The 57,671-nt window shown below is 69.4% G+C and carries 44 protein-coding genes (2 of these 44 only partly in view); 22 read left to right on the forward strand and 22 right to left on the reverse strand.

Features of this window, described 5'->3' with window-relative positions:
- The 3 genes in view from ACIPSJ_RS19315 to ACIPSJ_RS19325 are tightly spaced (at most 1 nt apart) and all read right to left on the reverse strand, a layout consistent with a single transcriptional unit that may run on beyond the window.
- Nucleotides 1-120, reverse strand: the 5' portion of a protein-coding gene (locus ACIPSJ_RS19315) for a response regulator (protein WP_401347141.1). The gene continues 516 nt to the left of window position 1, outside the view; only the first 120 of its 636 coding nucleotides appear in the window; the start codon lies at nucleotides 118-120; the stop codon falls past the left edge of the window.
- Nucleotides 120-1,124, reverse strand: coding sequence for a hypothetical protein (locus tag ACIPSJ_RS19320; protein WP_401347143.1), 1,005 nt, complete (start codon nucleotides 1,122-1,124; stop codon nucleotides 120-122). Before ACIPSJ_RS19320 ends, ACIPSJ_RS19315 begins: the two co-directional genes overlap by 1 nt.
- A 1-nt stretch (nucleotide 1,125) precedes the next feature.
- Nucleotides 1,126-1,725 (reverse strand): hypothetical protein, encoded by a 600-nt coding sequence (locus ACIPSJ_RS19325; protein ID WP_359206244.1) that lies wholly within the window; start codon nucleotides 1,723-1,725, stop codon nucleotides 1,126-1,128.
- A 464-nt stretch (nucleotides 1,726-2,189) separates the two neighbouring features.
- Here ACIPSJ_RS19325 and ACIPSJ_RS19330 point away from each other — a divergent pair, with 464 nt between their 5' ends.
- The 3 genes from ACIPSJ_RS19330 to ACIPSJ_RS19340 all read left to right on the forward strand — a co-directional run bounded on the left by ACIPSJ_RS19330 (nucleotide 2,190) and on the right by ACIPSJ_RS19340 (nucleotide 4,389).
- Nucleotides 2,190-3,140 (forward strand): hypothetical protein, encoded by a 951-nt coding sequence (locus ACIPSJ_RS19330; RefSeq protein WP_401347146.1) that lies wholly within the window; start codon nucleotides 2,190-2,192, stop codon nucleotides 3,138-3,140.
- Between the two features lie 50 nt (nucleotides 3,141-3,190).
- Nucleotides 3,191-3,769, forward strand: a complete 579-nt coding sequence (locus ACIPSJ_RS19335; protein ID WP_401347149.1) for a Uma2 family endonuclease — start codon at nucleotides 3,191-3,193, stop codon at nucleotides 3,767-3,769.
- 86 nt (nucleotides 3,770-3,855) lie between these two features.
- Nucleotides 3,856-4,389, forward strand: coding sequence for a VOC family protein (locus ACIPSJ_RS19340; protein WP_401347151.1), 534 nt, complete (start codon nucleotides 3,856-3,858; stop codon nucleotides 4,387-4,389).
- Here ACIPSJ_RS19340 and ACIPSJ_RS19345 read toward each other — a convergent pair whose 3' ends face one another.
- Complete coding sequence (locus ACIPSJ_RS19345) at nucleotides 4,390-5,109, reverse strand: sulfite exporter TauE/SafE family protein (RefSeq protein ID WP_401347153.1); 720 nt, start codon at nucleotides 5,107-5,109, stop codon at nucleotides 4,390-4,392. It abuts the gene before it with no gap.
- A 119-nt stretch (nucleotides 5,110-5,228) separates the two neighbouring features.
- Here ACIPSJ_RS19345 and ACIPSJ_RS19350 point away from each other — a divergent pair, with 119 nt between their 5' ends.
- Together ACIPSJ_RS19350 and ACIPSJ_RS19355 are read left to right on the forward strand one after the other, a co-directional pair.
- Nucleotides 5,229-5,414 (forward strand): hypothetical protein, encoded by a 186-nt coding sequence (locus ACIPSJ_RS19350; RefSeq protein WP_359206236.1) that lies wholly within the window; start codon nucleotides 5,229-5,231, stop codon nucleotides 5,412-5,414.
- Nucleotides 5,415-5,489: 75 nt separating this feature from the next.
- Nucleotides 5,490-6,002 carry an SgcJ/EcaC family oxidoreductase gene (locus ACIPSJ_RS19355; RefSeq protein ID WP_401347155.1) on the forward strand — a complete coding sequence of 171 codons (513 nt, stop codon included), beginning with the start codon at nucleotides 5,490-5,492 and terminating at the stop codon, nucleotides 6,000-6,002.
- Here the strand turns inward: ACIPSJ_RS19355 and ACIPSJ_RS19360 are convergent.
- Nucleotides 5,968-7,320 (reverse strand): sensor histidine kinase, encoded by a 1,353-nt coding sequence (locus ACIPSJ_RS19360; RefSeq protein ID WP_401347157.1) that lies wholly within the window; start codon nucleotides 7,318-7,320, stop codon nucleotides 5,968-5,970. The two genes, ACIPSJ_RS19355 and ACIPSJ_RS19360, sit on opposite strands and share 35 nt — an antisense overlap.
- A complete protein-coding gene (locus ACIPSJ_RS19365) occupies nucleotides 7,317-7,994 on the reverse strand; it encodes a response regulator transcription factor (protein WP_359206230.1) in 678 nt (225 codons plus the stop codon). The genes ACIPSJ_RS19360 and ACIPSJ_RS19365 overlap by 4 nt, the downstream gene beginning before the upstream one ends.
- A 204-nt stretch (nucleotides 7,995-8,198) precedes the next feature.
- On the opposite strand from ACIPSJ_RS19365, the gene ACIPSJ_RS19370 reads away from it, so the two are divergent.
- From ACIPSJ_RS19370 to ACIPSJ_RS19385, 4 genes are all read left to right on the forward strand, one after another.
- Entirely contained in the window at nucleotides 8,199-9,470 is a 1,272-nt protein-coding gene (locus ACIPSJ_RS19370; RefSeq protein ID WP_355712630.1) for an aspartate kinase, read from the forward strand.
- Nucleotides 9,467-10,546 carry an aspartate-semialdehyde dehydrogenase gene (locus tag ACIPSJ_RS19375; protein ID WP_401347160.1) on the forward strand — a complete coding sequence of 360 codons (1,080 nt, stop codon included), beginning with the start codon at nucleotides 9,467-9,469 and terminating at the stop codon, nucleotides 10,544-10,546. The genes ACIPSJ_RS19370 and ACIPSJ_RS19375 overlap by 4 nt, the downstream gene beginning before the upstream one ends.
- Before the next feature lie 490 nt (nucleotides 10,547-11,036).
- A complete protein-coding gene (locus ACIPSJ_RS19380) occupies nucleotides 11,037-11,714 on the forward strand; it encodes a SigE family RNA polymerase sigma factor (protein ID WP_365679644.1) in 678 nt (225 codons plus the stop codon).
- Nucleotides 11,715-12,061: 347 nt separating this feature from the next.
- The gene (locus tag ACIPSJ_RS19385; RefSeq protein ID WP_401347162.1) at nucleotides 12,062-13,195 is read left to right on the forward strand and encodes a hypothetical protein; all 1,134 of its coding nucleotides are present in this window, start codon (nucleotides 12,062-12,064) and stop codon (nucleotides 13,193-13,195) included.
- A 122-nt stretch (nucleotides 13,196-13,317) separates the two neighbouring features.
- On the opposite strand, the gene ACIPSJ_RS19390 is transcribed toward ACIPSJ_RS19385, so the two are convergent.
- Entirely contained in the window at nucleotides 13,318-14,103 is a 786-nt protein-coding gene (locus ACIPSJ_RS19390; RefSeq protein WP_359206223.1) for an SURF1 family protein, read from the reverse strand.
- A gap of 135 nt (nucleotides 14,104-14,238) precedes the next feature.
- On the opposite strand from ACIPSJ_RS19390, the gene ACIPSJ_RS19395 reads away from it, so the two are divergent.
- Complete coding sequence (locus ACIPSJ_RS19395; protein ID WP_359206221.1) at nucleotides 14,239-16,059, forward strand: prolyl oligopeptidase family serine peptidase; 1,821 nt, start codon at nucleotides 14,239-14,241, stop codon at nucleotides 16,057-16,059.
- Nucleotides 16,060-16,327: 268 nt separating this feature from the next.
- Here ACIPSJ_RS19395 and ACIPSJ_RS19400 read toward each other — a convergent pair whose 3' ends face one another.
- On the reverse strand, nucleotides 16,328-18,208 hold the full coding sequence (locus ACIPSJ_RS19400) for an NAD-binding protein (protein WP_401347165.1): 1,881 nt from the start codon (nucleotides 18,206-18,208) through the stop codon (nucleotides 16,328-16,330).
- A 171-nt stretch (nucleotides 18,209-18,379) separates the two neighbouring features.
- Here ACIPSJ_RS19400 and ACIPSJ_RS19405 point away from each other — a divergent pair, with 171 nt between their 5' ends.
- Nucleotides 18,380-19,423: a permease gene (locus tag ACIPSJ_RS19405; protein WP_401347168.1), complete on the forward strand. Its 1,044-nt coding sequence runs from the start codon at nucleotides 18,380-18,382 to the stop codon at nucleotides 19,421-19,423.
- Nucleotides 19,420-20,166: a TIGR03943 family putative permease subunit gene (locus ACIPSJ_RS19410; RefSeq protein ID WP_401347171.1), complete on the forward strand. Its 747-nt coding sequence runs from the start codon at nucleotides 19,420-19,422 to the stop codon at nucleotides 20,164-20,166. Before ACIPSJ_RS19405 ends, ACIPSJ_RS19410 begins: the two co-directional genes overlap by 4 nt.
- 40 nt (nucleotides 20,167-20,206) lie before the next feature.
- On the opposite strand, the gene ACIPSJ_RS19415 is transcribed toward ACIPSJ_RS19410, so the two are convergent.
- From ACIPSJ_RS19415 to ACIPSJ_RS19435, 5 genes are all read right to left on the reverse strand, one after another.
- On the reverse strand, nucleotides 20,207-21,457 hold the full coding sequence (locus tag ACIPSJ_RS19415) for a cation:proton antiporter (protein ID WP_359206216.1): 1,251 nt from the start codon (nucleotides 21,455-21,457) through the stop codon (nucleotides 20,207-20,209).
- A gap of 6 nt (nucleotides 21,458-21,463) precedes the next feature.
- Nucleotides 21,464-21,949 (reverse strand): cation:proton antiporter regulatory subunit, encoded by a 486-nt coding sequence (locus tag ACIPSJ_RS19420; RefSeq protein WP_401347174.1) that lies wholly within the window; start codon nucleotides 21,947-21,949, stop codon nucleotides 21,464-21,466.
- A 151-nt stretch (nucleotides 21,950-22,100) separates the two neighbouring features.
- Nucleotides 22,101-22,472 carry a peptidoglycan-binding protein gene (locus ACIPSJ_RS19425; RefSeq protein WP_401347175.1) on the reverse strand — a complete coding sequence of 124 codons (372 nt, stop codon included), beginning with the start codon at nucleotides 22,470-22,472 and terminating at the stop codon, nucleotides 22,101-22,103.
- 114 nt (nucleotides 22,473-22,586) lie between these two features.
- Entirely contained in the window at nucleotides 22,587-23,951 is a 1,365-nt protein-coding gene (locus ACIPSJ_RS19430) for an alkaline phosphatase (RefSeq protein ID WP_401347178.1), read from the reverse strand.
- A gap of 199 nt (nucleotides 23,952-24,150) precedes the next feature.
- Nucleotides 24,151-25,092, reverse strand: a complete 942-nt coding sequence (locus ACIPSJ_RS19435; RefSeq protein WP_401347181.1) for a sulfite exporter TauE/SafE family protein — start codon at nucleotides 25,090-25,092, stop codon at nucleotides 24,151-24,153.
- A 163-nt stretch (nucleotides 25,093-25,255) separates the two neighbouring features.
- Here ACIPSJ_RS19435 and ACIPSJ_RS19440 point away from each other — a divergent pair, with 163 nt between their 5' ends.
- On the forward strand, nucleotides 25,256-26,350 hold the full coding sequence (locus ACIPSJ_RS19440; RefSeq protein ID WP_401347182.1) for an ATP-binding cassette domain-containing protein: 1,095 nt from the start codon (nucleotides 25,256-25,258) through the stop codon (nucleotides 26,348-26,350).
- Nucleotides 26,347-27,141 (forward strand): ABC transporter permease, encoded by a 795-nt coding sequence (locus ACIPSJ_RS19445; RefSeq protein WP_359206204.1) that lies wholly within the window; start codon nucleotides 26,347-26,349, stop codon nucleotides 27,139-27,141. The genes ACIPSJ_RS19440 and ACIPSJ_RS19445 overlap by 4 nt, the downstream gene beginning before the upstream one ends.
- On the opposite strand, the gene ACIPSJ_RS19450 is transcribed toward ACIPSJ_RS19445, so the two are convergent.
- From ACIPSJ_RS19450 to ACIPSJ_RS19460, 3 genes are all read right to left on the reverse strand, one after another.
- Nucleotides 27,119-30,334: an ATP-binding protein gene (locus ACIPSJ_RS19450; RefSeq protein WP_401347185.1), complete on the reverse strand. Its 3,216-nt coding sequence runs from the start codon at nucleotides 30,332-30,334 to the stop codon at nucleotides 27,119-27,121. The two genes, ACIPSJ_RS19445 and ACIPSJ_RS19450, sit on opposite strands and share 23 nt — an antisense overlap.
- Nucleotides 30,335-30,422: 88 nt before the next feature.
- The gene (locus ACIPSJ_RS19455; protein WP_401347444.1) at nucleotides 30,423-32,054 is read right to left on the reverse strand and encodes an adenosine deaminase; all 1,632 of its coding nucleotides are present in this window, start codon (nucleotides 32,052-32,054) and stop codon (nucleotides 30,423-30,425) included.
- A 187-nt stretch (nucleotides 32,055-32,241) separates the two neighbouring features.
- Nucleotides 32,242-33,108 (reverse strand): class I SAM-dependent methyltransferase, encoded by an 867-nt coding sequence (locus ACIPSJ_RS19460; RefSeq protein WP_401347188.1) that lies wholly within the window; start codon nucleotides 33,106-33,108, stop codon nucleotides 32,242-32,244.
- A 177-nt stretch (nucleotides 33,109-33,285) separates the two neighbouring features.
- On the opposite strand from ACIPSJ_RS19460, the gene ACIPSJ_RS19465 reads away from it, so the two are divergent.
- The 6 genes from ACIPSJ_RS19465 (at nucleotide 33,286) to ACIPSJ_RS19490 (ending at nucleotide 43,709) form a co-directional block, all read left to right on the forward strand.
- Nucleotides 33,286-34,002, forward strand: coding sequence for a GNAT family N-acetyltransferase (locus ACIPSJ_RS19465; protein ID WP_401347191.1), 717 nt, complete (start codon nucleotides 33,286-33,288; stop codon nucleotides 34,000-34,002).
- 157 nt (nucleotides 34,003-34,159) lie between these two features.
- Complete coding sequence (locus ACIPSJ_RS19470) at nucleotides 34,160-36,154, forward strand: YncE family protein (RefSeq protein ID WP_401347193.1); 1,995 nt, start codon at nucleotides 34,160-34,162, stop codon at nucleotides 36,152-36,154.
- Nucleotides 36,155-36,363: 209 nt separating this feature from the next.
- On the forward strand, nucleotides 36,364-36,840 hold the full coding sequence (locus ACIPSJ_RS19475; protein ID WP_401347196.1) for a CU044_2847 family protein: 477 nt from the start codon (nucleotides 36,364-36,366) through the stop codon (nucleotides 36,838-36,840).
- Nucleotides 36,830-39,097, forward strand: coding sequence for a trypsin-like peptidase domain-containing protein (locus tag ACIPSJ_RS19480; RefSeq protein WP_401347198.1), 2,268 nt, complete (start codon nucleotides 36,830-36,832; stop codon nucleotides 39,095-39,097). Before ACIPSJ_RS19475 ends, ACIPSJ_RS19480 begins: the two co-directional genes overlap by 11 nt.
- Before the next feature lie 74 nt (nucleotides 39,098-39,171).
- A complete protein-coding gene (locus ACIPSJ_RS19485) occupies nucleotides 39,172-40,074 on the forward strand; it encodes an AAA family ATPase (protein ID WP_401347445.1) in 903 nt (300 codons plus the stop codon).
- A gap of 2 nt (nucleotides 40,075-40,076) precedes the next feature.
- Nucleotides 40,077-43,709 (forward strand): SAV_2336 N-terminal domain-related protein, encoded by a 3,633-nt coding sequence (locus ACIPSJ_RS19490; protein WP_401347201.1) that lies wholly within the window; start codon nucleotides 40,077-40,079, stop codon nucleotides 43,707-43,709.
- A gap of 394 nt (nucleotides 43,710-44,103) precedes the next feature.
- Here ACIPSJ_RS19490 and ACIPSJ_RS19495 read toward each other — a convergent pair whose 3' ends face one another.
- The 3 genes from ACIPSJ_RS19495 to ACIPSJ_RS19505 form a co-directional block, all read right to left on the reverse strand.
- Nucleotides 44,104-44,784: a hypothetical protein gene (locus ACIPSJ_RS19495; RefSeq protein WP_401347203.1), complete on the reverse strand. Its 681-nt coding sequence runs from the start codon at nucleotides 44,782-44,784 to the stop codon at nucleotides 44,104-44,106.
- Complete coding sequence (locus tag ACIPSJ_RS19500) at nucleotides 44,781-45,341, reverse strand: hypothetical protein (RefSeq protein ID WP_401347206.1); 561 nt, start codon at nucleotides 45,339-45,341, stop codon at nucleotides 44,781-44,783. The genes ACIPSJ_RS19495 and ACIPSJ_RS19500 overlap by 4 nt, the downstream gene beginning before the upstream one ends.
- An 83-nt stretch (nucleotides 45,342-45,424) precedes the next feature.
- Nucleotides 45,425-46,825 carry a DNA-binding protein gene (locus ACIPSJ_RS19505; protein WP_401347207.1) on the reverse strand — a complete coding sequence of 467 codons (1,401 nt, stop codon included), beginning with the start codon at nucleotides 46,823-46,825 and terminating at the stop codon, nucleotides 45,425-45,427.
- Nucleotides 46,826-47,370: 545 nt separating this feature from the next.
- On the opposite strand from ACIPSJ_RS19505, the gene ACIPSJ_RS19510 reads away from it, so the two are divergent.
- Together ACIPSJ_RS19510 and ACIPSJ_RS19515 are read left to right on the forward strand one after the other, a co-directional pair.
- Entirely contained in the window at nucleotides 47,371-47,874 is a 504-nt protein-coding gene (locus ACIPSJ_RS19510) for a very short patch repair endonuclease (protein WP_401347209.1), read from the forward strand.
- Between the two features lie 455 nt (nucleotides 47,875-48,329).
- Complete coding sequence (locus ACIPSJ_RS19515; RefSeq protein ID WP_401347211.1) at nucleotides 48,330-50,552, forward strand: restriction endonuclease; 2,223 nt, start codon at nucleotides 48,330-48,332, stop codon at nucleotides 50,550-50,552.
- A gap of 328 nt (nucleotides 50,553-50,880) precedes the next feature.
- Here the strand turns inward: ACIPSJ_RS19515 and ACIPSJ_RS19520 are convergent, their stop codons facing one another.
- The 3 genes in view from ACIPSJ_RS19520 to ACIPSJ_RS19530 are tightly spaced (each overlapping or abutting the next) and all read right to left on the reverse strand, a layout consistent with a single transcriptional unit that may run on beyond the window.
- Nucleotides 50,881-55,920: an FtsK/SpoIIIE domain-containing protein gene (locus tag ACIPSJ_RS19520; RefSeq protein WP_401347214.1), complete on the reverse strand. Its 5,040-nt coding sequence runs from the start codon at nucleotides 55,918-55,920 to the stop codon at nucleotides 50,881-50,883.
- Entirely contained in the window at nucleotides 55,917-57,368 is a 1,452-nt protein-coding gene (locus ACIPSJ_RS19525; RefSeq protein ID WP_401347216.1) for a hypothetical protein, read from the reverse strand. Before ACIPSJ_RS19525 ends, ACIPSJ_RS19520 begins: the two co-directional genes overlap by 4 nt.
- On the reverse strand, nucleotides 57,368-57,671 hold the 3' portion of the coding sequence (locus ACIPSJ_RS19530) for a hypothetical protein (protein WP_401347219.1). The gene runs 1,529 nt beyond the window's last position; the window shows 304 of its 1,833 coding nt (coding positions 1,530-1,833); its start codon lies off the right edge, out of view; it ends in the stop codon at nucleotides 57,368-57,370. The genes ACIPSJ_RS19525 and ACIPSJ_RS19530 overlap by 1 nt, the downstream gene beginning before the upstream one ends.

The raw sequence follows: 57,671 nt of genomic DNA on the forward strand, positions 1-57,671 counted from the left end.
GAAGGCCCGATTCTTGACGATGTCCCGGATCTCCGGGAGCAGCTTCCACACCACCCAGGCGGCGAACGCCGGCCAGGCCAGCCCGGTCAGCGCCCGGATCAACTCCGCCGCGTCCTGCATCACAGTCCTCCCAGCCCACCGCCAGGTCCACCCCAGTCGTCTGGCCCATTCGGACGATCTGGTCCGCCCAGATCCTCTGGTTCATCCGGGTCATCCAGCCGACCCAGGTCATCCTGCCGACCCAGGTCATCCAGCCGAGGCAGGTCATCCAGCCGCACATAAGGTGTGGGCGGCCTCGGTGGGCGCTCCGGGCTCGCCACGCTCATGCCGAGGTCCAGCGGCACCAGGGCGACAGCCGATAGCTCGGTGCCCGTGGTCAGCAGGCCCTGTATCCGGTTCAGGCCGAAGTGCTGAACACCCATCGCCACCGTGCCGATCACGTCCAGGTCCGCGACGTCGATCGGGGCCGCGGCGTTGAACCAGGTCAGGGTGTTGGCCATGGCGAGGTCCACCGTCCTGGCGTAGGCGCGGGACAGTTCGGCGAGCGTCCTGGCGTACCGTCGGGCGGCCGGTCCGTCCTCGGGGGAGAGCATGTCCAGCGCCAGGCCCCAGAACGTCCGGACCGGCATGGCCATCGACCCCACGGGAACGACGCCGTCCCGGTGCGGTGACCCGGTCGCGAAGGACCTGAGCTCTGCCGCCTGTGCGCTGCCGGGTGTGGTGAGCCTGGCGCAGGCCAGCAGCAGATAGGTCTGCTGCTGGACGTGCTCGCTCGCGCCGTGCCGCTGTCCGGCGGTGCGCAGGAGTCGTTCCGTCCAGGAATCCAGCTGGTCGCCATACCTGTCCGGCGCCAGCGCGGCTCTGAGGTAGGCGCCGTAGGCGAGTCCGGCCCGGGAGAACAGCCAGGCGGCGTGGAGCAGCAGTTCGACTCCCGGGGCCCGTTCGGTCAGCAACCGCCACTGACCCGCGAGACGGTAGGCCGACGCGGCCTCGACGAGGGCCTTGAAATCACCGTCCTCCCCCTCGTCGGGTTCCACGAGATGTCCGTATGCCTCGTGGAAGTCCGCCGCGGTCCTCATCCGGTCGGCGTCCAGGCGTAGCGGGCCAGGAGGCGGGGAAGTCATCTCAGAGCATCTCCCTGACGTTGCTCAGCGATTCGGGCCGCACGAATTCCGAGTTGTGGTGGGTCCACGTCTGCTGGATCGTCCTGTCCCCGCGGTCCCACTCCCACCTCTCACAGTGGCTGATCTGGCTCGCCGGAACGCGGATCTTCGCGGCCACCTCGCCCTCGGCGTGGTACGGCGAGTATCTGCGGTAGGTGTTCAGGTCCCGGACCTCCTCGGCGACGCCCTCCACCGCCACTGCGGAACGCGGGGCCAGGAGGACCCAGCAGAAGTAGAGGTAGGCGACCGACTCCTGTCCGAACCGGGTCCCGAACCACAGGGCCGTGTGCCGGGCCGTGTGCACGAAGTTCGTCTTCGCCGCGGTGTCCCGCTCCACCGTCCCGCACGAGAGGGATATGAACGGGGTCTCCTCGCAGAACGGCAACCCCGTGGCCGGGTCGATGCTCTCGAAATGATTCACGTGCAGATTGAGATGGTGTTCGGTCAGCCTTGAGGCGATCTCGTTGTGAGGCAGGGGATCCTGCTTCTGCCACCAGCGGCAGGCGATCCCGAACCTGTCGTCGATTATTCGTCTGGCGATGTCGTCGTCAGGAAGCGACATGCCCTTCACGCACCATTGCACGATCAACGCTCGTCCCCCGATGTCACGCACGCGCCGGTTCCACCAGGCTAGGCCAACTCGACTGATCAATAAGCGAGTTGGCGTGACACCCCGCAAGTCCCCGCCCGGGTGGCGTTCGTTTCCGCAGTTCGGCCCGGGGCTTGAGCCTCGGGCTTCGAGCTCTTCCATTGGGTTTCTGGGCTGGTTTGATCCGACCCAACCAACCAAGTCTGCAGGTGAGTTGAAGCCGCCTACCTCGAAAGGGTGACGTTCCGTGATCGGCTTGCGTCGGAACGTGAAGGCGCCCTAGGTTCGCGGCACATAGATCGGCCCCGGTCGGTGCTGGAACACCGGCTCCGGGGCCTGGACCTACGTATCGAGGTACCTCGATACCCAAACAACCGAGGAGCCTCGCCGTGGCTTGCAGCCACCCTAGCCCCGCCCTGCCGTCCCCGTCGCACCCCATGGCCAAAACGGGTTACGGCAAGCGCCTCGCAGGTGACGAAGACCCGCACGCCGACCCGGACTTCGCACACCTGAGCCCCCGCGACCGTGAGATCGCCGTCTTCGTCGACCATCTCCATGAAGGTCACGCGATGGGCTACAAGGCGATCGCCGCCGAGCATCCCCGCTACGGCCAGCAGGCCTGCCGCACCTCGCTGCGCCGCATCACGCTCGCCGGCCATCTGCGCTGGATCAAGGAGCACATCACCGTCGAGGACAACTCGATGCGCTGGGTGACCCGGACGTACTGGTCACGCACCCGCAGGTCGGCCGAGTGGTGGGCGGAGTTCGCGCGGGAGCTGGACGGCAAGGACGTCACCGAGGACTACCAGCCGGGGCTGGCCCGCGTCGAGGAGGTCCAGGCAGCCCAGGACATCGATGTCGTGGACGTCGAGCCGGAACCCGACACCGCCCAGCAGGTCCTGGCCGAACTGCGTGCCGCCGACTCCCGTATGGCCCTGTCCGACACCGATTGCCGTTCCCTCGCATCCCTGGCCGAGGAGTGGCTGTCCCGTGGCGCGACCCCGGACGACATCACCAAGGCCCTGACCGGCGGGCTGCCGCCCGCCGTCACCAACCCGGGCGGACTCGCCCGCAGCCGATTGGAGAGCAGGATGCCCCCGAAGAAGTCCAAGGCGAAGGTCCGGCAGAAGGCCGCCCGGCGCGCCCGCGTCACCCGCGTGATCATGGCCTGCGGTCTGTGCGACGCGGACGAGCGGACGACCGAGATCGTGAGTGGGCTGTGCCGGGAGTGCCTGGAGTGCGTCGACGAGGACGAGTACACGGACGGCTACGTCCCGGAGACCTTCCTGCCCGGCCCGCGCGGCAGCGGCGGCCTGCCCGGCGCCGACGAGGTCATCGACGTCACCGAGCGCGTGGAGGCGCTGCGCCGCGCGGCGGGGCTGCGGTGAGCGTGCAGGAGGTGCCGGTCGGGGCAGTATGGAGTCGAGGAGGCGACGCCATGACCCCCGGGACCGAGCAGCAGCCGCAGATGTCCGTCGAGGAGTTCGAGGAACTCGAACGCCATGCCCCCGAAACCGTGTGGCTGGAGTTCATCAACGGGAAGGTCCAGGTCAAGCCCTTGCCCGATGGCAACCACAGTGAGATCTACATGTGGCTCCTGGAACAGTGCATGCGGCTGCGCCCTGATCTGAGGCTCCATCCCGAGCGAGGTCTGAAGACCGAGGCCTATCGAAAGGGGCGCGCTCGTGCGGACGGCGTGCTCGTACCCAAGGGCAGCCTCAAGGGCCTGGGGGAGTGGTCGGAGACCAGTGGGGTGCTGATGGCCGTCGAGATCACCTCGTTCGACTCCGACACCAACCAGCGCGACCGCGTGGAGAAACCCGATGGCTACGCCGCAGCCGGCATCCCCGTCTACCTCCTCGTCGACCGCGACGACTGTTCGGTCGTTGTGTTCAACCAGCCCGAGGACGGCCGTTACCGGCACGAGGAGAGGCTGCCGTTCGGAGCGGCCGTGAAGCTTCCGGAACCGGTGAACATCAACCTGGAGACCGAGCCCCTCAAGGACTTCGTGGAATAGGAGCCGTACCCGATCAACTAGGACACCGGCGGGCCTAATCGCGGCCTACCGTCGCCGGCGACACCGATGTCGGCGAGAGGAACGCCATGGCCGCGCAGCCCGGCAGCACGCCTGAGGGGTACACCACGGTCGCGCCCTGGGTCGTCACCGACGACACCGGGGCGTTCCTGGACTTCGTCACCCGGGCGTTCGGGGGTGAGGAGCTGGGGCGGGTCGCGACCGAGGCCGGTGCGGTCGGGCACGCCGAGATCCGGATCGGCGACACCGTCGTCCTGGCCTTCGACCGGAGTCCGGACTGGCCCGTCATGCCCAGCCTGCTGCGTGTGTTCGTCGCCGACGCGGACGACACGTTCGCGCGGGCCGTCGAGGCCGGCGGCCGGGTCGTCACCGCCCTCGCCGACCACGCCTTCGGACAGCGCGGCGGCCGGATCAAGGACCCCTTCGGCAATATCTGGTGGGTGGTCGCCCAGGTCGAGGACGTCTCCGAGGAGGAGATGTGGAAACGGCTGGGGGAGCCGGTGTACGCCGAGGCCATGCGCGTCGCCCAGGAGACCTTCGACGCCGAGCTCAGCGGCCGGAGCCGGGGGCGCGGCAGTGCGCCGGTGCGGGGAGCCGGCTGATCACCACGTCCAGACCCCCTTGGCCACCGCGGTGACCCCGCCCGTCAGGGCCAGCAGGAGGACCAGGTGGCGGGCCTGGTGCTCGGGCAGGCGGTCGCCGACGGTCCGGCCGATCAGCCCGCCGGCGAGCATCGCCCCGCCCACCGCCGTCCACTCCGCCGAGGTCAGGGCCGGGACCCCGTTCGCGGTCACCGAGAACGCGTTGACGACGACGCCGTAGAACTGGGCGTTGGGGACGAACTCCCGTACCGTCCAGCCCGCGTTGAGGGCGTAGAGGGAGACCGGCGGGCCGCCCACGCCCGCCGCCGAGTTCATGAAGCCGCCGAGGGCGCCGGCCGTGAGCGCGCCGCCCCGGCCGCGCAGGGCCGGGACCCGGGCGCCCCGCATGACCAGCAGCACCGCCGCCGTCACCAGCGCACCCATCGTCAGCAGGAGGGCGGGCGGCGGGAGTTGGCGGGTCAGCCAGGTGCCCGCGGGGACCGTGCAGGCCGCCGCCGCGCACAGCGGGAGCATCGCCGCCGGACGCACCCGGCGCCAGCCGCCCGCCAGGCCCACCACGCTGATCGCGCCCGCCGCGCAGTTGGCGAGCGACACCCCCTCGGCGGGGCCCAGCAGCAGGATCAGGGCCGGCACGGCGACCAGCGCGAAGCCCATGCCGGTCAGCCACTGCACGCTCGCGCCCAGCAGCACGATGCCGGTGAGAAGGATCAGCGCCGTCATGGTGTACCTGCCTACACCAGCGGTCCGGCAGCGCGCTCCCTCGTTGCCGTCCCCGGGACACGGAATCGTTGATCTCGCCAGGCCAGCCCATCAGCTCACCAGACAACGAGGACCTTCCCATGAAGTCGCTGCTCGCCTCCCGCCCCGTCCTGTGGTTCCTCTTCCTCTTCAACCTCGCCGTCGCCGCCGTCGCCCCCTTCGTCGTCGACGGGGCGCAGGGCGTGCTGACCGCCGTCGGGATGGGGGTCGTGTCGCTCGGCGCCGGCGTCAGCCTGCTGCGCGGCCGGACAGCGAGGATTGGATGAGCGCTGCACGTCCGCTGCACGTCCGCTGTACGTCCGTTGCACGGGCGTTAACCAGCGGAAAGAGAGTCTGGGGTCATGACTCACAAGCCCCGCAGGACCCGTATACGCGCCGCCCTCGTCGTCACCGCCACCGCCCTCGTCACCGCCGCCACGGTGAGCGCGGGGGTCAGCCAGGCCGGCGGCTCCCACACCGCCCAGCAGCCCAGCAAGAAGCAGATCGCCGGACTCTTCGACCGGTGGAACAACGCCCTGCGGACAGGCGACCCGGAGAAGGTCGCCGACCTGTACGCCAAGGACGCGGTGCTGCTGCCGACCGTCAGCAACAAGATCCGCACCGACCACGCCGAGATCGTCGACTACTTCGAGCACTTCCTGCAGAACAAGCCGGTGGGCGAGAAGAAGCGGACCATCATCAACGTGCTCGACCGCGACTCGGCCATCGACACCGGGATCTACGCGTTCACGCTCACCGACCCGAAGACCGGCGCCAAGCGGGTGGTCGAGGCCCGCTACACCTACGAGTACGAGAAGCGCGGCGGGAAGTGGCTGATCGTCAACCACCACTCCTCGGCGATGCCCGAAGGGTGATCAGCACCCACAACCCGCCGCCGGGCGCGTCCCGCAGGGTCACCGTGCCGCCGTCGTCCGTCAGCAACTGCCGTACGACGGACAGGCCGAGGCCCGAGCCGGAGCGGCCGGTCAGGCCCTGGCCGCGCCAGAAGCGGTCGAAGGCACGGGGCTTCTCCGCGTCCGTCATGCCCGGACCCTCGTCGAGGACGGAGAGCGTCACCTCGTCCGGGCCGGCGTCGGCCCGGACGGTGATCGTGCCGCCGTCCGGTGACACCTCCAGGGCGTTCGAGAGCACGTTGTCCAGCACCTGGTCCAGATGACCGGGGCTGGCCAGCACAGTCGGCCGGCCGTCGGCACTCCCCCTGAGCGCGATGTGGACTCCGCGCTCGTCGGCGGCCGGTCTCCACACGTCGAGGCGCTCCTCGACGATGTCCAGCAGCTGCAGCGGCTCGGGCGCCGTCACCTTCGCCTCCGCCCGCGCCAGCACCAGCAGCCCGTTCACGAGGCGGCTCATCCGGACCACCTCCGCCGTCGCCTGCTCCACGTCCTCGCGGACGAACTCGTCGTCGACCCCGTCCGCGATGTTGTCCAGGGACAGGCGCAACGCGGTGAGCGGGGTGCGCAGTTGGTGGGAGGCGTCCGCCACGAAGATGCGCTGCGAGGCGACCAGGGTGTCCAGGCGTTCCGCGCCCTGGTTGAGGGTGTGGGCGAGGGTCCGGGTCTCCGCCGGGCCGGTCACGGGGGAGCGGGCGGTGAGGTCGCCGTCGCTGAACTTGCTCGCCATGGAGTTCAGTTCGCGCAGCGGGCGGGTGATCCGGCGGGCGGCCACCGCGCCGATCGCCGCGGCCGCCGCCAGCACGAGCACCGCAAGGCCTGCCCGGAAGCCCCAGATCTGCCACAGCCGGGTCGTCATGTCGGACGTCGAGTAGACGATCCGTACGGCCGCGTCGCCCCGGGCGGGGACGGTGACCGTCAGGTGGCTGCCCCAGATGAAGTCCGAACCCCAGTCGGTGGTCGGCGTGTTGCCGCTCACCGCGCGGGTCAGCGCCCGGTCGGCGGCGGGCCTCGGCAGGTCCGGGGCGCAGCTGCCGCCGGGGGACACCTGGACCGTGCCGGGGGACTCACGGTCGTACGCCTTCGCCACCTCGGTCAGCGCCTCGCAGGAGATGGTGTCGTCACCGCCCAGCAGCAGCGCCATGGTCTTGGCCTCGCGCAGGACGGAGAGTTCCGTGTCGTCGCGCAGCTGCTTGGTGAGGGTGAAGGCGACCGGGACGGTGAACAGCAGGATCGCGACCGCGACCAGCAGGATGTAGCTGCGGATGAGCTGGCGGTTCACGGGGTGTCCCCGGCTACCTCCAGGCGGAAGCCGACCCCCCGGACGGCCTCGATGGTGATCGCCCCGGCCAGCTTGCGGCGCAGGGCCGCCACATGCACGTCCAGGGTCTTGGTCGGGCCGAACCAGTTCGCGTCCCAGACGGCCTCCATGATCTGCTCGCGCGACATCAGCGCGCCCGGCTCCTCGGTGAGGAAGGCCAGCAGGTCGTACTCCTTGGGGGCCAGGGCCACCTCCGCGCCGTCCAGGTGGACCCGGGCCGCCTTGCGGTCGACGGTGAGCCGGGCGCCGTAGCGGTCCGGGCCGCCGTCCGCCCCGCCGGGCGGCCGGGTGCGGCGCAGCACCGCCCTTATCCGGGCGATGACCTCGCGCACCCCGAACGGCTTGGAGACGTAGTCGTCCGCGCCCAGCTCCAGGCCGACCACCCGGTCCGTCTCGTCGCTGCGCGCGCTGATCACGATGATCGGCACATCGCCGCGCCGCCGCAGCGCCTTGCAGATGTCGAGGCCGTCGCCGTCGGGCAGGCCGAGATCGAGGAGTACGACGTCGTAGGGGCCGGGGTGGGCGAGCGCGGCGGCGCCCGTGGTGACCCACTCGACCTCGAAGCCGTACCGCCTCAGGCCGCGCCGGAGGGATTCCGCCACCGGCTCGTCGTCTTCCACCAGAAGTACGCGCACGCCCCGTACCTTAATTCTTGAAACTTAATTCACACTCGTCCCGGCCCGGAGCCGTCACTGTGAGCCAGGGCACTTTCCGCGTGGCGCGCCGTTCCCTGGGCAGGTTCGGGACGCGGCCGATGTCTCACCATGCGGGAGCACGCTGGGGGAATTCGGACGCTCGTTAAACTGAGCCGACACAAACGAACCGAGCGAGGAGCGCACGTGGGCCTTGTCGTGCAGAAGTACGGAGGCTCCTCCGTTGCCGATGCCGAGGGCATCAAGCGCGTCGCCAAGCGGATCGTGGAAGCGAAGAAGAACGGCAACCAGGTGGTTGTCGTCGTTTCCGCGATGGGCGACACGACGGACGAGCTGATCGATCTCGCCGAGCAGGTATCCCCGATGCCTGCCGGGCGTGAGTTCGACATGCTGCTGACCGCCGGAGAGCGTATCTCCATGGCCCTGCTGGCCATGGCGATCAAAAACCTGGGCCACGAGGCCCAGTCGTTCACCGGCAGCCAGGCAGGCGTCATCACCGACTCGGTCCACAACAAAGCCCGGATCATCGACGTCACGCCGGGGCGGATCCGGACGGCGCTGGACGAGGGCAACATCGCCATCGTGGCGGGGTTCCAGGGCGTCAGCGCGGACAAGAAGGACATCACCACGCTGGGGCGTGGCGGGTCCGACACGACCGCCGTGGCGCTCGCCGCGGCCCTCGACGCCGAGGTCTGCGAGATCTACACCGACGTCGACGGTGTGTTCACCGCCGACCCGCGCGTGGTGAAGAAGGCGCGGAAGATCGACTGGATCTCCTTCGAGGACATGCTGGAGCTCGCCGCCTCCGGTTCCAAGGTGCTGCTCCACCGCTGTGTGGAGTACGCCCGCCGTTACAACATCCCGATCCACGTCCGGTCCAGCTTCAGCGGACTTCAGGGCACATGGGTCAGCAGCAAGCCGATTGGGGACAAGAAGGTGGAACAGGCCATCATCTCCGGTGTCGCGCACGACACCTCCGAGGCCAAGATCACGGTCGTCGGTGTGCCCGACAAGCCGGGCGAGGCCGCCGCCATCTTCCGGACCATCGCCGATGCCGCGATCAACATCGACATGGTCGTGCAGAACGTGTCCGCCGCGGCCACCGGCCTGACGGACATCTCCTTCACGCTGCCGAAGACCGAGGGCCGCAAGGCCATCGACGCGCTGGAGCGCAACCGGTCGGGCATCGGCTTCGACTCGCTGCGCTACGACGACCAGATCGGCAAGATCTCGCTGGTCGGCGCCGGGATGAAGACCAACCCGGGGGTCACCGCCTCGTTCTTCGAGGCGCTGTCCGACGCCGGCGTGAACATCGAGCTGATCTCGACCTCCGAGATCCGTATCTCGGTCGTCACCCGCGCCGACGACGTGCCGGAGGCCGTGCGCGCCGTGCACACCGCCTTCGGGCTGGACTCCGACTCCGACGAGGCCGTCGTCTACGGAGGCACCGGCCGATGACCGGCAAGCCGGCGCTCGCGGTCGTGGGTGCGACCGGGGCGGTCGGCACGGTGATGCTCCAGATCCTGTCCCAGCGGGCGGACGTCTGGGGCGAGATCCGCCTGATCGCCTCCGCGCGCTCGGCCGGCCGCAAGCTGACCGTGCGCGGGGAGGAGATCGAGGTCGTCGCGCTGTCGGAGGAGGCCTTCGACGGCATCGACGTCGCGATGTTCGACGTGCCCGACGAGGTGTCCGCGCGCTGGGCACCGGTCGCCGCCGCGCGCGGTGTGGTCGTGGTGGACAACTCCGGTGCCTTCCGGATGGACTCCGAGGTGCCGCTGGTCGTCCCCGAGGTCAACCCGCACTGCGCCCGCACCCGGCGGCGCGGGATCATCGCCAACCCCAACTGCACCACGCTGTCGATGATCGTCGCCCTGGGCGCGCTGCACGCCGAGTTCGGGCTGCGCGAGCTGGTGGTGTCGTCGTACCAGGCGGTGAGCGGCGCCGGGCGGTCCGGGGTGGAGACACTGCGGGCCCAGCTGTCCATGGTCGCCGGTACGGAACTGGGCACCAAGCCCGGTGACGTGCGGCGGGCGGTCGGGGACCTGACCGGGCCGTTCCCGGAGCCGGTGGCGCTGAACGTCGTACCGTGGGCCGGGTCGCTGCGCGAGGACGGGTGGTCCTCGGAGGAGATGAAGGTGCGGGACGAGTCCCGCAAGATCCTCGGGCTGCCGAAGCTGCCGGTCGCGGTGACCTGCGTCCGGGTCCCGGTGGTCACCACGCACTCACTGACGGTCCACGCCAGGTTCCAGGGCGAGGTCACGGTCGACAAGGCCCGGGAGATCCTCGACACGGCCCCGGGCGTGGTCCTCTTCGACAACCCGGCCGCCGGGGAGTTCCCGACCCCCGCCGACGTGGTCGGCACCGATCCGACCTGGGTCGGGCGGGTCCGGCGGGCCCTCGACGACCCGACCGCGCTCGAACTGTTCGTGTGCGGGGACAATCTTCGCAAAGGCGCAGCTCTCAACACCGCGCAGATCGCCGAGCTGGTGGCCGCCGAACTGACCGGCCGTTCAGGTATGGCGGAGTTTGCGTGAACAGTCGGTGACCACGGGAAACGACCCTTATGGGAGCGGGCCCACGCGTAGGACCTGCGTAAGAAATGTGGCCGGGAGCATGGTCCGGACCTCTTGAACACCGACCCCCTGCCGTTCGAAGATTTTCCTCCCCGTCCTCCGCAACCACGCGGACGGCGGGGAGCGTCTTTGCGATCGCCCTCTTACGGGGCGCTTACGCGGCCGGCCCTCGGGCCTCCGGGTTCTCGGGTCGTGAGGACGCATGATCCTGGCGTGGGGACGCCGTGATCGGGGCGTGGGGACGCCCGTTCATAATGGAACATAGGGGAAGAGCGGGACGCATGACGGCATTTGAGGCACCGTCGGGTGCGCTGCCGGACGCGCGAAGAACGGTGACGACCGGGCCGGCCGGCCATCCCGGCGTACCCGGCGCGAACCTGTCCGGCACAGCTGTCGCAAAAGTGATGCCCGGCACGTACAACCCCGACGGGGGTAGACGTGTCCAACTTGCGTGGCAGAGGTACTCGAACTCAGTGCGCCCCGCGGCGCGACGGCCCTGCGGCCGCCCCTCGCCGGCCTGCGTCCCCGCAGGTCCGGCGCGTCCGGCGGCATGCCGGTGATCGCGCCCATGCCCGCAGCGCGGCCCACCCGCATACCCAGCCAGCGCGACGGCGCCGAGGAGACGACGGCGGCGGCCGGTACCACCGTCGACCACCTCACCGAGACCTACCGGGCGCACTACCGCTCCCTCCTCGGCCTCGCCGCCCTCCTCCTCGACGACACGGCCTCCTGCGAGGACGTCGTCCAGGAGGCGTTCATCCGCGTCCACTCCGCCCGCAAACGCGTCCGCGACCCGGAGAAGACCCTGGCCTACCTGCGCCAGACGGTCGTCAACCTCTCCCGCTCCGCGCTGCGCCGCCGCATCCTCGGCCTCAAGCTCCTCTCCAAGCCGATGCCCGACATGGCGAGCGCCGAGGAGGGCGCCTACGACCAGCTGGAGCGGCGCGACCTGATCAAGGCGATGAAGGGGCTGCAGCGCCGCCAGCGCGAGGTCCTCGTGCTGCGCTACTTCGCCGACATGACCGAGGCCCAGGTCGCCGAGACGCTCGGCATCTCGCTGGGCTCGGTGAAGGCGTACGGCTCACGCGGCATCGCGGCCCTGCGGGTGGCCATGGAGGCGTCGGCATGACGGACAGCCCCGAGGGAGGCGACTCGCATGATCGCCACGAGCCCTACGCTTGGCACGAGCCGACACGGGACGGTGCGGCGCGCGCCGAGCGCGGGCCACACGGTGTCGCCGGTCACGGATCACCCGGTTCGGACGAGTCACCCGGCTCGGACCAGCCATCCGGTTCGGACGAGCCGTCCGGTTCGGACGGATCACCCGGTTCGGACGAGCCATCCGGTTCGGACGAGCCGCACGGTTCGGGGGAGCCGGCGCGGGACGACAGGCCTGGCGACAGACCTGCCGGCCGGCGCGAGCCGACGCGAGACCACGAGCAAGAGCACACGCAATCGCACGCTGGGAACGGAACTGTGAACCACGGCCCCGACGAAAAGGGCCCGGAGGGCCTCGGACAGGGTCCTGAGGGGACCCGGAGCGGGCTAGGACCCGGCTTCGGATCCGCCGCCGACGGCCCCGACACCCCGGACGGGCTCGACCGGGACGAGCTGGCCCTGCGCCGGCTGCTGCACACCGCGGTCGACGACCTCGCACCGCGCGACGGCGCCCTCGACCACCTGCGCCGCGCGGTACCCGCCCGCCGTGCCCGCAAGCGCCAGGCCGCCGTCGGCATGGCCGCCGCCGCCCTGTTCATCGGCACCGCGATCCCCGCCCTGGTGCATGTCTCCAACTCCGGCGGCACCGACCCCAACACCTCCATGGCAGGCCAGGCCTCTCAGGCCCAGGGCGGCGCCACCGGCGGCAAGAACCCCGACGGCGGCGCCAGCACCGCGGGCGGCTCCAGCGGCCAGGCCGCCGACCAGAGCCCGGGCGGCACCAAGGACCCCGGCAAGAGCGAGAGCACCGGGACCGCCGGCGGCACCAAGGTCGTCCCCACCGCCAGCGCCGCCAGCAGCGCCCCGGTCTGCACCTCCGCCCAGCTCTCCACCCCGACCTCCACCGTCGCCGCCCCCGACTCGACGGGCGTGGTCTACGGCACCTTCCGGGTCCTGAACGTCTCGACCACCAGCTGCACCGTCGGCGGCCCCGGCAGTGTGGCCCTGCTCGCCCAGGGCGCGGCCGACAGCACCAAGATCTACGCCGCCCGGCACGCCTCGGGCGACGCGGCGGCCGGGCTGCCCGACCCGTCCACCGAGCTCACCGGTCTGGTCCTGGCGCCCGGCGCCGCCTACGAGGAGAAGTTCGGCTTCGTCCCCCTGGAGACCTGCCCGACCACCGGCTCCAGCAGCGGCTCCACCGGCTCCACCGACACCGGTGGCACGACAGCCTCCCCGAGCCCCTCCGGGGACACCGGCAGCAGCACCGGTACGACCACCTCCGGGACGGACGGCACCACCACCCAGCTGCTCACCGAGGACGGCACGGCCGACGGCAGCATCGCGGTCTCGTACACCCCCGAAGCCGGGTCCCCGACCGGCTCCGCGACGGTGCCGAACGCCTGCGCCGGAACGGTCTACTGGACCGGGGTGCTGGCGGCACAGGCGTGACACCCGGGCCCGGGCAACGGCTCGGGCTCCGGCTCGGAACCTGATCCGGCCTCCGATTCAGGCCCTGGGTTCAGGCCCTGGGTTCAGGCCCCGGGTTCAGGCCCCGGGTTCAAGCTCTCGGTTCAGGCACTGATCTCGACGGGCTCTTCCTCCGGCAGGATCCCCAGCGCCGCGTCGCGCGCGAACTCCACCTCGCGGCGCAGCAGCCGGAACCACATGAACACCACGAACCCCGCGAACACGAACCACTCACCCGTGTAGCCGAGGTTCTGGAACGCCTTCAGATCGAGCCCCGAGTTGTCGGGCGCGGTCGCCGGCACGGCCGTCATCCCCGAGTCGGCCTTGTCGAGGGTGACCCAGGCGTCGTACACCTTGTACGGCACCAGGTTCACCAGCGAGGCCGAGCTGATCGCCGCCGTCTGCCCCGACGGCAGCCCGCCCTGGTTGCTGATGCCGTTGTCCCCGGGCGTCTCGGAGGCCTGCAGCGCGCCGGTGACGGTGACCTCGCCGGCCGGCGGGGCGGGCGCCTTTGCGGCGTCGGCCTTGCCGGGCAGCCAGCCGCGTACGACGGGCAGGGCCTGGCCGGAGTCGGTGCGCAGCAGGGTCAGGACGTAGAAACCGTCCTTGCCGTCGAGCTGACGATCGGGCACCAGCAGCTGCTTGGCGTACCGGCCGCTCACGGTGGCCCGCTTGCCGGAGGTCGACTGGTCGACGGGGAGCAGGTCGGCCAGCGGCCGGGCCGCCTCCGTCCGGGCCGTCTCGACCTGCTCGTCGGCGCTGCGGTGGGCCTCCACCCGCGCTTCGAACCGGCTCAGCTGCCACGACCCCATGAAGATGCAGAACGGGATGGCGAGCAGCACGAAAACGTTGATGCCCCACCAGCGGGGTGTCAGCAGAAAGCGGTACACACCGTCCACGGTACGGGGCGTTGAGGGGGCGATTCCGCGCGGGGTGGGCGCCGGGCGGCTCATCGCACGCAAAGTTATCCACAGGCTGCGGACGCTCCTCGGCACATTGGGGGCGCGGACAGGCACTATGGGGCCATGACTGCGGCCATGAGTGAGAGCGACATGCCGGACTGGGAGAAGCGCTTCCGCGCCCCTCGGGTCTCCCTGCCGGACTGGGCGGAGGACGCCCCCGACCGTTCCCTGTTCGTGTCGAACGCGACGGGGACGTACGAGCTGTACGCCTGGGACCGCGCCAGCGGGGAGCAGCGCCAGGCGACGAACCGGCCGAACGGCACGACGGACGGGCTGCTCTCCCCGGACGGCGCGTGGATCTGGTGGTTCGACGACAAGGACGGCGACGAGTTCGGCGTCTGGCGCCGGCAGCCCTTCGAGGGCGGCCCGGACGAGCCGGCGGCGCCGGGCCTGGAGCCGTCCTACCCCTCCGGCCTGGCGCTGGGCCGGGACGGCCGCACGGCGGTCGTGGGCCGCTCGACGGACGACGAGGGCACGTCGATCTACCTGGTCGGAGCGGGGGCGGAGCCGCTGGAGATCTACCGCCACCACGAGTCGGCGGGGGTCGGCGACCTCTCCCACGACGGTTCGCTGATCGCGATCGAGCACACCGAGCACGGCGACGCCATGCACTCGGCGCTGCGCGTGGTCCGCCCGGACGGCACGAAGGTCGCGGAGCTGGACGACACGGAGGGCGGCACCGAGGAACTCGGCCTGGAGGTGCTCGGCTTCGCACCGGTCGAGGGCGACCCCAGGCTGCTCATCGGCCACCAGCGGCGCGGCCGTTGGGAGCCGCTGGTCTGGGACGTCGCGACCGGCGAGCAGACCGACCTGACCCTGGACCTGCCGGGCGACGTGAGCGCGGAGTGGTACCCGGACGGCAGCGCCCTGCTCGTCGCCCACAGCCACAAGGCCCGCAGCGAGCTGTTCCGCTACGAGCTGGCGACGCACGCGCTGACCCGCATCCCGACCCCGCCGGGCTCGGTCTCCGGCGCCACGGCCCGTCCCGACGGCACCGTCGAGTACCTGTGGTCCTCCGCCGCCGAGCCGCCGGTGGTGCGCTCCACGACGGGTGAGATCGTCCTCGACCCGCCCGGCATGAAGTGCCCCCCGTCGGTCCCGGTCGAGGACGCGTGGGTGGAGGGTCCCGGCGGCGCCATCCACGCCCTGATCCAGAAGCCGGTGGGCGCCACCGGCCCCCTGCCCACCGTCTTCGACCTGCACGGCGGCCCGACCTGGCACGACAGCGACGGCTTCGCGGCGGGCCCGGCGGCCTGGGTCGACCACGGCTACGCGGTGGTCCGCATCAACTACCGGGGTTCCACGGGCTACGGACGCGCCTGGACGGACGCGCTGAAGCACCGGGTGGGCCTGATCGAGCTGGAGGACGTGGCGGCGGTACGCGACTGGGCGGTGGAGTCCGGTCTCGCCGACCCCGACCGGCTGGTCCTCACCGGCGGTTCCTGGGGTGGCTACCTGACCCTGCTGGGCCTCGGCACCCAGCCCGGCTCCTGGGCGGTGGGCATCGCCGTCGTCCCCGTCGCGGACTACGTCACCGCGTACCACGACGAGATGGAGTCACTGAAGGCGATGGACCGCACCCTGCTCGGCGGCACCCCGGAAGAGGTCCCCGAGCGCTTCGCCGCCTCCTCGCCCCTCACCTACGTCGACGACGTCAAGGCCCCCGTCTACATCTCCGCCGGCCTCAACGACCCCCGCTGCCCCATCCGCCAGATCGACAACTACGTCCACCGCCTCGCCGCCCGCTCGGCTCCCCACGAGGTCTACCGCTACGACGCCGGCCACGGCTCCCTCGTCGTCGACGAACGCATCAAGCAACTCAGGCTGGAAATGGAGTTCGCGGAACGCCACTTGAACGGCGCGACGGCGGAGGCGACGCTCTAGGAGCCGGGCCGGGCCGGGCCGGGCCGGGTCGGGTCGGGTCGGGTCGGGTCGGGCTGGACTTGGCCGGGCTGTGCTGGACTTGGCCGGGCTGGGCTGGAGCTGGGCGCACTTTTCATCGCCGGGAGCTGAAGCGCCCCGTCAGGGGCGCGGGGCTGTATCTGATATGCGGCTACCGCCGCGTGGGCGCGCCCAGCCCCCACCCACCCGCACACATCCACACCACCGCAACCCACCCCCCACCCCACCCCTCGCCTTTCAACTGAGCGAGTCAGGTGGGTTGGTGGGCGGGCGGCACCCGTCCGGACAACTCCGCCAGCCCCCTCCGAGTGGCGGCCACCACCACCCGATCCCCACCCCGCAACACATACTCCCCGGCGACAACCCCCTGTCGGCCCTCAAGCGCCAGCACCCGCCAAGCCCCCGCCCGGAACGCCCCCTCCACCGTCCGCCCCTCCAACTGCGGATGGCCGCCCACCTCCACCACCGCCACCAGCAACACCTTCCGCTCCACCGGAATCGCCCCGAGGATCTGCCGCCCCAGCATCGCCCCCGCGAAGGACGGCGCCGCCAGATACGACACACTCCGGCTCCGGGTGACCGCCTGCGGATGCGCCGCCCGCAACGTCCGGTACACGGCGGTCGCGAAGTCGTCGTCGTAGAGCCGCAGCACCGCCTTCAGATCGGGCCGCACGGACCGTGCGTACAGCACGGCCTCCAGATTCGTCGTGTCCGCGCTGGTCACCGCGAGCAGCGCCTGCGCCCGATGGATCTTGGCGGCCTCCAGGACCCCTTCCTGGGTCACATCGCCCAGCACCACCGGCACCCGCAGCCGCCGCGCCACCGCCAGCCCGCGCGCCTCGGGATCGGACTCGACGCACACCACCGGAACATGCAGCTCCCGCAGCCGCGTCAGCACCCGCGTCCCGATCTTCCCCAGCCCGAGGAGTACGACATGCCCACCCAGCCCGCGCGGCGGCTTCCGCAGCGCGGACGCGGTCCGGAAGGTACCCAGCGCCTCCAGCACCGCCGCCAGCAGCACCGGCAGCAACAGCAACCCCACCAGCGCCGACAGCAACTGCAGCAACTGCCGGCCGAGCGACTCCTTGAGCGCGGGATCGTCGATGGCGAGCAGGTCGAGGAGCGTGTAGTAGAAGGCCCGTACCGGATGAATGCCCGTCACCACGGACAACGCGACCGCGAGCGCGACCACGCACGCCACCAGCCCGGCCAGTGTCCACCGCAGCCGCCGCGAGAACAGCGAGGCGAGCGGCGGCACGACCCCGACCCCGCGGCCCCCCAGCGCGGCCGGACCCGCCGACGACGACACCTGCTCCAGCGCCAGCACACCCCGCTCGCCCGCGGCCCGTACCGCCGCGTCGTCGGGCAGCAGCCGCGGCCCCTGCTCCTCCCTGCCGCCCTCGGCGGGATCGAGCCCGGCGTTGTTCGGCGAGAGCAACGCCAGCGGGAACAGCTCCTGTCCGTCGTCCTGCCGGGCACCGGCCCCCGGCGGCAGTTCCACGGCCCGCAGCACCAGCCCGTCCGTCTGGATGAGCTTGCCGTTCCCGGCCAGCGCGGTGGCGGCGAGCGCGGGCGCGGCGGTGTCGGCGTCGGAGAGCACGGTGGTGGAGGCGTCGCCCCCGCCGCCGTCCGCGTCCCCGATCGCCAACGTGGCCGCCTGGTCCAGGAGTTCCTCGATGTGCTGGCCGAGCCGCCGGTTGTACAGCCGCAGTACGAGCCGAAGTCGCGGGTTCAGCCGGCGGGCGGTGAGGGCGGCCCGGATGTTGGTCTCGTCGTCGTCGTACACGAGCGCGAGCGCGGCAGCCCGCTCCACGCCCGCCTCGGCGAGCACGGCCTCGGTGGCCTCGACGGCCTCCAGTACCCGTTCCCCGCGCGGCCCTTCACCGGCGGCCGGCCCGGTACCCCCGTTCCCGCCGTTGGCCCCGTTCCCGCCGTTGCCGTTGCCCCGCCCCACGGTGGCGCTGACCACCCGGTCGAGCAGCGCGGCGGAGGCCGCCCTGGCCCGTCCGACGACCGGCGGCCCGGCGGTCCGCACGTTCGGCGGTACGACAAGGGTGACCTGTTCGCCGTAGACCGTGCGCAACTCGGCCGCCAGCCGGTGCGCGAGCCCGTCGTCCCCGCACACCACCATGGGCGCCCGGCCTCCACCACCCTGATACGGAACGCTCGCCACGAGGGAAAAGACTGCCTCAACGGGACGCATGGTTCCAGCAAGGAAGTGAACAACCGCCCCCGACCGCCCGTAGGGAGGGGGAGGGAGCATAATCCCGGATCTGACCGAAGTGCCGGAGGTATCCCACCCGTGGCCATCACCGAGAAGGCCGTCCCGCCCGGGCAGGCCCCCCACGACGAGCCCCCGAGCCGTGGCGACCGCCCCGGCCGCCCGGACCAGGAGGGCTGGCATCTCAACTCCCCGCTGGCCCTGACCCTGCTCCTCCTCGTGTTCGTGGTCTTCCAGGGCCCGGTGCGCGGCGCGCTGTCCAAGCCGGTGATGCAGAGCTGGATGACGGTGTTCGTGGCGGTGGTCGTCCAGGCGCTGCCCTTCCTCGTCCTCGGCGTCCTGCTCTCCGCGGCGATCGCGGTCTTCGTGCCCCCGGCCTTCTTCGCCCGCGCCCTGCCCAGCCGCCCGGCCCTGGCCGTACCGGTCGCGGGCCTCGCCGGGGTGGTGCTCCCGGGCTGCGAGTGCGCGTCCGTCCCGGTGGCCGGCGCCCTGGTCCGCCGGGGTGTCACCCCGGCCGCGGCGATCGCCTTCCTGCTCTCCGCCCCCGCGATCAACCCGATCGTGCTGACGGCGACGGCGGTGGCGTTCCCCCGCAACCCCGAGATGGTGGTGGGCCGGTTCGCCGGCAGCCTGCTGGTGGCGTGCGCGATGGGCTGGCTGTGGCAGCGGCTCGGCCGCACCGACTGGCTGCGGCTGCCGACGCACGCGCACCACGAGGGCGAGACCAAGGGCGAGGCGTTCTGGTCCTCGGTCCGGCACGACACCATGCAGGCGGGCGGCTTCCTGGTGCTCGGCGCCATGGCGGCGGCGACCCTGAAGGCGGTGGCCCCCGCGGAGTGGCTGCGCACGGCCGCCGGCAACCCGGTGGTCGCGATCCTGGCCCTGTCGATCCTGGCCGTCCTGCTGTCCATCTGCTCGGAGGCGGACGCGTTCGTGGCGGCGTCCCTGACCCAGTTCTCGCTCACCGCGAAGCTGGCGTTCCTGATCGTGGGCCCGATGATCGACCTCAAGCTCTTCGCGATGCAGGCGGGCACCTTCGGCCGCGGCTTCGCGCTGCGCTTCGCCCCGGCCACCTTCGCGGCGGCGATCGCGGGCGCGGTCCTGACCGGGGCGGTGCTGCTGTGAACCGGCAGGCCCAGGCGGCGGTGATGTTCCTGGTGGGCGCGGCCCTGCTGCACGCGGGCGGCACCGACCTCTACCTGCGCTACGTCAAGGCGGGCCTGCGTCCGCTGGTCCTGGCGGCGGGCGTGGTCCTGATCGTCTCCGCGCTGGCGACGGCGTGGTACGAGTGGCGCCGCGGCCGGACCGGGAGCCCGAGCCGTACCGAGGACGCCCACACCGACACTCACGCCCACGCCCACCCCGAACCCCGTATCTCCTGGCTCCTGGTGCTCCCCCTCCTCGCCCTGATCCTCGTGGCGCCGCCCGCGCTCGGCTCCTACAGCGCGATGCGCACCGGCACGGCCCTGCAACACCCGTACGGCTACATGAAGTTGCCGAAGAGCGACCCGATCCCCCTCAACCTGGTCGACTACGCGGGCCGCGCGGTGTACGACCACGGCCGCTCGTTCGACGGCCGCAGCGTCCGCATCACCGGCTTCGTGGCCCTCGACTCCAAGGGCACCCCCTACCTGGTCCGGATGGCCCTCAACTGCTGCGCGGCGGACGCCCAGCCGGTGAAGGTGGCCCTGACCGGCACGATCCCCCCGGTCCTCCAGCCGGACTCCTGGCTCCAGGTGACGGGCACCTACACCGCCCGCGAGACCCACGACCCGGTCAACAACGGGCCGATCCCGTTCCTCAAGGTCACCGAGGCGAAACCGATCCCGACCCCGTCCGACCCGTACGACGAGACCTGGAACAACTGACGGGCCGGCCGGTCAAGGCGTACGCGCGGCGCCTCGCCGCTCAGGTCCGGCCCACCGTGTCCTGGTCCTCCGCGGCGGCCTCGGCGGCCGGGTGCGGGATCGCGACCCCGGCCGCCACGGGCTCCGGTGTGCCGGAGCGGCGGGTGAGGCGGCGGGCCAGGGGTTCGGTGTAGCGGGCGGTGAGGGGGCCGAGGATGACGAGGATGAGGACGTAGGCCGTGGCCAGGGGGCCCAGGTCGGGTTCGATGCCGGCGGTGACGGCGAGGCCCGCGATGACGATGGAGAACTCGCCGCGGGCGACCAGGGTGCCGCCGGCCCGCCAGCGGCCCTTCGCCGAGATGCCGGCGCGTTTCGCGGCCCAGTAGCCGGTCGCGACCTTGGTCAGCGCGGTGACGACCGCCAGGGCGAGCGCGGGCGCGAGGACGGGCGGAATGCTCGCCGGGTCCGTGTGCAGGCCGAAGAAGACGAAGAAGACGGCGGCGAAGAGGTCACGCAGGGGCGACAGGAGGTGGTGGGCGCCCTCCGCCACCTCGCCGGAGAGCGCTATGCCGACGAGGAACGCGCCCACGGCGGCGGAGACCTGGAGCTTCTGCGCGATGCCCGCGACGAGCAGGGTCAGGCCGAGGACCACCAGGAGGAGTTTCTCGGAGTCGTCGCTGGAGACGAAGCGGGAGATGTGCCGGCCGTAGCGGACGGCGACCACCAGGACCAGCCCGGCGACGCCGAGCGCGATGGCGAGGGTGAGGCTGCCCGCCGCGAGGCCCGCGCCGGCCAGCAGGGCGGTGAGGATCGGCAGGTAGACGGCCATGGAGAGGTCCTCCAGGACCAGGATGCTCAGGATCACCGGGGTCTCCCGGTTGCCGAGCCGTCCCAGGTCGCCGAGGACCTTGGCTATGACGCCGGAGGAGGAGATCCAGGTGACACCGGCCAGCACCACCGCCGCCACCGGGCCCCAGCCCAGCAGGAGGGCCATCACGGCGCCGGGCACCGCGTTGAGCGCGGCGTCGACCAGCCCCGCCGGGTACTGGGTCTTGAGGTTGGAGACGAGATCGCTGGCGGTGTACTCCAGGCCGAGCATGAGCAGCAGCAGGACGACGCCGATCTCGGCGCCGATCGCCACGAACTCCTCGCTGGTGCCGAGCGGGTAGAGCCCGCCCTCACCGAAGGCGAGTCCGGCCAGCAGATAGAGGGGTATGGGCGAGAACTGGAAGCGTCCGGCGAGCCGGCCGAGCAGGCCCAGGCCGAGGATGATCGCCCCGAACTCGATCAGGAACACGGAGGAGTCGTGCACGACGGCTCACTCCCGCCCGAGTATCGCGGCGGCCGCGTCGACGCCCTCGCGGGTGCCGATGACGATGAGCGTGTCCCCGCCGGCGAGCCGGAAGTCGGGCGTGGGGGAGGGGACCGCGTCGGCCCTGCGCAGCACGGCCACGATGGAGACGCCCGTCTCGGTCCGCATCCGGGTCTCGCCCAGGAGCCGGCCGTTCCAGTACGAGGTGGCGGTGAGCTCGATCCGCTCGGCCACCAGCCCCAGGTCGGTGGTGGACAGCAGGTTCGGGCTGTGGTGCGTCGGCATCAGCGCGTCGATGAGCGCCGCCGTCTCCCCCGAGGACAGCCGCATCGACAGCGCGCAGGCGTCGGGATCGTCCTGGTGGTAGGCGCTCAGAATCCGTGAGCCGTCCCGGTGGGCGACCACGGACAGTCTGCGCTGTTCCCGTGTCGTGAGGTCGTAACGGACCCCGATTCCCGGCAACGGTGTCCTGCTCAGGCGTGGCGCCCCCAAGGCTCTCTCCCTGTCTCGTCCGGCTCGTCCTTTGCGATTTCTTTAACCACACCCTAACGGGCGCGGCCGGAAAGCGGTTGCCTGCCTGTGGACAGAGGCGGGGGACAAGCGGGCGGAGGAGAGGGGGCAGGGGCGGGGGCAGGGACGGCTCTCAGGTCGGGTACGGCACGTAGCAGTCCAGCGCCGGGTGGTACAGCGCTTGCCAGGTGCGGCCCTCGATGACGCCGCTCTCCGGCAGGCCGTGGCAGGTCTGGATCCACTCGATCTTCTTCTGCAGGGCCGTGCCGTAGACCCCGTCGGGGGTGAGCCTGGGCGGCTGTCCGCCCCACGCGTTGCTGAGGCACTGGGCCTGGCTGACCGCGGCCCCGGTGGCGCCGTACCCGAGGGTCGGCCGGTAGTACGAGGACACGTACGCGCAGGCCTGGTGGTCGGCGGCGGCCACGGCGGTACGGGGCACCGCCAGGCCCAGCGCGGCGGCCGCGGTCAGTGCCGCGGCCGAGGTGAGCAGTCGGTTCCGTCTCATGCCCGCTCCTTCTGGGGCGTCCGGGTGCGACGTACGCCCATGGTCGCGCGCGGGAGGCGGGACCCGCGAGTCGGGCGGGCGGTGGCGGCCGCCCGTCCGACCCGGGTGTGCCGGTCAGCGCAGGCGCAGGGCCTCGCGGATCGTGGTGAAGAGGTCGGTCTGGTTGGTGACCCCGAGGACGCGGTACGCCTGCGGGCCCTGGGCCGCGATCCGGACCTCCGTGCCGGTGTGCTCCTGGGACAGGCCCGGGGTGTTGGTCGAGTAGTTGACCTTCAGCTGCTGGCCCTCGTCGGTGACCAGGGTGGAGGACAGACCGGGCGGGGTGGCCTCCAGCGGCACGATCTGGCTGGTGTGGCCGTGGTCGGCGGTGGTGACGACCAGGGTGTCGGGGTGCTTGGCCGCGTACGCGCGGGCGACCTTGACGGCCTTGTCGAAGGCGGCGGTCTCGCCGATCTGGCCGCACGGGTCGGCCGCGTGGTCCTGCTTGTCGATCGAGGCGCCCTCGATCTGCAGGAAGAAGCCCTGCTTGGAGTGCTTGGCCTTCTGCTTCGCCTCAAGGAGCTGGATCGCCTTGCCGGCGGAGTCCGCGAGGCTCGGGGTGGTGGCCGGGCGGTTCGGGTTGGAGGTGACGCACCGCTGCGGGTCCGTACCGCCGACGGCCGCCGCCTTGCCGGTCCACTCCACCGGCACGTTGCCGGAGGCGAGCAGGCCGAGCACCGGCTTGCCGGACTTGACGCTCTTCAGGCCCGCGCTGTCGGTGACGACCTGGTAGCCGAGCTTCTGCGCCTGCTGGGTGACGGTCAGGCCCTTGTACCTGCCGTCGGTGACCGTCTGGTCGAAGCGCTGCCTGCCGCCGCCGATGAGGACGTCCACCTTGTGGTTGACGGACTGCTCGGCGATGGAACCGGGCCCGCCCGCGGCGATCGTGTCCGTCGCGCACTTGGCCATGTCGGCCGGGCCCTGGCAGGAGCGGTCGGTGACGTGCGAGGCGAGCACCGCCGGGGTGGCGTCGGTGAGCTCGGACGTGGTCACGCTGCCGGTGGCGTAGCCGTTCTTCTGTGCCAGCTCCAGGATCGTCTTCACGGCCTTGTCGGTGCCGGGCGTCTTGGAGATGCGGCCGTTGACGGTCTTCACGCCGGTCGCCCAGCCGGTGCCGCTGGCGGCGGAGTCGGTGACGTAGTCCGGGGTGCCGTCGGCGTGCACCGCGTACGTGGTGTACGCGCCGGTGAGCGGGAACTTGTCCATGTTCAGGCGGCCGTTGGCGCCGACCGTGTAGTCGCGGGCGAGGGTGATCTCCGAGTCGCCCATGCCGTCGCCGATCAGCAGGATGACGTTCTTCGCCTTCCCGCTCCGGATCGCGTTCTTCGCCTGCTGCGCGCTGTCGAAGGCGCCGGCGGCACTGGTGACCGCGACGGCGGCGGTGGCCGCGGTGATCACGGCGGTGGCGACCATGAGGCGACGGCGGGTGGTTCTGGGCATGGGTACGACTCCTTGTGCGTCCGTTGTGCGGATGCGATGACCGACGCGCGCCAGACGACCATGCCTACGCAAAGCAAAGGTAAATGGCCGACCTTGCCGGAGTATCGGAAAAGCAACGCGTGTCAGTGAATTCCCAAGGCGCCCATGCGGCGCGCGAGGGGGAGGAGTCCGGGCCGCCCCGGCCAGGCGGCACCGGTGCTCAGCCGGAGCCGCCCGCGACGCCCGCCGTCTCGGCCTCCGCGGGCGCCTCGGACACCGGCCTGGAGCCCTCGGGCCGGCGGGCGGCGGAGCGCCGGTCACGCAGGCTGACCACCGTGCCGAGGAGCGCCATGCCCAGGCATCCCAGCACGACGGCGGTGGACGAGGCCTTCAGCATCGACAGCCCGGACCCGGTGAGCAGGACGACCAGGGCCCAGCGCACCGCGGACCCCGAGACCCGGCTGGAGATGACGGAGCCGGCCAGGACACCGGGGATGGCGCCGATCAGCAGCGTCGCCGCGAGGCCCAGGTCGGCGTCGCCGACGAGCAGGTGCCCCAGGGCGGCGGCGGCCACCATCGGGATGGCCTGCACCAGGTCCGTACCGACGAGATGGTTGGCCTTCAGGCGGGGGTGGGCCAGCATCAGCATCACGATGATCAGGGAGCCGGAGCCGACCGAGGTCATCCCGACGATCACCCCGCCCACCAGCCCGATGAGCAGCGTGGCCACGGGCCGTACCGGGACATGGGCGTCGTCCTCGGCCGTCGTGGCGCGGCGGCGGTCCAGCCACAGGCGGGTGAGCATGCCGACGACCGCGAGCATCAGCGCCGTACCGACGACGTACTTGACGCGTTGCTGCAGGTCGTCGCCGTCGCCGAGGGCGCGGAGCAGGAACACGCCACCGAAGGCGGCCGGGACGGCGGTGGGCAGCAGCCAGCGCACGATGTCCCAGCGCACGGTGCCCGCCCGCTGGTGCACCAGCGCGCCGAACGGCTTCATGAACACGGACGCGGCCAGGTCGCTGCCGATCGCCGCCGTCGGGTTCACTCCGAACACCATGACCATGATCGGCGTCATCAGGGCTCCGCCGCCCATACCGGTGAGTCCTACGGCGAAGCCGACCAGGGCTCCCGCGATGATGATCGGGCCAGTGGAATCCATGCCGGGACCTTAGCCACCATTCCTATGGGAAATGTATGGAAAGGACTCCGGAGCCCCGCCTACCCCCCGTTCGCTTGTGGTTTCACCCCACCTGAAACCACCCCCGGCGGCCTGAAACCGCGCTGAAGCCGTTCTGAACCGCTGCGGCGGCACGCTCTGCGGCATGACTTCGACACCGGCATCGACACCGACACCGACCTTGGCCTCGACATCGACCTCGACATCGACCTCGGCAGAGCAGGAACTCGCGATCGCGGCCACCGGGCTGCGCAAGTCCTACGGCGACAAGACCGTTCTCGACGGCATCGACATCCGGGTGCCGGCCGGCACGATCTTCTCCCTCCTCGGGCCGAACGGCGCGGGCAAGACCACGGTGGTCAACATCCTGTCCACCCTGATCTCCGCCGACGGCGGCGACGCCCGCATCGCCGGCCACGACCTCACCGCCGAGGCGCAGACGGTACGGGCCGCCATCGGCGTGACCGGCCAGTTCTCCGCCGTGGACGGGCTGATCACCGGCGAGGAGAACATGCTCCTGATGGCCGACCTGCACCACCTGCCCCGCGCTGAGGGCCGGCGGATGGTCGCCGGGCTGCTGGAGCGCTTCGACCTCACCGAGGCCGCGAAGAAGCCCGCCTCCACCTACTCCGGCGGCATGAAGCGCCGCCTCGACATCGCCATGACCCTGGTCGGCAGCCCCCGGATCATCTTCCTCGACGAGCCCACCACCGGCCTCGACCCGCGCAGCCGCCACACCATGTGGCAGATCATCCGCGAGCTGGTCTCCGGCGGCACGACGGTCTTCCTCACCACCCAGTACCTGGAGGAGGCCGACCAGCTCGCCGACCGTATCGCGGTCCTCAACGGCGGCCGGATCGTCGCCGAGGGCAGCGCCGAGGAGCTCAAGCGACTCGTGCCGGGCGGCCACGTACGGCTGCGGTTCTCCGACCCGGAGGCGTACGAACGCGCGGCCACCGCACTGCGCGAGACCACCCGCGACGACGAGGCGCTCACCCTGCAGATCCCCAGCGGCGGTAGCCAGCGCGAGCTGCGCGCCATCCTCGACTGGCTGGACGCGGCCGGCATCGAGGCCGACGAACTCTCCGTGCACACCCCCGACCTGGACGACGTGTTCTTCGCCCTGACCGGCGGTTCCGCACCCGCTCAGCCCACCACGCCCGGCGCCTCCGGTGCCGCCACGGCTTCCACGGCTTCCACGGCTTCCACCGCTTCCACCGACAAGGAGACCGCCCGATGAGCACCGCCGGCTACGCCTTCCGCGACAACATGACCATGCTGCGGCGCAACCTCCTGCACGCCCGCCGCTACCCCTCCCTCACCCTGAACCTCCTGCTCACCCCGGTCATCCTGCTGCTGCTGTTCGTCTACGTCTTCGGCAACGTGATGAGCGCGGGCATCACCGGCGGCCACGCCGACCGCTCCCAGTACGTCAACTACCTCGTCCCCGGCATCCTCTTCCTGACCGTGGCCATGACCTCGCTCGGCACCGCGGTGTCCGTGGCCACCGACATGACCGAGGGCATCATGGCCCGGTTCCGCACCATGGCGATCTCCCGCGCCTCGGTGCTGATCGGCCACGTCGTCGGCAGCGTGATCCAGACGCTGATGGCCCTGGTGCTGGTCCTCGGCATCGCACTGGCCATCGGGTTCCGGCCCGACGCCTCGCCGGTGGAGTGGATCGCGGCGGCCGGCCTGATGGCCCTGGTCAGCGTCGCGGTCACCTGGCTCGCGGTCGGCATCGGCCTGATCAGCCCCAACGCCGAGGGCGCCAGCAACATCGGGACGCCGCTGGTGATGCTGCCCTTCCTGTCCAGCGCGTTCGTGCCGGTGGACGCCATGCCGGGCTGGTTCCGCTGGTTCGCCGAGTACCAGCCCTTCTCGCCCTTCATCGAGACCCTGCGCGGACTGCTGCTGGGCAGCGGGATCGGCACCAGGAACGCGGTGCTGGCGCTCGGCTGGTGCCTGGTGCTGATCGTCGTCGGCTACCTGTGGTCCAAGGCGATGTTCAGCCGTGAGCCGCGGCAGTGAGCTCGTGCCGGGCCGCGACCCGCAGCTGATCCCGCCCCAGGGCCGCGTACTCCGACCTCGCGTCGGCGTACGCGGCCCGATCCGCGTTCTCGGCGGCCGCCCGCGACCTGGCCGAGGACATGGTGGGCAGGTCCCGCATCACCGGCATCAGCTCCGCCAGCGCCAGCAGCCGTACGGCCGCCGTCTCGCCACGGGCCACCCCGACGTGGCCGAGCGCCAGCAACACCGAGCCGTACACCGGCAGTTCCAGCAGATCCCCGGCACCGGGCGCGTCCGTACCCGAACCGGTGCCGGTGCCGGTCCCGGAAGCGGACAGCATCCCGAGCAGCCGTTCTCGCAGCTCCTCGGCGAGCCGGGCGACCGGCTCCAGCCGGCCGTGCTGCGCGTGTGCCGCGAGCGCGGCCGCCTGCACCTGGAGCGACCACGAGTCCAGGAAGGGATCGTCGGTGGCCAGCAGACTGGCCTCCCGGATCCCGCCCGCCGCCTGCCGCCACAGGCCGAGACCGACCTCGGTCAGCCCCCGGGCCAGCGCGATCTCCGCCCGCGCCTGCAGCAGTTCGGGCGTGAACGCCTGCGGGGACTCCGGCTGCCGGTCCGGGGCGGCCAGACCCAGCCAGTACTCCGCCTCCTCGACGTCCCCCCGCTGCAGACAGGCGGAGACCAGCCCGTAGCGGACACCGATCGCGTCCGACCAGCCGCCGACCTCGCCGATCGCGTCCGCGGCGCGCAGATGGTCGTACGCCTCCGCGCCGCGCTCCGTCTTGAGGCACAGCTCGCTGATCCGCCCGTGGCTGAGCAGCAGGGTGATCGGATTGCCGAGCGGTCGCACCGCGGCGAGCATCCGGCGCGCGTCGTCGAGCGCGCGCTCCGTCTCGTACGCGGCCTCCCACAGGTAGCTGGCGACGCCCGCGGCGAGGCCCGCCAGCAGCGGTTCGTCGGCGTCGCACAGCTCCTGCAGCCGCGCCCAGTCCGGCGGGTGCATGTCGGGGACGGCGGACAGTACGACGGCCAGCGCCCGCAGCACGGTGTCCGGCGGCGCGGGCGGCAGCCGGCGCAACGTGACCAACTGGCGTACGGCGTGCGGGCCGTAGCCCATGAAGAGCCCGGCCGTGCAGATCGCCGCCGCGCTCCGCAGCGCCTCCACGTCCTCGGGGTGCTCCGGCCCCGGGCGGAACCGGGACAGCGGCCCGCCGGTCTCGGCGGCGAGCGTGACGAACCGCAGGTAGTTGTTGCCGACGGACCACAGGGAGGCGAGTACGGCGGTGAGCGCGGCGATGGCCGGCCCGTCGTCCCTGGCCTGCGCGTACCGCAGGGCGAGGACGAGGTTGTCCTGTTCGGCGCGGACCCGGCCGAAGGAGGCCACCGCCTCGTCGCCGAACATCGCGTCGTGGTGGGCCCGGCCGAAGTCCCGTGCCCAGGACAGGAACCGGTCCGTCACCGCCGCGCTCTCACCGGCCTCCTCGCGGCGCGCGGCACCGAACTCCCGCAGCGTCTCCAGCATGTGGAACCGCACCCCGGAAGGGCCTTCCCCCACCTTGAGCAGGGACTGATCGGCCAGCTGCTCCAGCAGATCCAGCGCGCCCATGCCCCCGCCACCACCCCCGCCCGCGGCCCCGCCGTCCTCGATGAGGCACTCGGCCGCGTCCTCGGTGAAGCCCCCCGGGAACACGGACAGCGCCCGGAGCGCCGCTCGCCCCTCCGGTTCCAGCAGGTTCCAGCTCCACTCGACCACGGCCCGCAGCGTGCGATGCCGCTCGGGGGCGTCCCGGGCCCCGCCGCGCAGCAGCGCGAAACGGTCCTGCAGCCGACGGGCGATATCGGCCACGGAGAGCACCCGCACCCGGGCCGCGGCCAGTTCCACGGCCAGCGGCAGCCCGTCCAGATGACGGCAGATCTCGGCGACCCGGTCGGCCGGCAGGTCCACCCCGGGCCGCGCGGCCCGCGCCCGCTGCTCGAACAGCTCGACGGAGGTCGCGAGCGACAGCTCCGGCAGCGCGTACACGGACTCCGAGGTCAGCCCCAGCGGAGCCCGGCTGGTGGCCAGCACGCGCAGCTCCTTCGACCGTGACACCAGCGCCTGTACGAGCGCGGAGGCGCCGGCGACCACATGCTCGCAGTTGTCCAGGACCAGCAGCGCGGAACCCGGCCCCAGCGCGGCGACGATCCCGCCCGCCGCGTCCGCGCCGGCGCCCGGCAGCTGGCGTCCGTCCCCGCTCCCGACGGCCGAGGCCACCTCGCCGGCCACGTCGTCGTCGGCGGTGACACCGGCCAGGGTGACGTAGTGCACCACCGGCTGCGCGGCCGCCCGGCTCACCGCGTGCGACAGCCGGGTCTTGCCCAGCCCGCCGGGTCCCACCACGGTGACCACCCGGGTGCCGCGCAAAAGCCCGGCCACGGCGGCGACGTCGGCGTCCCGGCCCAGCAGCGGGTTCGGCTCGTGCGGCACACCGTGACGCACCGGCGCCGTGTCCGCGCTCAGCAACTCCCGGTGGACGGCCTTGAGTTGCGGGCCCGGATCGGTCCCCAGCTCGTCGCGGAGCCGCCGCCGGTAGCCGTCGTACCGGGTCAGCGCCGCGGCCCGGCCGGCGGTGGCCGCCTCGCAGCGCAGCAGCTCCGCCAGCACCTCCTCGTCCCGCGGCAGTGCCCGGCTCAGCTCGGCCAGGGGCGCGGCGGCCTCCTCCCGCCGCCCGACCCGCGCGAGCGCCAGCGCCCGCGCCCGGACCAGCGCACGGAAGACCCGCACCCGGTCGGCGCGCAGCGCCACCACCGGATCGTGCAGATCCTCGCCCGCCCCGGCGCCCACGCTCCCGTCCCACAGCGCCAGCCCCGCCTCGGCCCGCGCCAGCGCGCCCTCGTGATCCCCCGCCCGCGCCCGCTCGGCGCCGGCCGCCTCGTGCAGCAGCAGCGCGGAACTGTCGACCCGCGTCTCCTCCAGCGCCAGCCGGTACCCCGTCGGCGTGCTCACGACCAGGTCGGCCCCGACCTGCGCGCGCAGCCGCGACACCAGGATCTGCACGGCCTTGCCCGGCCGCTCCGGCAGCTCCTCCGGCCACAGCCCCTCCACCAGCCGCCCCGTGCTACAGCCGGCCCGCAGGTCCTCCGCGAGCAGCGCCAGCAGCCCGCGCAGCCGGGGCGCGGTGATCTCCCGTCCACGACAGGCGACTCGGGGCAGCAGGGTCAGCTCGGTGGTCACCCGTGCAGCGTAGCCAGGGAGCGGGACGAACGGGCCGGCGCCGGAGCCACCGGAGTTCCCGAGGCCTGCGCGCGGCAGCCTACTGGCTTCAGAGAGCGGGATGAACAGGGTGGCCGGAACCCTCGAACCCCGCGAAGGCGGCCTCCTGCCGCCACTGGACGGCGGCCTTCGGGCTGGCGGCGATCAGCCGCCGGCACTCCGCACCCGGCGGTCGAGGTCTGCCGTTGCCGTTGCCGTTGCCGTCGGCTTCGGCGTCGCCGTCGGGGAGCTGTCCGGTGCAGACGGACACCGGCCGGTAGCCGTCGCGGGTCGGGTTGCCCCGCCACAGGCTCCGCCCCGGCAGGAAGGCGTACTGCAGGGAGGCGCGGGCCAGGTCCTTCAGCTCCGGGTACGTCAGTCCGTACGTCTCGGCGGCGTACCGGTACTCGTGGCTGATGTCGATGCGGGAGACGCCCGGGTCGTCGGTGGCGAGGACGACCGGTACGCGGAAGGCACGGTAGGTGTCGAAGGGATGCTCGGCCCCGCGTACGCCCAGGATCTGCGCGTTGCTGGTGAACGGCACCTCGACGGCCACCTGCCGGTCGGCCATCACGGTGGCCGTCCGCTGCCAGTCGTCCTCGAACCGGAGGTCGACGCCGTGCCCGATGCGCTCGGCACCGGCGACGTCCACGGCCTCCCGGATGTGGAACCGCAGATCCTCCGGCTTGACGAGCCCCGGCCACAACTCACCCGCATGCAGGGTGACATGGGCCTTCGGGTACACCCTGCGCAGAAAGTCCACCATGCGCATCTGCAGGCTGTAGTCGCGCAGCGCGCTCTCCCCGTCCTCCGGCTGGACGAGGTTGACGGCGACGAACCGGGGGTCGCGCTCGGCCAGCCGCATGCCGAGGGCCAGTTGCGCGAAGACGCTCTCGGGGGAACCGCCGCGGAAGGCCTGGTAGACGAAGCGCACGGTCAGCCGGCAGCCCGGGCGGGGCCGCCCGGTGCCGCAGCGGGCGGCGGCCCGGAACTCGGCGTCGGCGGCGTCGGTCTGCGCCCGCGCGTCGGCGACCACCCGGTCGAGCCCGCCGTCCGCCACCAGCCTGGCGTGCAACGCGGCGAGGTCCGGATCCCAGCCGACCTGCTCCGCCAGCCGCGCGGCCTCGTCGGAGGCCGGATTGACCATGGTCTCCAGATAGAGCTGGTGCTGCGCCGCGACCGAGTCGGCGACCTCGGCGAGCACCTTGCCCGGATGGCGCGCGGCCACGAGACCGAACTTGTCGAACGTGGCGAAGAAGTGGTCGTGCCCGAGCCGGTCCGGCGGAAAGTCCTGCATCGACCAGGCACGCAGGATCGCCTGCCGGAATTCCCGGTCGGTCCGGGCATCCGCCGCCGGACGACTACCACCCCCGCACGGCGGCAGGACCGCGGTCAGCGTCACCGTGTCGACGCACAGCCCGTCCTCACCGGCCAGCTCGATCAGATACTCGGTCCGCACCGCACCGAAGAGATGATTGTGCAGGTCACCCCCCTTGGGCAGCCGCCAGAAGAAGCGCCGCAGCAGCCCCGGATCATCATGGATCGAGTCGAGATACGCGGCCGTACGGGCCTCACCGGCCGTCATCGGCGGCCGAGGCTCTCCGCCGACGCGCGCACCCGCACCTGCCGTACCCGCACCTGTCGTACTTGCGGAGACCGCACCCGCGGCTGGGCCGGCGGCCGACAGGAGCACGAGGCACATCAGCGCCAGGACGGCGAGGGCCGCGCGACGCGGTGGGGGGTTACCGGTGCGCGGTTGGTCACCGGTACGCGGGGTGGCGTCGTGGATCGTCACGCAAGGATGATCATCAGTCCGATTCGGCTACGACCGCACAGCCACGCGGCACACCCGCCGACGCCACCCGAGCGGGCGCAGCGCGAACCTCACCTCACCCGCCCTCCACCGGACGGTGCGCGGTGACGACGTAGTAGTCGAGCAGCCCGTCGCGATAGGCCGGCAGGAAATTGCGCGGCCACCGCACGGGCTGGTCGATACCGGCGAGGAAGTGATCCAGCCCCGGCCAGACATGCCCACCGATCGACTCGGCCCGTACGTCGCTCAGACCCACGGCGTCGAGGGCCCCGGTCAGCGACGTCACCGGGTGCGCCACATCGAGCCCCGACGCGAAGCTGTCCAGCCGCGCGGCCAGTTCCGCGCCCACGCCTTCCGGGCCCACGCCTTCCGGGCCCACGCCCTCCGTGCCCGCGTCCTCGGCGCCGTCCGGTACGAAGAAGCTGGTGACGGCCAGCCGCCCGCCGGGCCGCAGCACACGCGCGGCCTCCCGGCCGAACGCGGCCAGATCACGGAAGTGCTGCGCGGCCTCGACCGAGTACAACCGGTCGAACTCACCGTCCCCGAACGGCATCCGCTCCGCCGCCCCACAAGCGAACCCGAGCCGCTCCGGCGCCCGGGCGAGCAACCCGGCGTTGGCCCGGCGGGCCCGCTCCACCTGCTCGGGATGGATGTCCAGCCCCGTCACCGAGGCGAACCCGAACTCCTCCACGGCGAGCACGGCCCCCACCCCCAGCCCACACCCCACCTCGACCCCCCGCGCGTCCGCCCCGTCGAGCGCCCCCAGCACACGCCGGTACAGATCCCGCTGACTCCGCACCCGATCCTCGGCGGTCAGCGGCCGATCGAGCGAAATCCCCTCCCAGTGACCGAAGTTGATGAACCCGCCCCCGAACGCCGGCGCGGAACTCAGATCCTGCTCCCCGTACACCGCACGCACCGCCGGCACCACGTCATCACGCATACGTCCCCCGCACTCCCCGTCGCCCGCCACCACCACACCGCCCTCCTACCCGCAACCCGCCCCGCCACCACCACCCCTACTCCCACCCACCCCCACCCATCTCCACCAGCACCCGCACTAGACTCCGCCCGACGACGCACGCCGCCGCCAGGGACGACGGACTCAGGGGGAGAACACATGGTCTGGTCACGGCTGCTGCGCCGCGAGCGGCGGACGCCCAAGCTCCCCCTCCCCGGCCCCTGCTGGGCCCAGCGGCACACCCTGCGCACGCAGCGCCTCCTGCTCTACACCCCCGAGACCGAGCTGGACGTCGCCGCCGCCATGGCCGCCGGCTCGGACCCCGAGGCGCAGCACTGGCTCGGCAGGCCCGAGGACACCGTGCTCGACGAGCGCGTCCGCGAAGCCGTCCTCGCCCTGCGCCCCGGCGACCCCGACGCCCTCCGCTCCTCCCCGGGGGCCCAGCACCTCCTGTCCCGCCCCTTCACCCCCCGCCCCGACGAGAACGAGGTACTGGTCGCCGTACGCCTCGACGACGGCAGATACGCCGGAGCCACGACCCTCCACCTCGACACCGGCCAGGTAGGCGGCTGGCTGGCACCCCACTCCCGCGGCCAGGGCCTCGGCACGGAACTCTTCCGCGCCGCCCTCCACCTCGGCCACGCCCACCTGGGCCTCCCCACGGTCAACGCCGGCCACGAACTCACCAACACCGCCAGCGCCCGAGCCCTCACCGCCGCCGGCTTCCTCCCCACCCCCACCCCCGGCCCACCCCGCCACACCCTCTCCGACGGCCGCGAGATAGCCGCCACCTGGCTGACCCACACGTCCCCCACCCCACCCACCCACTGCCGAGCCACCACCCCATCCACCACCCCACCCACTCCGAAACCCTGACTCACGGTGACTCACGGTGCCGGGCGCCGAATCCCGTCCACTTCTTTGATCACCGTTGACCCTCGTTTGCCTCTGCTGTCACTGGTGTGACTTAGGCTCCGCCTACTTCCCCAGTGCAACAACAGGGGCTCTTTTCGTTCCGGGGGTTCGAAAACACGTGCGCATACGCACTCTTCCGGCCGCGACAGCACTCGCGGTCCTCTTCAGCTCGGCCGCGCTCGCCGTCACCTCGGCCGCGCCCGCACTGGCCGACTCCAGCACGGTCCTGCCGGTCGCCTCGACCGGCGACGTCGTCGTGGACGGCGTCCACCAGCGGGTCTTCATCAGCGACCCGACCAGCGGAAAGGTCGTCGCGACCGACTACAGCGGCACGGTCGTCGGCACCGTCGACTCGCTGCCCGGCGTCCGCGGCCTGGAACTGTCCGCCGACTCCGGCACGCTGTACGCGGCCGTCGAGGGCGCCGACGCGATCGTCGCCATCGACACGGCGACCGCCACCGAGGCCCACCGCTACCCGACGGGCGACGGCAGCCGGCCCGAGTACCCGGCCCTCGCCGGCGGCAAGCTCTGGTTCGGCTACCGCGGCAGCGGCAGCGGCAACATCGGCTCCCTCGACCTGAGCGGCACCGACCCGGTCGTGGCCCTCCACCAGGACACCACCCGTACCTGGAACGACGCGCCGATCCTCGGCTCCTCGACCGGCGCCCCGGGCACCATCGTCGCGGGCGCACCGGGACAGAGCCCGGTCGAACTCGCCGTGTACGACGTGTCGTCGGGTTCGGCGACCCGCACCGCGTACGCCTGGGACCCGGGCAGCAGCAGCAACCTCAGCGACCTCGCGGTCACTCCGGACGGCAAGGACGTCGTCACGGCCAGCGGCGCCCCGTACAAGCACGAGGTGTTCAAGCTCTCGGACCTGTCGGAGGACGGCAGCTACAACACCGAGCCCTACCCGAACGCGGTCGACATCGCCCCGAACGGCGCCGTCGCCGCGGGCACCTTCTCCTGGTACGAGCCGGACGTCCACATCTTCGAGCCGGGCGTCTCCGACTCGGTGCGGCAGTACGACTTCCCGAACACCGGTGGCGGCAGTGGCGCCGACACCCTCGCGCCCTCGGGTCTCGCCTGGGCGCCGGACGCCAGCAAGCTGTTCGCGGTGTCGTACAACTCCGCGAACGTGTACTCGCTGCGCGTCCTCGACGATCCGACCAAGGCGGACACCACCCTCACGGCGACGGCCCCGGCCACCGCCCCGCGCGCCAAGTCCCTCACCGTCACGGGCAAGCTGACGTCGACCACCGCGCTCCCGTCGGGCACCAAGGTCTCCGTCACCCGCACCGACGACGAGTCCTCTGCCGGCAAGGAGATCGGCACGGCGACAATCGGCGCCGACGGCTCGTACACCTTCGCCGACACTCCGCCGGCCGGCGGCAAGGTCACGTACACGGTCAGCTACGCGGGCGACGACTACCACGCGGCCGCCACCGCCCAGAGCACGGTGGACGTCACCCGCACGGCGACCACGCTGACGCTCGGCAACAACGGCAAGGTGTACGCGTACAACACCGCGGTGAAGTTCACCGCGCACCTGGGAACGACGTTCAAGAACCGCACCGTCGCCATCTACGCCGACCCCTACGGCAAGGACAAGCCCGAGAAGCTGCTGAAGTCCGGCCCGGTCGACTCCTCCGGCAACCTCTCCGTCACCGTCTCCCTGACCCGCGACACCAAGCTCACCGCCAAGTTCACCGGCGACACCCGCTACGCGCCCGCGACGGCCACCGCCACCGTCGGCGCACAGGTCAAGGTGTCCAGCGCGCTCAGCGGCTACTACAAGACCAAGACGGCGTGGAACCAGACGTACCGCTACTTCCACAAGTCCAAGGACCCCGTCTACGACACGACCATGACGCCCTACCCGGGCCGCAAGTACAAGGTCGAACTGCAGCGCTACTACCAGGGCACCTGGCGCACCACCCACACCGAATACCTCACCCTCGGCTCCTCCGGCAAAGACACCCTCGAACTGACCGGCACCCCACCCACCGGCATCCGCTTCCGCATCCGCTCCTCCTACATCGACACCACCTCGGGCGACAACGTCAACTCCACAACCCACGGCGCCTGGAAATACCTCACCTTCACCAACTGACGCCCGACACCCTTGACTGAAGCCTCACGCCACCGGCGCGGCCCCTGCCGCTGAAGCAGGGCCCGCGCCCTCGCGTCGCCTGTCTCGCATCGCACGCGTCCACCCGTGGCTGCTTCGCGAGTCCGCGCGACGCACGGGCCCGGGTCCCGGAGACGGCTAGATCTCGCAATTCATGCGCTGAACGGGCGCAGTTGAGGCACACTGACAAGGTGGCAGATTTCGTCGAATTCACATTCGATGACGGGACGGCTCTGGCTCTGCAGGTCTTCGACGCCCTCCCGTATGCGCACGCAGGCCCACGAGAGAAGGCCGACGGCCAGGAGAGCGTGCCCGGGTTTGGCAGGTCCCGTCCGGTGGCCAGGGGCGCCCGGGTTGTGGCGGCCACGGAAGGAGCCCTGAACGCGCTGTTGGCTCCTCTCGTCCCCCTGCTGCAGCGCGTTCACGACACTGTCGCTGCAGTGCCGGACGCGCCCGACGAGCTGTCCGTGGGTTTCGGGGTGCGCGTCGGCGCGGATCTCAAACTCAGTGTCGTCGGCGCCACCGCCGAGGCCACCATGACGATCACCGCGAACTGGCGTCTGCCAAGACCTGCCACGCCCGCACCGTCCGGCGCATCGGCACCCGTCACCGGCACCGCTTCCCCGTCCGCATCCCCCGGATCCGCCTCCGGCGCTCATGCGGGTTAAGGGCCGCCGCTGGCTGCGCACGGGGGACGCGGCCGCTGCCGGGGCACGCCGGTCCCTCGTCTGTGTGCTCGACGCCGCTCGAAGCGAGATCGTCGGCAGCGGTGTCTATCTGGGCGAAGGCCGGGTCCTGACCTGTGCCCACGTGGTGAACGACGCGCTGGGCCGGGACATGTTCGCCCAGGACGAGCCGACGGATGACGCCGTGGGCCTGTCATTCCCGCACTCCGAGTCCGGTGCGGCCATCACCGCACGGACCATCGCCTGGATCCCGGCTCGCCGCGCCGAACCGGGCGGTGCCTCCCAGCCCGCACGGACGGGGGACTTCGTCTGGTACGGCGACCTCGCGCTCCTCGAACTGACCGCCGGGGTCCCGGCGCGGGTGCGGCCCATGAACTGGGCCTGGATGGCCAAGGATCAGGAGGTGCGTGCCTGGCACGGGAGCGGCCAGCCGTTCAGCTACGCCGACGGCTCGGTCCAGTCCTGCGAGGAGTTGGTCGGCTTCGTCGACTCGACGTTGCGGGGCGCGGCCATCAACCCCGGCTACAGTGGCGGCCCTCTGTGGTGCGAGGACCAGGGAGCGGCGGTGGGCATCGTCCTGGGCGTCATGGAGCCGCCCCCGGGGCCCTTCCACTCCCATCAGGTGACCCGCCGGACCATCGTCCTTCCCTGGCAGACCGTCCAGGCCGAGCTCGGTGCCACCGACGGGCAGCACACGACGGCCTCGCGCGGCGCGTCCCCTGCCGGTCTGGACGGCCGACCGGACACCGATCGGTTGCTCCGTGCGGTGGACCCCGCCACCCGGCACAGCTGCACCGCACTGGTGGCTGATCTGCTCGCCGATCCCGGCAGACGCACCGAACACGGATTGCGGCTGGCCCAGGAACTTGGCCTCGATGTCACACCGGACGTGCCTACCGTTGACGACATCGTCGAGATCCTCCTCACCCGGCACCGGGCGATCGCCACCTTCGTGGAAGGGGTGACGGCACCCGACCGCGCTACGGCGCGCAAGCTCCTCGCCCTCGGCCGGGCCGCCACCGTCCCGGGGCTTCTGTCCGTCCGCGAGCACAGGTGGTTGCTGGACCTGATGTCCAAGGACGTCCGGGACCGTTTCCCGGAGGCAGCCCGCGAGGCGCTCCCCCACTCGACTCTCTTCGACGACCTGCCCGCACTCGGCCACGCACCCGCGGGGAGCGACGACGACAGGACAACCGTCCGGCTGATCGCGGCGCTCGAGGAGTTCTGGGGCGACAGCGCGCCCGTACCTGACGGGTCGCCGCGCGTGCCGGCCCTGCTGCGTGCGGTGGAGTATCTGGCCGCCGCCTCTGTGCCGGACCGGATGCAGCGCCTCTGGGAGTGGTCCGAACAGGTCGCCCGTCGCCTGGGAGTGGCCGGTGAGGCACTGGGCGAGCGCCGTGACGACGCGGCCGGCTGGGCACATCGGCGGCGCAAGCGCACGGGGCTGCCCAGCCCGCGGCTGACGGTACGACTCACCCCCTGCTCGGCGAACACCTACCGCTGCGAAGCCTGGTACGACCCCGGGACCGGTGGCGCCGACGAACGACAGGTAGTGGTCGAGGACGAGCCGCGCGCCCCGGCGGACCTGGTGCGTCTGCTCCACCGCATCCTCGTCCGTGAGACCAGCTCGATCGAGCCTTCCCCCGTGGTTCCGCTCCTCGAAGTCCTGCTGGACCCGGAACACTTGGACGTGCCGGTCGACCAGTGGGGCAACGAGGCCTCACCTGACGAACTCCCGGTCGTCCTGGGCGCGGAGTACGCCGTGGTCGTGCGCTGCCCCGATGCCCGTCGCCGGGCACCGGAGTCCCTGCGGCACTGGCGGGCGCGCTGGGCGGAACTCGACAACGGCGGAGTGCTGCGCCTGGACCAGAGGCACACCAAGCAGTTGCAGGTGTACGGGCTGCTGAAGGAGGACTTGGCGGTAGCACGCGTCATCATCGACTGTGCGCCGCAGCACCGGGCCGCACTGCGGGCGGTCTGCCTGGCCCTGGGCGTTCCGGTGATCGTCTGGGACCGGCAGGAGTCTGCAGGTACCCGCGGCGACCAGCTGACCGGGCTCCTGCTGAACGGACCGGCACGAGGTCTGCCCCACAGAGTGCGCCGGCACAGGGCGCGGGCGCTCGCCGAGAGCGACGGGAATGAGACCGCCCCGCTCACGCCCGCCCTGATGTGGGACGACGCCTCACGCCCGCCCCCGCGTCCGCTGTGGACCGATCCGACCGGCGAGGAGCCCCTGTGACAGGCACGCGACACAGCACCGAGAGCGATGGCTGGCGCCTCTTCAGAGGTGACGGACAGGTGTGCCGGGTTCGGATGCCCGAGGCCCCTCCGTGGCGGCGGTTCGGCAAGCCAGACGCGCAGAGGGACGCGGCGCCGAGCGATCCGTATCGGCCTTACCTCATCGACCAGCCGCAGATCGATGTGGTCAACGCCGCCCTGTATCTGCGGCGCCCGCTTCTGGTGACGGGACATCCCGGGACCGGTAAGTCGTCCCTCGCGTACGCCATCGCCCACGAGATGGACCTGGGCAGAGTGCTGCGCTGGCCGGTGAACAGCCGTTCCACGCTGGCGGAGGCGCTGTACCAGTACGACGCCGTGGGCCGGCTGCGGGAAACTACCCTGAGCCACGATCGGGGCGACCAGCCGCCGGACATCGGCCGGTTCATCCGGCTCGGCCCGCTCGGCACCGCACTTCTGCCCGGCGACTGGCCCCGCGTGCTTCTCGTCGACGAGCTTGACAAGGGGGACGTCGATCTCCCCAACGACCTGCTGACCGTCTTCGAGGAAGGCGAGTTCGAGATCCCGGAGCTGTCCCGGCTGCCCGCCGGTCATGACGAGGCCCTGGTGCACACCTCCCGTAGTACGGAACCGCAGCCAGTGGCCGGGGGTTTCGTGCGCTGCCGTGAGTTTCCTGTCGTGGTCATCACCAGCAACGGCGAAAGGGAATTCCCACCCGCTTTCCTGCGCCGCTGCCTGCGCCTGCACCTGACCGATCCCGACGAGCGCCGACTGCGCGCCATCGTCGCCGCCCACTTGGGTCAGGACTCCGTGCCCCAGGTGGACGATCTGATCCAGACGTTCCTCGCCCGCCGGGCTCCGGGCGAACTGGCCACCGATCAGTTGCTCAACGCGGCACACCTGCGTCTGGGCGGAGTCGATCTCGACGCCGAGGGACTGCTCGAAGCGGTGCTCCACCAACTGGGAGGTGCTGTCTAGGCATGCCCGAGCGGCTCCTCGGCGTCCTACGACTCTTCGGCGAGCAGCTGTCCGTCGAGGAGCTGGCCGACGTGCTGTGGCTGGCACCGCGTCTGCCTCAGGGGGAGCACGCTCCGCTCGCGGTACGCCTGGCCCAGGACGTCCGGCATCCGGCTCCCTCGGACGACGACACGGTCGGCGCGCCGCCCGCAGTCGTACCCGCCCCGCAGACCCTGCCGACCGCGCCGGAGGACGCGACGCCGGTGGAGCTGCATTCGGCGCCCGAGCCAGCCGACACCGCTGACGCACAGGATCACGACGGCGGCTCCGAACCGGACAGCGGCACTGACGACGAGGCGGAGGCGGACGGCCCCGCCCCCCAGTCCCCGTCTGCACAGGAGCAGCCCAGGGCCCTGTCGATCCGTATCGCGCAGCCGCGCTCGCTGTCCGGCTCACTGTCGGTGGCGAGGGCACTGCGTCCGCTCAAACGCCACCGGCCCGACCACCGCCGACGCGAGATCGACGAGGCCGCCACCGCGGCCAGGGTCGCGCACACCGGCGTACTCGATGTCGTTACACATCCCGCCCGCGAGCGCTGGCTGGACCTGTCGCTCATCGTCGACGACAGTGGATCGATGCTGCTGTGGCAGCAGCTCTGCACCGAACTGCACCTGCTCTTCGAGCGGTTGGGGGCTTTCCGGCAAATTCGGGTCTGGGGGCTGAGGCTGCAGGAGGGCCGCATGCCCATGCTGTCCTCCCAACCCTTCGGGGCGTCACTCAGCCTGCTGCCTCCCGCGGTGGCCGACGACCCGTCGGGGCGCACGATGACCCTGGTCATTTCGGACGGCGCCAACCGTGGCTGGCGCACGGGGGCGATGGCGGCACTGCTCACCCGCTGGGCCTCCTGCGGGCCCACTGCCGTCATCCACGCCCTGCCGCCGCGGATGTGGCCGGGGTCGGCGCTGTCGGCGCGCAGATGGGCGGTGCGGGTTCCGTACCCGGGCGCGGCCAACAGGGAGTGGCGGGTCAGGGACACACTCCTGCCGACCGAGCTCAGCCCGTTCACCGGTATCGCCGTTCCCGTCCTGGAGCCAGGACCGCGCGAACTGGGCACCTGGGCACGGGCTGTCGTGGCCGGCGGCACGAGCACCGTGCTCTCCTTGTGGGACCCGCACACCATCCGGCCGGACACCGGGCACTCCACGGTGTCGAGCGCCGAGGCGGTACGGCACTTCCGTCGGACCGCCTCTCCCGAGGCGTACCGGCTCGCGGCGCACCTGGCAGCGATCGCACCCCTCACCGTGCCAGTGATGCGTCTGGTCGCAGAGGCCGTGCCCTGGAGTGCCACGACGACGCATCTGTCCGAGGTCTTCCTCAGCGGGTTGATGCGGTTGGCCGAGAACACGCCCGCGCGATCGGTCGCGGCACAGGGCACCCTGAGCTTCCGGCACAGCCAACGGGTCTTCTCGTTCACCGACGAGGCGGGCGACATACTCCAGGAGGCGGTACCGACGGCGGAGATCGTCGAGACGGCCCGCCAAGTCTCCACGCTGATCGGCGAACTCATCGGAGAAGCACCGGATTTCGCGGCCTGGCTGCACCGGCCCGACGGCACGGATCTGCTGCCGCAGCACGCCCAGAACTTCGCCTGGTTGGGGTCCGCCCTGCTCCGGCGCCTCGGCCTGACGGGCGCGGCGGTGCCGGACTGGGACCGGCCGCCCCCGGTTCCGGAGGAGGAACCTCAGAGTCCCCGAGATCCCCTTCACCTGCATGTGCCGTTCGTGGGGTACTCGGCCGTCGTCCAGTCGCCCTTCCCCTGGCGGCGGCTCTCCGCAGAGGACCCTGAGCGGATCGGCGGCTACGACCTGCTTGGCTGGGCGCCGCACTCGGGCTCCACCAACGTCTACCTCGGCCGGAACCCCGAGGGAGTGGAGGCGGCGGTGCGCCGCCCGGCGTACGACGCCCCCAACGCGCACGGGTCCTTGCTCCTGGAGGTGGTCGCGCTCAGCAGGTTCGATCATCCGTGCCTGCCCACGCTGTTCGACCACGAGGCGGACGCCCCCCGCCCCTGGACTGCCGTCTCGCCCGCGACCGCCAGTCGTGGTGGCAGAGCTCCGCATCTGGCGGAAGTGGTCGCTGCCACCGGACCGTTGGGCACCGACACCACGCTGGCCCTCGCCCGTCGTCTCGCCTCCGCGCTGGCGCACAGCCACGGCATAGGCGTCGTCCACGGCCGTCTGGCACCCCATCACATCCTGCTGACCCGGGACGAGCCCGTCATCGTCGGCTGGCACCGGGCGACCGTCGACGGTCGGCCTCCGCAACCGGGTCAGGTCCCGGCGCGCCCCGAGGACGACGTGAGAGCCCTGGCGGAGATCCTTGCACAGGCGGCGCTCGGCACCGACAGGCCCGCGCGCTCTTATCGTCGTTCCTCCGGCTCCCTCGGCCCTCTTGACGAGGCACGCTGGTCAGCCCCCTCGCCGTCCTCCTCCGTCGATCCGGCGCTCCACACCCTGATCGGCCGTTGCCTGCACGCTCCGGACGGCACGCCCGCCACGGCCACGGACGTCCTCGCCCTGCTGCGGGACCGGCTGCCGCCCCTGGACAGGAGCACCACCTTGCGGGCCTTCCTCCCTACCCTGGTGGCGGAGCTGATCGGTGATGCGAAGTTGCTGCGCACCCCGCCGCGGCAAACAGGCAGACGTGAGGGCCCACAAGTGCCCATCACACCGGAGGAGTCCGTCGCACAGAACACCATGTCACCGGTCGGCACCACCTCACCCAAGTGGCAGATTCTGCCGGGGTCGGCCCAGGCACCGGGCCGGCTGAAACGCTTCGTGCGCCGCTCTCCGCCACCGTTGCTCGAGCCTCAGCATGGCCCACCGGCCCCGTGCGTCGTGGTGATCGGCGCTCAGCCCGGCTCTGGCCGCAGCACTGTCGCAGTGCAGCTGGCCTCCGTGCTCACCGCCCGGGCAGGCTCGTTCCGCGGCGAGCGGAAGCGCGTCCTGATGTTGCCGTTGGACCGGGAGCTGGGCGTCTTCGGCTACCGCCTGCTCGCCGCAGCGGACGCCTCGGCCGTCGCCGCCAGGCTTCCCGATGGCCGCGGACACATGCCGTCCCACGCGCGCGGGTGGGGCACACGCACCGACTCCCGAGGGACGCATTTCCTGTACGGGCAGGTACCCGTCGACACCCCTACCCGCCTGGACACATCGGCCGTCCGACGCGGCGTCGACTGGCTGAGGTCCTTCGGTACGCTGGTCGTCGACGCGAGCGGCACCTTCCTGCCCCCGCAGGACAGCCTGCGCACCCTGCTCGGGCGGGTCGACCACCTGGTTGTCACGTCGACCACCCGGCAGCAGCACTTGGACGCGGTCCTGAGGCAGATCGAATGGCTGGCCGAGCACGACTACGAGGAGCTGGTACGGACGGCGACCCTGGTGGTCTCGGATGTAGAGGGATCGTCCGGGCACCAGGACGGCTCGGCAGGAGTCGGCGGACTGAACAGCGTCGTGGGAAGCGTGTGCTCGGTTCCTCATGACACCGCTATGCACCGGCTTGGTCTCGTCGACCGTTCCGTTCTCGCCTCGGCGACCCAGCGCGCTTTCGACATGCTCGGCCTGGCTGTCGGCTCCGCGCTGGCCTCTGCTGACTGAGCAGGTCAGTTGTCCGGCGGAGGTCGGACAACTCTCGCCCTGGAACACGCCACCTGGGCCCAGCTCGCAAAATGGCCCGCAAAACCACTCAGAGGCCCGACCCGCAATGCGGATCAGGCCCCTGATCTGGTACTTCAGCGTCGGGGTGGCGGGATTTGAACCCACGACCTCTTCGTCCCGAACGAGGTTCGGTTGGTGATCTTGCCAGTACAGATGGCGTCTTACCTGTTCAGAGCGTCGGGCTGTCGTGGTCTCGGGCGGCCTCGAAGGGCTTCGGGGAGCGGGTTGGCTTCCAGATGGCTCCCAAGGGGACCGCAGCCAACGGCCGCTGGGGCCGCCCCGCCCGCCACATCGGCACCGCTGAATCCGTGTGCGCGACGCTCGTGCGACGGGCTCAGATCACCGTTGAGGGAGCGTGCTTGCTCAGGTAGCTCTTGAAGGTCTTCCTGATCTCAGCCTGGAGATAGCCTGCCTGCGGTGAGTTGGGTACTACGTCCGGCTCAAAGCCCCTCTTTCGGGCATCGAGGTACCGCACGATGCTCGACGATCTGGTGTTGGCGACGAAGAGTTCGTTCTGGGTGCGGATGTCGGCGCGCAGTCCCTCGAAGTTCCGTGCGAGGCCGATGCCGAGGTTGGAGACGTAGTACTTGCACTCGACGATAAGGACGCTCTGACTGCCTCGTGGTGCGATGCCCTGCGCTCGGCTCAGGGCGGCTTCCTCGGCCGGCAGCACCAACACGTCGCACTCATGCAGGACGCCCGACGAGCCGGTCACGTAGACGCCGAGGTGGACTTCAAGGGCAGGAGCACCGTCGAACTCGATCACGGCGTGGGTGAAGGGCTGGCTGTCGCTGTACAGGTGACCGGGCCCCGTCCGGAAGACAAGGTTGCTGGCTTTCGCCCCGTAGACGTCTTCGTAGGTGACAGTGGCGCCATGCCGACTCGCGGTGGCGACGATCAGGGAGAAGATGAAGCCCTCGTAGACGTCGGACGGCTTCGAAGCGGAGTCGTACGACACCGCCCCCGCGGCCAGAAGGCTCTTGATCTCGTTGACTAGGTCATCGACAGTGCTCAACTGACTACCTCCCTCGTCACTTCGGTCAGCAGCTCACTGACGCGTGCACGTCGCTCAGTCGGTACCCGATCTCCCCGGAACTCAGTTCGACTACGGCGCGATCGAGCGCTTTCGTCCGGCTCGAACACGACCCCCTCGGCCATGCTCCGGCTGCCGGTGTCGCCTTCGGGCTCAGACCGGAGCGTCTTCAGCACCTCTAGTTCCATTTCAGGCAGGTCGACGAGCACGCGCTTTACCGCGTCAAGGAGGAGCTGCACACGTTCTTCCTCTGTCATGGCTCGCGTGGCGATGACCAGGGTCCCTCCCTTGCGTGAAGACTCGTACTCTCCGAGGCCAAGCATGCTGCGGTCCACGACTTCGTATCGAGCCGCTGCTGCCGCCGGACTCGTGGCAGGGAGGTCATCGCCGCGGCGTTGCTGGCGTCGGCGGAGGATCTTCTCCTCAGGTACTCCTGCGGCGATTGCCGCGTCGACATCGTCGAGCACCCAATTTAGGGCGGTGTCTTGCAGCGCTTCGCGGAGCTGCCCTTCCACACGGCGTAGTTCGAACTGGTTCATGTCCCCCTCGCATCAGTAGCGTTCGTCTGACGTAGCCAGTCGGTTCACGGTTCTTCCCCGGGCTGTGTTCGAAGGAACCGCAGTTAGCCGTCGACCAGATTCCGGAGTGCCTCCAGCGACAGGCGGGCTTCCCGAACGGCAGCTCCACCGGAGAATCGGACACCCTCGCCTGCCAGGACATCCGCGGGTACGTCCGTGCGGGTCGGATCGGTCCACCGAAAGCCTGCACTGATGCGACCGGACGTAGTGAGGACCCGCCAGGCGTTGGGGCACTGGCCGCAGGTGGCCAGGTGGGTGCCGACGGGAACGGCGTGGCTGCCGATGACGGACGCCACGTCGCCGTAGGTCGTCCACCGCCCGGACGGAATGGCCCCCAGCAAGGTGTGGAGGCTCGTCCAGTCCTTGCGGGCGCCACTGAGCTGCTTGGCAGGGTCCGCGAGGCTGGACCCTGCCAACGCCGCCCATTCATCGGCATCGACCGTGTTCGGGACATCGCTGGTGTCGACGTCCCACCAGGTCGTTCCCTGTATCCCGTCAGGCGACCGGCCGGTCACGCTCTTGAAGATGTGGTTGGCGAGTCCGGTCGGCGTGTACAGCATGCCGTCGGCACCCCAGGTAAGAGGTTTGGCGGTGTTGTTGTTCCAGAGGGCTGTAGCGCGCCCGTCCCCATCGCCCACCCAGGCAAGGATGGCCTCGCGGATGGATTGTGGAGCGCCGTGCCTCGGCGTCAATCGCAGTCTGGTCCCATCCGGCAACAGGCCGGCGGCGACGAGGACGTGGGCGGCGTTACGGGCCCTTGAGCGCTCCTCCAGTTTCTTGGCGGCGGCCTTGGCTTCGATCCGGGCCGGAGCGAGGGTGAACTCCTCCACTTCCGGTGTCGGATAGACCTTGGTGAATCCGACGACGAGGTGGCCCTCCACCTTCCACAGACCCACCTGGACGAGGTCGATGTCGAGGTTCATCTCCGACAGCCATACGACGGTGTGGGTTACTTGCTTGGGGAAGTCGGCAGCGATGATCACCTGCCGGGGGCGCTGGAGCAGCTCCGGACTCCAGTCTCCGTCCACATGGTCGAGGAGGCGCTGTCTGCAGGCGTCCATTTCGACGGCTTGGCCCCTGCCCGTCAGGAAGTCGCGGTGCGCCTGCGCCAAGGTGTCGAGGTCGAACCGGGACACGAGGGCGGCGTAGGTGATCGCCTGGAGGTGTACATCCCGGTCGGCCGTCCCCCGCTTCAGCTCGACCACCACGAGGCGCCCGGTGGCGTCCAGCCCAAGGACGTCCAGTCGGTCCCGTGCCGGCACCCCGTCCATATCGGCCCACCGGTCAAACTCTGCCGTGATCACGAGTACCGACTCACCCAGGACCTGCGGATTGTCGATCACCCACTCCTGCAGGTGCTGCCGTTCGAGGAGCCCCTCCGCGGCTAGCCCGGTCGGCGAGATCGGTGTTGCCGACCGCCCTGCAACGGCGAAGAGATGATCCACTGCTTCCCCCCTACGCCCCGGCAGCGTCACGCCGGGCACCCAAGCCTACGTGCAGGCCGGCCCCTTGGGCGGTCGGTTTCTCAGGATTCCAAGCGGCTCCAAGGGCCCCAGTAAGCCCCTCACTGAAATGGATTTGCCCTCTTCCTGACGCTTCTCTGCCAGCCTGTCAGCGTGGCTGAACTTGAAGCCATGACCTCTTCGTCCCGAATGGGGTTCGGTTAATGATCTTTCCTGCCTGGGATTGTGTTTATGCAGGTCAGGTAGGTGGGCCCGGGTGGCGTGGAGAGGTCTTCGGGAGCGGGTCGTCTCCCAGATGGCTCCCAGCGGGAATCGGCTTCGCCGACGTCATCAGCATGGACTACTCCAATGCCGGATCGGCGAAGCGCTTGGGTTGCCCGTGCCGGGCTCAGGCGAGTCGGTGAGTGCGAGACTTGCGGCTGCCCGTCCCCACCACGGAAAGCGCCGAGAATAGAGCTGAACGGACAGGAACGGGTCCTCGCCAGACCGGACGACCCGGAGGAGGCTGTCCCTAAGCTGCCGGAGATATGAGCGAGCAAAGACAACCAGAAGCACCGGCCGAGCAGTGGACACCGCCGGAGGGGTCGTGGGCGTCGTCGGCCGCGAACCGACGGAGCATGCTCGGCAACCGGAATCGCGATACTGCACCCGAGCTGCTCCTCCGCTCGCTTGTCCACGCCGCCGGACTGCGCTATCGGGTGGCTGCAAAGCCGCTCCCGAAGATGCGCCGCTCGGCCGACATGGTCTTCCGCCCTGTGAAGGTGGCCGTCTTCCTCGATGGCTGCTTCTGGCACGGCTGCCCGGAGCACTTCGTGATGCCCAGGACGAACCGGCCGTACTGGGAGGACAAGATCGGCCGGAACATTCAGCGAGACCGGGACACGGACAACCGCCTCGCGGAGGCCGGCTGGCTGGTGCTCCGCTTCTGGGAGCACCTCAAACCAGAGGCGTGTGCCGCCACTGTCATTGAGGCAGTGGCCGCTCGGCGGCAGGAAGCCGAAGCCTTGAAGCATCCGAGGAAGACTTCCTGACCGCTGCGTCGCTGACGGCAGCGGTCAGCTGATCTTCGCCTGGTTCAGCGAGAAGAGCTCAGGCATGGGTCTACCAGAGTCGCATATCCAATTGGGTGACCTGATGCTTAGCCCGCTAGCGACTTTCGGTAGTGGTCGTCAGCGGTCGCCATTGAGCGGTCTCAAACGGCCTGACCTGGTCGTTATGGGTGTGCCGGGGGAACCCACTATGAACGAAAGCGCCCAGGGGCAGGGTTCGTGCGGCATGGCTGTGACCTCCGCGAAGGCCATGGCGTCTGGCACGCCAACTATCTGTATGAAGACGCTGGTGGGTCGGCGACCGATGGCCCGTCTGGTGCTCTGACCACCGGCAGACAGGGCCTGCCGAGTTGAGTGAGCATGTTCGTCCGCTCGAAGCGGTACCGAAGGACTACGATCTTCCTTCGCGGCGTGGGACACCTTGGGGGTGGTGAGGCGTGGACCTGCTCGATCTGCAAAAGCTGTCTGACCTGGACTTCGAAGGTCTCTGCAAAGACATGCTTGAACGCCTACTTGGCGTGCGGCTTGAGATATTTTCAAGTGGCCCAGATGGCGGCATCGATCTCCGATATTTTGCCCCGAACCAGACAATCATCATCCAATGCAAGCACTGGATGAAAAGTGGACGAGCCAAACTCATTACACACCTGTTCGACAGTGAACTCCCCAAGCTGGACCGAATGAAACCAACGCCGATACGCTACATTTTGGCTACCTCGGTCGAAATGACACCAGCCGCCAAGAGGAAGATCCTTGACGGATTTCGGCCCTACATTCAAAGCACCGGGGACATCTACGGGATTGCCGAGATCACGTCCTTTCTGCAAAATAATCCCGAAGTGGTTCGCAAGAACATGAGGCTGTGGCTCAACGATGCCACGATCCTCGAAGCTATGATCTCAAGGAATGTGATCCAGCGTTCGCTACATCTCGCCGATGACATCAAAGAAACATTGCGCACGTATGTTCCGAGTGTAAATTTGCGCAAAGCAATGAGCCTCGTGGAGCAGAATCATGTGGTTTTGGTGTCAGGGCCGCCCGGCGTAGGCAAGACGACATTGGCTCAGGTGATTGCAGCACACTACGCAGATCGCGGATTCGAGGTCGTCGAAGTGTCCGAAAACGTGGAAGACGTCTACCGAGTCTGGCATGACGGTGAGTCGCAGATTTTCATCTACGATGATTTCCTCGGCCAGACTTCGCTAGATGACAAGCTGCACAAGAATGAAGATAGCAGGCTTCTATCCTTGATCCGGCGAATCCGTAAGGATTCAACTAAAAGATTCGTCTGCACAACACGCGAGTACGTTCTCCAGCAGGCGCGGCAGAGGTACGAACGTATGGATCGGGGGGATCTCGACCCCCTCACGTTCACGGTCGATCTAGACGTTCTTGGGCGGGAAGAGAGGGCTCAGATACTCTACAACCATGTCTACTGGTCGGAATGGCCGAAGTCTGCAAAGCGGGTTTTCTCTCACCCAGAGGTCTATCGCCCGATCATTAGGCATAAGAGCTTCAATCCAAGGGCTATCGCAGACCTCCTTTCCATGCCGTTCGATCCCGACCTGGGTGAACCCGGTAATCAAGTCATAGCAGCTCTTAACGACCCTATGGGATTGTGGAGGCATGTGTTTGACCACCAATTGAAGGATAGTGATAGAGACGTTCTCCACCTCCTATTTACCTTTGGTGGAAAAGCTGACGTTTCAACTCTAGGCAATACATACCTAACGTTTTCCAATCGCGGTTTGTCCCATTTTAAAGCCAGCTTGAAAATCCTGAATGGCACGCTCGTCCGCCTGTTCGGTGAGGGAGTCCACAGCTACGTGGAATTCAGCAACCCTTCCGTGAACGACTTCATGTTGATGAAATTTTCGGAAGAGAGCGACCTGGCCATGAAGGTGCTAAAGAATCCGTACTCTTTTGATCAGGTGGCGCTTCTTTGGTCCTACTGTGATGTGCCAGTGGATGTGGAGCTGCCGGCTCGGTTGAATCTCATTCCGTTTCAAGCGGACGTCGAACAAGCGGCAATGGCGACATTGGAGCGTGATGAGACGGCCACACACTCCAGGGTAGGCAGAGCTGCACTCTGCCTGGGGATCGCAGGCTCAATGCATGTCCCGAAAATTGAAGAATGGGCAGTGCGGAGGCTTAACCAACCAGGATTCGTCTACGGTGGTTCGGCTGGTGACATAACTACCCTGATTCGAATAACGCGCGGATCCGCGAACCGCAGGATCAGGCAGCTTCATGATGTGGTGAGGTTGGAGGGACTCACTTCTCTGTTCAACAGGAATCGAAGTGACTGTGGCCTATTCGTGGCAGCTGGCCATGCCATGGATCTTTCAGAATTCGTAGACGCTAGAATTCGAGAGGACCTGTGCCGACAAGCCGATGAAATGTTTGAAGGGTTGTTGGATCAATACGCCCGTGACCCGGATGATGTGGACTCGGATATGATCGATCACGGTCTTCAGTACATTCTGCGATATGGCGAGCTTTGGCAGCATAAGTGGCCGAGTGCGGCAGCCTTGTTGGAAGGTTGGATCCCGGAAGAGGCGGAGGACTTCGAAGGGAGCGATGAGGAGTCCGATGTCGATCCAGAATATATTGATGGCGAGGTCTATTTGACGATGAGTTCCCTTGATTTTCTGGAATAGTGGGTCAATTCCCTCGTTAACGAAAGGTCTGCGGAGCGGCTTTGGGCTGGACCTGCTTTGGCACGAGTGATCAGAGCCCATTACGTGAGTCCGTGAATCGGACAGGATTGTGGGCCTGCCCGTTAGCGCCCGATTTTTGGCCCTGATCTCAGCTGGGCTGTCTCACTCTTACCCTGGTCTCCGCCCCTTGTGAGCGCGGACGGGCGACCGCGCGGCCCCGGTGGCGAGGCAAGGCGGAGCGGGGCGACGGTGACCGGTCGGCGCTGCCGCGCTGTGCGCGGTACCTCCGATCTGCTATTGGACTGATCAGGCACGGAAAGGGGTCAAGTCAAACCCCGTCGTAGGCCACCTGCAGTCGTATGGTGCCCTTGGCCGTGTGCAGAAAGGCGTCGCCCTGTCCGGCCAGAGCTTCGGCCCCGGTCTCGTCCAGGATGATGCGGCTGTCGGTCGCGGTCTTGACCCGCAGGGCGAGTTGGGCGGGGAAGTTGGAGCGGATGGTCGTCGAGATCACGTCCGCGCTCGGACGCTGCGTGGCGGCGATGACGTGGATGCCCGCGGCGCGAGCCTTCTGCGTCAGGCGCTTGAGCAGCGCTTCGATTTTCTTCTTCTCTTCGGGATCACTGGTGAGGTCGGCGTACTCGTCCAGGACGATGACGATCCAGGGCTTTCGGTCTGCTTTGTCGACCTTGGCGTTGTACTCGACGAGCTTGCGCGTGCGGATCGCCTTCATGTCCTTGTAGCGCACGGCCATCTCTTCGACGGTTTCCTCAAGGATCTCGATGGCGTCGGCGGCGTCCATACCGATCACGCCATCAAGGTGAGGGTCCTCCTCGAAGTCGACAAGCTCGGTGCCCTTGGGATCGACGAGGCGGAGTCGCAGGGTGCTCTTGTCGTACCGGACCAAGCCCTTGAGGATCGTGTCCAGGGCGACGGACTTTCCTGATCCGGTGGTGCCGGCCACCAGCAAATGCGGTGAGTCCGCGGAGGACAAGTCGATGGTGACCGGGTTGCCTTCGATGTCGGCGCCCAGCGGGGCGATGAGGCTCTCGGGATCGGCCGGGCACCGCTGCCATAGCGCCTTGGCGTCGACCCCGTACTTCTCGTCGTCGATCTTGGGGATCTCGAAGAGCACGGAGCCGCGGTCGCTGCGGGTGCGAATGCTGAACCCGGAGGGCAGTGCCAGGGCCAGAAAGATCTCGTCGCGTCGGTTGGTCAGCTTGTCCACGGTGACCCCAGGACTGGGGATAAACCGGAAGATGTAGAAGCCAGGTCCTTGCTGCCACTTGCCGACTTCTGGGGCGGTGACCGCGACCTTGTGGCGGGCGAAGACGTCGACGACCTTGTCGTATCGAAGCCTCAACTCCTCCTCGGGAAGCCCACCGTGGCGGGCTTTCGGAGGAGCAGGGTCTACCTCTGCGGCAGGGTGATGCGCAACTACCGGTCTCGGCACGGTTGTCGGAACAGTCGCTCCGACAGCCGCGACAGGTACCGTTGATTCTACCGAAATGGGCAGTTGGGCGGGAATTCCTGCTGAGGGGGTCTTGACGACAGTGTCGGGGACCTTCACGGTCCCACTGAGGTCCCCAGAGATAACAAGGGGGTCGGCAGTGGTGGGGTCCTGGTTGGCGCGCAGAGCACCGATGAGGGTCAGCAGTTCGTGCTTGTTCAGCCTTACCAGGGTGTGCTTGCCGAGGCTTCCGACTGTGGGTGCCGGCTGGTCGTCCTCTGCTGAGATGGCCACAGCAACGCCGGTGACTTGGCCGAGCTGGACATCCTCGGAGCGTAGGGCGTCAAGGACCTTCGCCTCGACCTGACGGTGGTCGTCATTGCCGATCAAGGTGCGAGCTGGAAGGTCTGCGGCTGGCAGGGCGTTGCCACTGGTCTGAGCGATCGCGGCGGCAAGCTCGTCCAGCCAGAAGGGGCGGTCGTGGCGAGCCTCGCCGTCCGAGCGGAAGGCATCGTCGCACAGGTCGGTGGTGCGGTTGAGCTGTTCCTCAGCCGAACCGACGTCGAAGGTCTGGCGGAACTTGGACTCGGCGACCAGGACATCCAGGCGAACTGTGCCGTCGTCCTGGATGGTCAGCACGAACCGGCCCAGATCGGCGCGGGTTTTGTGTCCGCGGCCGAACCAGCGGTGGTGCTCGTCGAAGCTGATCCAGGTGACCAGGCTCGTGCCCTGCCGAGTTACGGGAAACTGCTGGTCGATGACAAACCGTGTGGCGACCAAGCCGACGACTTCGTTGACCGTGGTGCCAATACCGAGGGAACGCAGCACGGCGCCAGGAGCCACATTGCGGCCGACCTCGTAGATCCGCTTAGCGGTGCCTTCGGAGTCCTGCGGGGTGACGACGCCGATCTGCTCCAGGCGGCGCCGTAGTCGCTGAACGACGAACTGCCGACCAGTCTGCGAGCTGACAATGAGGGTGTAGGACTCGTTCTTGCCGACACTGGGCTTGACGAGGATGACGTCAGGGCGGTTGCGCAGGGCATCGATCTGCTCACGGCCGATGAAGCTGTCGAGGGTGACGACCCAGTGAGCCACGCGGTGCAGAGTGGCGAACAAGTCCTGGTGCTGGTCGAACTGCACCTGCATCTCGAAGTAGTCGATGCCGTCGACACTCTCCCGGGAGACCGGGGAACGGCGGTCGTAGCGCACGCACAAGGTTGACCAGGACTCAAGAGTCTCGTCGGCGGTCTCGGGCAACAGTGCTCTCACGACGTTCTCGCTGGTCTGAGCCAGGTTGTGGGAGGCTGGATGCTTCCAGGGGTTGAAGGAGCCCGACAAGGACTCCTTCTTGGTGCTCTCCTTGATACTGGTCTGCGTGCCGAACAGTGCCGGAGCCAGGGCGAGGTCGATGGTGTCTACTAGCCCTGACAGGTCTGCTTCCTGATCGGGCTCCCATGCCTGCAGGATGAGTTGGACGTCGGGCAGGAAACTGTCCTCGGACATCTCCGCACCGGAGAACTGCAGGTCGAAACCTTGAATGATCTCGTGATGCGTGGCCTGGGGAGCCAGCACGACCAGATCAACCTTCAGACGAGGGTTCTTGGCCCGCATCTGCTTTGCCACTCGCATGGGCAGGACAGGGTCGCCGTTGCGGTCCAGAAGCAGTACACGTAGGCCGTCGAGCTTGTGGGGGTAGGTCGTCAGGTAGTCGGTGATGACCCGGACCATCTCGTCGATCGCGGTCTCGTCGACGCTGGAGAGCCAGTCCTTGGACTCGTTGCCGCCGTAGCGGACCGGCGCGTACTCCTCGTGCCCAGCCGATTCCCGCATCGGAATGGCGATGGTGCCGCCGGGCCCGACGAGGACTGCCGGTGTTCCATGTGGGGAGATACGGTCGATGGCGTCGAAGAAGAGGTCCTCGTTCTCCTGGTTGAGGCTCAGACCTCCCTCCTTGTTCAGGGCGGTCTCGATGCTGCCGGCGGCCTCCGCGTAGTTCTTTCCCAGCCAGCGCAGCTTCAGCGGGTGGGTGGCCAGCATCATCATGCGGTGATCGGCCAGCCCGACGACATCGGTCAGGACGACGGCCTCAAGGTCTGCGTTTGGAGCGTTGTCGGGAACCAGGGTGGTGCGAGCTTCGCGGAATATGCCTTCCCACTCGCGTACGTAATCGTTGATGTTCCCGGCGTCAAGCCCGTCGGAGAACCGCCCAAAGTGCTCCAGCTTGAGGCGCTCCAGCTGACCGGCGAAATGTGATGTGGGGACAGGCGCAGGTTCGTCGACCTGCCACTGCCGGGGGTCATTGAACTTCTCAAGGAAGGTGTCGAAGGTCAGATTGCTGGCATGGCCAGGGGAGGTTCGCCAGCCGTGGATGAGGGCCGCGAGTGCGATCTGCCCGGGGATGCCCAGGGGGTCCCAGCGAAAGCGTCTCTGGGCGGCGCCGTCCATCTCGACCAGGATGCGCAGCGGGGACCACTCGGTATTCGGATCAAAGGGCTCGTCCTCCTCCGGCAGGGGCGGCTTGGTCAGGTCCAGCAGGCCGTCCTTGACCTCCAACGTCAGGCGAAGACCGGTGGAGTCCTGGACATCACGCAGGGTGCGTGCGTACAGGAAAGCGAATAGCCAGCGGCTCCACCGCCCTGCTTCCTGGTTGCCTTCAAGCCCGACGACGACGGAGCCTTCCTCTTCGTCGGAGAAGTAGGTCAGCTCGCGCAACAGGGCACGCAATGGGTCCTGGACGAACTGAGAGTCTGGGAAGGCAAGCTTCTCGACTTTGCGGCGCGACCGCTTGGACAGCAGGTCGGCCAGTGGTTCGGCCCCACCGACGGGAGCCTCGTCAAGAAAGCGCTGTGCAGCTTCCTGGTCTCCGCGGTCTAGCGCGTCTTCGATCACCATGGCGTCGAACTCGTCGACTCGATCTGCGTCGGTCCTCTCGATCTCCTGCCGGACCTGCTGGCCTAGGCCGATCTTCTTGGACTTCTGCTCGAAGACTTCAAGCCAGAGGGTCAGGTCCTGCTCGCGGCGCAGCTGACGAGGATCCTGCGGAGTAGAACCACTGCGATTGAGGTTCAGTATGAGGCTGCGCATACGCGTTTTGGCAGTCTCGGAGTCCGTACCGACGTGGTCCAGGGACTCCTCGCTGAACTCGGTCGTGGTGATGCGGTCTAGCAGGTCGTCCTCGGTGATCTCCTTGCCGGTGGGCTGCTTGAAGGCACTGACCGAGACGTTCTTCTTGATCCGGGCGGGCAGCGCGGCGGGCTTGATGAAGAGTCCTTGGTCCGGGAAGAGGTCAAGAGCGGGCAGGGCTGCAGAGATCTCGGGGTAGATCATGTCAGGGGTGCGAACCTGAGTTGCTGCGACCTTCTGCGCGGTCTCGACCAGGAAGGCCGCCCAGCGGTGCAAGGACCGGGGCTCCTCATCGGTGATGGCACGCCAGATTTCCGGCAGAAAGGTGACCATCAGGGCGGGAACGGTGCCGATGCCACCCGCCTCCCGCCATGCTTCTGCCATGAACCTGTCGAATCCGCGCTCGCCGGAGGCGTCGTGGTAGTCGCCCAGGATCGTGGCATCGTCAAGGGCATTCATGGCCGCCAACCCCTGTGCGTCCGGAGACTGCCCCCACTCGAAGAGCAACACCGCCGTACCCTGCCCCGAATTCCGCCACTTGGTCAGCTGGTCCTGCGGATCCAGCAGGTAATCAACCGGTACGCCTTCGATTGGCTCTGAGGTGCCGACCTTGACGACAACCTGACGGTCCGGCGACTCCGACAGCTTCTGGGCCGTGCGACGGAGAGCCTCGGCCACGGTCTGCCGGTCGAACCCGCTGACTCGCAGGACGGCACGAGCTCCGCTGATCTCAGTGACCTTGCGGAGTGCTTCGTCGGCGACGAACCGACCGAGCGCTCGGATGCTGCTGTCGGTCACCGGGGCTCCCCTCGAACCATACTGGTTGCATCTGAATATTGCGTGAGCAGACCGATAGCGGCCAGCTTCTCCCGGAACGCCTTGCCGTTGTGGTCAAGGACCGATGGGTCGACCTCATAGGCCAACGGGCTCGCGGCCGCGACCTTGTTCTCCACTACGAGCCCGTACTTCTCGTACAGCAGCGCGCAGAACTGGTCGAACTCCATCTCCGTGCCCTGCGGGACGGTGGCAGATACCAAGCCCTCAAGCATCGGGGGCTTCATGGTGAAGTGCCGGCGCCCGACCGTCGCGTTCAGGGCTCCCACAGCAGCGAGGGTCTCGCTGAAGAACGCTCGGGGCGAGGCGACCGCGTTGCCGGCCTCCTTGGTGAATCTTTCGTAGCGGCGCTTCCTGGCCTCGTCGTCCTCGGCTTCGATTTCGTCGATCATTTCCCGAGCCTGGACGTTGATCGCGTTGACGATGTCATTGCGGAAGCCGGTGAGGTTCTTCTGCGACTCTCTGCGCAGCGGGGTTGCCTCGTTGCCGAAGTCCAACAGGATCGACTCGCGGTCGGTAGCCCCGAGCTTCCGGCGTGCGAGTTGCAACTGGTGGCGTGCCAAGCAGTAGGGGACCCAGTGCATGAGGCTCTCGGTGCGCTTGGCCCTGGGGACTGTCGAAGTCCGAGCGACGATGTTGCGAGCCCCTTCCCTCAGCAGATCAGGCCACGGGCTGAGATCCTCGCGCAGCTTGATTCCTGCGTCTGAGTCTTCCACAGGCACTTCGTCGTAGTCGAAGTCGTGCGCGCTAAGGGCCTTGGCAAGGTTGCCCAGCGGGGTGCCGCTGTCCTGCACGAGGTCGTGCAGGCCCTGTCGGGTCGCTTCCTTGCGGTCAGGATCAGAGTCGCTGCGTAGGACCTTGTAGGCCCAGCTGCCACCATCGCGGAAGAGGTAGCGCTCGATGCTCGGAGCATTAATGCCAGCAGTGACCTTGTCGGCCTGCTTGCGCTTCTTTGCGCTCCTCTTGGGAGAGGCATCGCTTTGCTTGATTCGCCGGTCGACTGCGTCGTAGTGGATGAGCTCACCGACGAACGGGTAGATGTGCGCGCCGAACCAACTGGGCTGGCTACGACGCCCGGGGATCTCGACCAGTAGTGATGAGAATAGGGCGTGGAGCGTTTCCATCGTCTCGGGAGAGTCCAGCTCGACGGCCTTGCTGAGTTCCTCGTCGCCCTCGACGATGCGGGCCTTGGTCGCGATCCGCCGGGCCAGGTCGTGCGAGGTCCTTTTGTAAGCTGTGTCGGCTCCGTTGTCTAGGAGCCCTGCGAACTTCTCCGGGTCTTCCTGATGTGCCAGGTAGACGCCACGGGCGATCGCGAGCATCTCAAGCGGGACGTAGAAACCGCGGCCCTGCTGTTCGAGATTCACCCCGAAGAGACGAAGGACGACCTCTGCCTTGGAACGATCAGCCATCACGCACGCACCGACCTGATCTTGTCGCCGACGTCGATCATGAGCTTTCTCATGACGTCGCCCACCAGTACCTGGATCTCGTCGTCCCTGTTTGAGGAGTCAGCCAGCTCGGCCAAGGATCCACTCAGGCCGCGGATCTCTGCCTCGTGCTGGACTTCGCTACGCAGACCTGCGGCCCACCGTGTCAGCAACTCGAAGCGCAGAAGGTCTGCTTCCACCGAGACTGCGTCCTTGTCAGGGTCGACGGCCGGGATGCGGATGTAGATGGCCCGGTTGAGCCACTCGACGGCATTCTGCATCTCG

Origin of the sequence: Streptomyces sp. NPDC090088, from assembly GCF_044747345.1 — a bacterium.
Classification (GTDB): domain Bacteria; phylum Actinomycetota; class Actinomycetes; order Streptomycetales; family Streptomycetaceae; genus Streptomyces.

Bases quoted from the DNA above. Each gene is read 5' to 3' on its own strand.
- ACIPSJ_RS19435 (WP_401347181.1), bottom strand. From the start codon at position 25,092: ATGGATTCCACTGGCCCGATCATCATCGCGGGAGCCCTGGTCGGCTTC.
- ACIPSJ_RS19425 (WP_401347175.1), bottom strand. From the start codon at position 22,472: ATGAGACGGAACCGACTGCTCACCTCGGCCGCGGCACTGACCGCGGCC.
- ACIPSJ_RS19345 (WP_401347153.1), bottom strand. From the start codon at position 5,109: ATGACGGCGCTGATCCTTCTCACCGGCATCGTGCTGCTGGGCGCGAGC.
- ACIPSJ_RS19465 (WP_401347191.1), top strand. From the start codon at position 33,286: ATGGTCTGGTCACGGCTGCTGCGCCGCGAGCGGCGGACGCCCAAGCTC.
- ACIPSJ_RS19350 (WP_359206236.1), top strand. From the start codon at position 5,229: ATGAAGTCGCTGCTCGCCTCCCGCCCCGTCCTGTGGTTCCTCTTCCTC.
- ACIPSJ_RS19480 (WP_401347198.1), top strand. From the start codon at position 36,830: ATGCGGGTTAAGGGCCGCCGCTGGCTGCGCACGGGGGACGCGGCCGCT.
- ACIPSJ_RS19510 (WP_401347209.1), top strand. From the start codon at position 47,371: ATGAGCGAGCAAAGACAACCAGAAGCACCGGCCGAGCAGTGGACACCG.
- ACIPSJ_RS19355 (WP_401347155.1), top strand. From the start codon at position 5,490: ATGACTCACAAGCCCCGCAGGACCCGTATACGCGCCGCCCTCGTCGTC.
- ACIPSJ_RS19460 (WP_401347188.1), bottom strand. From the start codon at position 33,108: ATGCGTGATGACGTGGTGCCGGCGGTGCGTGCGGTGTACGGGGAGCAG.
- ACIPSJ_RS19430 (WP_401347178.1), bottom strand. From the start codon at position 23,951: ATGCCCAGAACCACCCGCCGTCGCCTCATGGTCGCCACCGCCGTGATC.
- ACIPSJ_RS19395 (WP_359206221.1), top strand. From the start codon at position 14,239: ATGACTGCGGCCATGAGTGAGAGCGACATGCCGGACTGGGAGAAGCGC.
- ACIPSJ_RS19500 (WP_401347206.1), bottom strand. From the start codon at position 45,341: ATGAACCAGTTCGAACTACGCCGTGTGGAAGGGCAGCTCCGCGAAGCG.
- ACIPSJ_RS19330 (WP_401347146.1), top strand. From the start codon at position 2,190: ATGGCCAAAACGGGTTACGGCAAGCGCCTCGCAGGTGACGAAGACCCG.
- ACIPSJ_RS19440 (WP_401347182.1), top strand. From the start codon at position 25,256: ATGACTTCGACACCGGCATCGACACCGACACCGACCTTGGCCTCGACA.
- ACIPSJ_RS19485 (WP_401347445.1), top strand. From the start codon at position 39,172: ATGCCCGAGGCCCCTCCGTGGCGGCGGTTCGGCAAGCCAGACGCGCAG.
- ACIPSJ_RS19335 (WP_401347149.1), top strand. From the start codon at position 3,191: ATGACCCCCGGGACCGAGCAGCAGCCGCAGATGTCCGTCGAGGAGTTC.
- ACIPSJ_RS19325 (WP_359206244.1), bottom strand. From the start codon at position 1,725: ATGTCGCTTCCTGACGACGACATCGCCAGACGAATAATCGACGACAGG.
- ACIPSJ_RS19525 (WP_401347216.1), bottom strand. From the start codon at position 57,368: ATGGCTGATCGTTCCAAGGCAGAGGTCGTCCTTCGTCTCTTCGGGGTG.
- ACIPSJ_RS19490 (WP_401347201.1), top strand. From the start codon at position 40,077: ATGCCCGAGCGGCTCCTCGGCGTCCTACGACTCTTCGGCGAGCAGCTG.
- ACIPSJ_RS19455 (WP_401347444.1), bottom strand. From the start codon at position 32,054: ATGTGCCTCGTGCTCCTGTCGGCCGCCGGCCCAGCCGCGGGTGCGGTC.
- ACIPSJ_RS19445 (WP_359206204.1), top strand. From the start codon at position 26,347: ATGAGCACCGCCGGCTACGCCTTCCGCGACAACATGACCATGCTGCGG.
- ACIPSJ_RS19375 (WP_401347160.1), top strand. From the start codon at position 9,467: ATGACCGGCAAGCCGGCGCTCGCGGTCGTGGGTGCGACCGGGGCGGTC.
- ACIPSJ_RS19400 (WP_401347165.1), bottom strand. From the start codon at position 18,208: ATGGTGGTGTGCGGGGACGACGGGCTCGCGCACCGGCTGGCGGCCGAG.
- ACIPSJ_RS19340 (WP_401347151.1), top strand. From the start codon at position 3,856: ATGGCCGCGCAGCCCGGCAGCACGCCTGAGGGGTACACCACGGTCGCG.
- ACIPSJ_RS19320 (WP_401347143.1), bottom strand. From the start codon at position 1,124: ATGACTTCCCCGCCTCCTGGCCCGCTACGCCTGGACGCCGACCGGATG.